Consider the following 57,671-nt stretch of genomic DNA (forward strand, 5'->3'; position numbering starts at 1 on the left):
GACAACATGCAAAAGACGTTAGACAATCTTTCTAATACTCTTCAAGCAACCGGTCAGTTCAGCGCATTGTCAGCAATAGGTAAAATGGGTGATACCGGAAACAGATATATTAACGTAACCGATGAAGATAAAAGCGTAAACTTTGATCTCTATTTCGGAAACGATATAACAAGCGGAAATGTAATAATTAAAGATAAATCCGGAAATATCGTAAAAACATTCCCTCTTGAAGCTCATACAAAAGGGGTTTTAAACTTTGACTGGGATTTAATAGGAGATAACGGACAAAGGGTTCCAAGCGATACTTATGAAGTAACCGCGGATTACACAACTCCTGACGGAAAACAAGAAACAACCGCGCTTGGGGCATATCCTATAGAATCTATCCGTTTTGAAAACGGTGAGCCTTATGCAAAATTAGGAAGCAATTATATTCCGTTCAGTCAGATACAAGAAATTTACCAATGGCAAGAATAAGCTAAAGGGATAAAATGACAACATCTTTTTATAACGGGATTACCGGACTGAAAAGTTTTCAATACGGAATTGACATATGGGGAAATAATATTGCAAATATTAATACCAACGGATATAAAGAAGAAGTTCCTGAATTTTCAACTCTTTTTGCAGACCAGCTGAGTGACCAGCCTATTTCTTCGGATATCGGAATGGGAAGCAGACTTTCATCAACAGCCATAAATTTAAGCCAGGGAAGCCTAATTCAGACAGACAATCCTTTTGATCTTTCCATTAACGGAGAAGGATGGTTTAGCGTATCAAAAGACAATCAGACTTATTATACAAGAACAGGCGCTTTTAAAAGAGACGGAGAAGGATATTTGGTTGACGACAACGGAGATTATCTGCTTGTTGCCAATGCCAATAATCTTATAAAAAATCCGGACGGAAGCTATAGCGTAAACAGAAGTATAAATACAGACAATCTGATTTCCCAAAACACTCAAATGAGCCCTATTTCCCTTCCAAATGACGTAATACTTCCGGCCGTAGCCACTACTGAAGCCACTTTAACCGCTAATTTAAATGATAACAGCGTAATTTCAACTACCACTCCGGCAACAGAAGAAAGTGATTTTAGCGCTTTGTATTCAAAAGACGGACAGGATCTGCAAATCAGAAACGGAGACTCTCTGGTATTCGGATTCGGAAATCCTGCAACATATGACAATAACCTGATATCAACCGATATATGCATTAATGACGATCCGAAAGACGGGAAAGACGCAGTATATGATTTTACATTAAACGGAAAAACTTTTAATATAGATATGCCTGACGGTTCTACAAAAGAAGAAATTCAAGACGCTTTACACAAAGCATTCGATGATGCCGGTATTCAAAACCAGATAACCGATAACGGCATAGAAATTTCTGATCCGAATCAGATAATATTAAAATCCAATAACGTACTAATGCCAAATATTGCGGCAGCTAAAATTTCATACAGTTCAGATCCCCAAAATCAGTATGAATTTTCAACAATCAGCGATTTCAATAATATAATACAGTCATTGGCAAACGACGCATATCCTGATGAAACCAAAGTATATTTAGACAGTGAAGGAAGGATATGCATAGACAATAATTCAGTAAATACAATTAACGCCTATTCTCTAAAAACAGAAGATTCAAATGATCTTTTTATGAATAATTTAGGAAGACTTGGAAATGAGATATACGGACAGACTAGTGCAAAAAGTTACGATTTTCTCCAAAATTCGCAAAGTTTCGGAGGAAACATAATCGAAGCAAACGGGCAAAAAGATACTATGTCTTTAACTTTTACAAAACAGAAAGTATTAAACGGTCAAATTCAATGGAATGGTGAAATATCAATAAAAGATCCGGATTCAAACGTTATATCTACACAAAATTTCGAACTTACATTTGATGAAAACGGCCAACTGCTCTCTCCAAAAAGCGTAAATATAACAGACCCTCAGAATATGACGTTAAATCTCGATTTGACTTCATATGCAAAATCCGACACAGGACCTTCATATTCATATACACAAAACGGTATAGAAGAAGGTTATTTGAATAATTATCAAATCAGCTCAAACGGAAATATCGAAGCTCTTTTTTCAAACGGACAAATGTCCGTACTAGGACAGATACCTGTATACCATTTTCAAAACGATCAGGGACTTGAGAGTATCGGAGGCAATCTTTTTAGAGAAACAGACAATTCAAATAAAGCAATACTTTATACGGACCAAAACGGAAATTATATCAGCGGAAGCTCATTATCATCAAACAGCCTAGAAGCGTCTAACGTTAATTTTTCACAGGCTATGACAGAACTTATTGTAATTCAAAAAGCGTATTCAAGCGCAGCCAAAGCTGTTACAACAAGCGATCAGATGATTCAAAGAGCAATTGATATGAAAAAAGGATAAAAACAGAAGCAAAAAGGAATGATTTTTGCTTGATAAATAAAAACTCAAAAGGATAGCATCATGATGAGAAGTTTATGGAGCGGAGTCAGCGGACTTAACGCTCACCAGGTGGCAATGGATGTCGAAGCAAATAATATTGCAAATGTTAATACCGTAGGTTTTAAATATTCCAGAACCAACTTTCAAAACCTTTTAAGCCAAACTGTAAAAAGCGCAACGGCGCCTCAGGGAAATTTAGGAGGTAAAAACTCCCTTCAGGTAGGTTTAGGTACAAGCGTAAGCGCAGTTGAAACAATGTTTAAACAGGGAAGTATTCAAAATACCGATAAAAATACTGATATGGCTATCAACGGAGACGGTTTTTTTGTAGTAAGCGGAGACGGAGGTAAAACATATAAATACACTAGAGCCGGAGATTTTACTTTTGACGCAGACGGAAATTTTGTCGATCCTAACGGATATATCGTTCAGGGATGGCTGGCAGACCCTGAAACTCATAATATAGACACATCTAGCGGCGTTAAACCTATTTCAATCCCTCCTGGATTAACAACTCCTGCAAATCCGACAAGTAAAATTTCAATTAAAGCCAATTTAAACAGCGGTGATCATATTTCTGAAATGTCAGGAACAAGAGCGACTGTAGATCAGACTGCGGATATTAGCGGCTTATATGACATAAACGGAAATCAAATCAGCTTAACTCCTGATGTTGATAAACTAAAATTCCAGGTCAAAAGACTTGACGGACAGACAGATACTGTTACACTTGTTTATGGCAAAAGTGCTGATGATCATGACGGTAAATTTACAACAATTAAAGACCTTATTGATGAATTAAACTACCATATAACCCATGACAGCAACGGCGCTTCATTAAGCGATACAACCAGTATTCCTCCATCTCAATATACAATTTATTTAAACGGAAACGGACAGATTACGGATCCTTCACCTGCCGGAGACGAAATTACTTTAGATACTACGGTTGTTACAAACCAGGACTTAGTAAACGTATTTAAAGCTATAAACGGTGTTTCAAAAACCACAGGTAATTTAAAAGCTATACAAAACAGCTTTATCGGAGCCGATGACGTTGGAGAACTATTTAATGCAAACGGCGATGCGTTTAACTTAAAAGACGATCAGGGAATTACAGTAAACATTAACGGATTAGGAGAAACAAGAAAATTTATCTATTCTTCAACACCTATTAACGAAACAGAAGGCTGCGGAAGCGCTACAGGATCATATCAGCCTAACAAAAACGTAATAAGCGATTCAAATGAAGGTCTTCACTGGACTTACTACAACGACAATACAAATTCAAGAGCATACTTAAATAACGGCCAGCAGGTAAGTTTCGTGTTGTCTAACGGTGATACCGTAACTTATACATACGGCAAAGACTTCCAGACATTTGACGATTTATGCTGTCTGTTAAATACAGATTTGACTAACAGAAACATCGATGACGTTGTAACTTTCCAGGACGGTAAACTTGTAGAGTCTGACGGAAGCGGAATTACTGACGCTCAAATCAAAGACAGCAACGGAAATGTTATAGCAGCAGACACGACAACACCTATCGGCAGAATGGCTAAAATGTTTGACGGGCTAGACGGAACAAATGCGGAAACTATGCAGTTTTATAAAAACGACGTTTACTATTTCCATGATATACAGGATTTAACATATTTATGGCAGACTGCTGTTGACGACAGCGGAGACCCTGCAAACTCTCCAACAGGAAACAAAGGTATAGTGTCTATTAACAGCGACGGTAAGCTTGATATTAAAAACACTTCTTCAAACTCATTCAATATTACTGTTGCAGGTTATCCTGATGATGACAAAGACAATCAGCTATTTACAGATGTATTTTCACCTATAAACGGAAGCGTTGCGGCAGGAGGCGATGCTATATCTCAGGCAATGAATGCGGCAGTTCATACTACAAGTATAGACGTATTTGACTCTCTAGGAAGCAAACATACGCTAACGCTTCATTTCAGAAAAACACATACTTCTACAAATCCAAACGATCCGACTGTTTGGAAATGGTATGCGGAAACACCTGAACCTAGTACCCTTGAACAGCCGGCAAGCGGATATGTGAAATTCAATTCAGACGGTAGTATAAACTCATACAATCCGCCAAGCCTGATATTCAATCCGAATAACGGCGCAAGCGCCGGACAGGCTATTCAGCTTGATTTCGGTTCTATGGGTAAATTTGACGGAATAACCTCTTTTGAAGCGCCAAGCGCTACAAGCGGACAGACTCAGGACGGTTATCCTGGAGGGGATTTGCAACAGCTTGTCGTAGACCAGACAGGTACCGTAATAGGCGTATTTACTAACGGAAGAAGCTATTCATTAGCACAGGTTGCATTGGCTAAATTTGTTAATAATGAAGGGCTTATGAGTGAAGGAGGAACTCTGTTCAGCGCTTCACCAAACTCAGGAGAACCTATTATCGGTACGGCGGGTACCGGAGGAAGAGGATCCATTCAGCCGAGCTCTCTTGAAATGAGTAACGTTGATTTAAGCAGAAGTTTAACACAGCTTATAGTCATACAAAGAGGTTTCCAGGCAAACTCTAAAACAATAACAACTTCAGACCAGATGCTTCAGACTTTATTACAACTAAAACAATAATGCTATAATTCGCTAAAAGTCTTTCTTTTAGCGGAGTTACCATGCAAAAACTGTTTGAAAAAAATATTAAATTTTTTTATGAAAATTTACCTCACTATTATGACCTTATAAAAAATCTAAAACATAGAAATTTTTATATAAAAGATGACAATCTTTATGATACTAACCACAACAAAGTATATCCTACATCTATAACTGGAGATTCTAAACAGTTTGCACACATTCCTACACATAATCCTCTGTGGGAAAAAGATTTTTTTTATATACATCCTTTTTACTGGAAAAAAGATTTTAATATAACGGGGGATATCATAAACTCCCTTTTCGAAAAGGCAAAAACACTCGATTCTTATACGCATGATGGTTTCTATTTTGACAAAAACTTCTTGCCCACCACGATCATTTACGGACTGCTCGCCGGAAAACATATTGACCTGCTTGTAAACAATTATGAATTCCAGTCACTGTTTATATATGAGCCTAATCCTGAATTTTTTGCAGTCAGCCTGTATTATATTGATTATGAAAAAGTGTATTCAAAATTAAAAGACAGATTTTTTTTGTGGGTAAAAGGACATATCGATTATTATGCGATTCAAAAATTTTTCCATGAAAGAAAAATAACATCGACATTTTTCAATCTCGAACTGACGACTTACAAACATCCTTTAATGGATGACGCAAAACTGAAATTCGAAGAAGTCAAACAGACCAAATTAAGAGGCTGGGGAACGTTTGAAGATGAATACAGAGGAATAAAAAACCATTTAAAAAACCTAAATAAATACCGTACGTTCAAACCCGGAAAACAGCCTAAAAAAATTCCGGTATGCATTGTAGCAAACGGTAAAAGTTTGGAAAAAAATATTGATTTTATTAAAAATAATCAAAATTCTATGATTATCATAAGTGTCGGAACGGCTATAAAACCGCTTCTAAAAGCCGGAATACACAGCGATTTTCATATAGAACAGGAAAGAATAGAAAACCTGGATGATATATTAAAAGACACGCTTCCGAAATATAACGGTCATTTTATAGGGGCAAGCGTAGTCAAACCTGAAGTATTTAAACTGGCAAAAAATCCCCTGATGTACATGAGAGAAGCCTTTACGCTTTCTCCTAAAGAATATGTAATAAAAGGCTCTTCCCCTATAGTCGGAAACGCCGGATTTGCATTTGCCTCTAATATAACTAATGAAATATATCTCTGCGGTATGGATTTAGGTTTCAGATTAAATGAAAAAAAACATGCTTCCGGAAGTTATTACGATACAACAGACGATAAAGAAGAACAGGGAATTAAAGTTAAAGGAAACTTTTCTGACGATATTTATTCTAATTCTCTGCTTCTTTCATCTAAACAGAATATCGAATTAATGATAAAAAAATTAAAAATAAAAGTTTATAATTTAAGCGACGGAGCATATATTGAAGGAAGCATTCCTCTAAAAAACAAAACCCTGCCGGGTATAAATAAACAAAAAGCCCTCAAAGAAATACTGAAAAATTTTAAAAACACATCGTTTAGTATTCCGCAACTAGACTTAAATAAAATTTTGCTGCCTATAAGCAATACACTGAATTTTGAAATAAAAAGCTATAAAGACTTAACCGGAGTCGTTGATTTTATCAATGATAAACTAGATGAAAGTTTTCTTTACCATCCAAATGAATACACCCTTATAAGAGGTTCCATTTATCATATTCTAAACAATTTCTATATCACCTCTCACAAAGTAAAAATAAAAGAAATACCGGAACTAATAAAAGTAATACAAAACCAGCTGCCTCTTTATCAGAAAAAAATCAACACTCTGCTCTCTGATTTCTAACATTTAAAAAAAATATTTATTTTTTTTATTTTTATAAGCTCTTTTTCCAAACTTTCAAGCACATCATCCGCATTTTCCCTTGAATATACCGTTTTAACTACAAACGTACTTTCTAAATTCTGAACTATACTAAACTCAAAAGATTTGACCGTATCGTATATTTCTCTCGCTCTTTCACATGCTTTTACCTCAATATCATTAGATACTATTACAAAACTTCCTCCTTTATATCGTGCAAAAAGTTCTTCTTTTTTTAAAACAGATTTAATTAAAGAAACAAGCTCTAATAAAGTAATATCCCCAAAATGATGCCCGTAAAATTTATTAATATTCTTAAATCCTCTTATATCAAACATTATAAGAGAAAAAGCTTTATTGTTTTTTAATTTTTCTTCAATAACCTCTTTTAATTTTTCTTTATTCAACGTACCGGTCAGTTTGTCATAATCTTTGTTCAAATCATGTAATTTATTTTTTTGCAGAAACTTCAGTTCGTTTTTTAAAGAGTATATCCATAAAAGCACCATAATCATTAAACTCGTAAATATTAAAAAATAAAGAAAAATCTCATTTGATGTAAAAAAATATTTCTTTACGGGAGTAATATACCTTTCATAAATAGCTTCTTTTTCATTATATGTTATTTCATCTATCGCTTTATTTATTTTAGGAAGAAGATAAGCATATTTTTTTGAAAGCATAAATCTTACTTTAAACTTAATCGGTATTTCCCCGGCGACTTTTAAATTATTATACTCGTATTTGTTTATTTTGTATGCAACAACAGGCAAAATATCTACAGCACCGAATACTTCGGAATTATTTACCATTTCCAGCGCCTTGTCAGTGGATTTTACAAAAATATAATTAAGATAAGGATAATTCTTCATCATCAGTTTAGCAGCTGTAAAATTATCACCCAATGCAATCTTTTTATTTTTTAGAAAATTAATTTCAAAAATAAAACCTATATTATTTTTAGTAGCTATAACCAGAGGATAAGTAACATATGGCTTTGAAAAAACAGCATATATTTTTCTGTCATCGGTAATACCGGTACTTACCGTTAAAGCGGCTTTGTTATTTTTAATATTTTCTAAAACATCGCTCCATTTTTTTACAACTTTAAATTTATATTTTATACCCGCTTTTTTGGCCACAAGTTTCCAAAAATCTATTCCGATACCCTGCAGTCTGCCCCCGTAAATCATATTAAAAGGTTCCCAATTGTCTGTAGTAACTACGGTTATAATATTGTTGTTTTTTGCGGCATAAGCAAACTGTAATAATATAAAAATCAAAAAAACTCTTACAATCCCCAAAGTTTCCCTACCCTTTCATAATTCCAAAAATTAACGGCATCTTTTTTTTCACACCACCCTCTTCTGGCCTGATAAATACCGTATTTAATATTTTTATAATTTCCGGTTATTATTATTTTTACCCCGCATTCAATGGCTTTTTTGATTAATATATCGCTTAAATCCAGATATTTCGGATTGGAATTAACTTCCATCACCACATTATTCGAATATGCTGCGTTAAAAACCTCATCCCAGTCCAAATCCACACCGGCATCTGTCAACACTTCTCTTAAAGAAGGTCTCAATAAAATATTGATTTTTTTTGAATTCAATACTTTAAGATACCTTTGCGTCTGATCTTTAGCAGAAAGCTCAGTTTTTTTCATTAATGCGGCGATAATATCGGCATTATTCAATACATCCTCTGGAATTTCAAAATCCCCGTTTTCATCCACACTTACTTCAGCCGCTGTGATTAATTTAATATTTTTACTGTTTTTAAGCGTTTTTACTTTATTTATAAGTTCATACCTGTTCGAAACGTTAAGTATCAGATATTCTTTGTTTACTTTTACAAAATCATCTATGTATTTTTTAACCTCATCCATGTCTTTAACCGTACACATATATCCTTTTATCTCTTCTTCTTTTATAAGTTTCGGCAACGCATTGATTCTCGATGCTTCTATTTCCCCTCTGTTCTCTCTCAGTTCCGGCTCTATATAATTAAGTCCCACGCTTTTATATATATCGCTTTCTTTTGACGAAGCGATTTTTTCATTACCTTTATAAACACCGTATTCATTAATTTTAAGGCCTTTTTCAATAGCAAGTTTTCTAATTTCTATATTATGTGCTTTTGAACCGGTAAAATAGTGTAAAGCCGCCCCGTAGCTGTCTTTGGCAACGGCTCTTAAATCAATCTGAAGGCTGTTGTCAAGAAAAACGGTAGAACGCGTCAGCCCTTTTGAATAAATCTCTTTAACCCTGTGGAATTTAACAAAATAATCGCTAACCCGCTGATAGTCATCTGCTATAACCAGAATGTCCAAATCCCCCACACTCTCTTTTTTTCGTCTAAAGCTTCCTGCTATGTCCACAATCTGAACGCCTTTATAATCCAAAAGATATTCCCGCATTTCATATGCTATATTTTCTACATCCGCCCATAAAAACCTTATTCCGGCTTTTTTCAGCTGTTTAAATCCCTTTAGTATTTTTTCTATAAGTTTAGGGCCGAAACCCGGAAGTTTTTCAAGCTCGCCGCTTAAAGCGTACTTTTTAAGTTCGTCCATATTTTTTATACCGAACGTTTCATAAAGAAGTTTTACTCTCTTTGGCCCCAGCCCTTCGATACTTAAAAGCTCGGCAACCCCCTGGGGTATTTCTTTTTTAAGCTCTTCTAATTTATGAAATTTTCCTGTTTTTACTATTTCTTTTATATACTCGCTTAAATCGTGGCCGATACCGGGAAGCTTTGTTAAATCAAAGCCTTCGTTAACAAGTTTGTTAAAGTCTTTTGCAGAATTTTCTATTATTCTTGCGGCATTTCTGTAGGCTCTTACCTTAAACGGGTTTTCACCTTTAATCTCAAGCAGATCAGCGGTTTTTGAAAGTATACCTGCAATTTCTTTATTGCTTATCATTTATTTCCTCTAGCTTTTTAATAATATCGCCTTTATAAGGCAAAACTAAAGTTTTTCTTTTACTTGTTTCGCCTTTTATTTCTATTTCGCTTTTGGCAACTTTAAACTGTTTGCTTATAAATTTAATCAGTTCTTTATTTGCTGCCCCTTCTACCGCTGGAGCTTTTATATTAATCTTAATCGTATCGTCTCCGTATAATCCGGCTATTTTGTTTTTTGAAGAATTAGGCTGGGCTTTAACATAAATATGTATTTTTCCATTTTTAATTTCATAAAACATTGTCCGCCTTTTATTTTTTATATGATATTATTCAATTATATTAAAAAAGGAGAAAAAATGAAAAAATTTATTTTCACAATCATTTTAGGGGTTTCTTTGAATGCAGGGGTTTATACAAATCAGCTGATTAAATGTATGGTTAAAAACACCACTCCTCAAAACATTACAACTCTTAAAAAATGGATGTTTTTTGCTTTTGCACAGGACAGCGACCTAAAAAAATATGCAAAAATCTCTCTTAAAGACAAAAAAGAAGTCAATAAAGAAATGGGGAAATACGTAACAAAACTTCTTACAGACAAATGTGCCGCAGAACTGAAAAACGCCGTAAAATACGAGGGTGCGAAATCTATCTCAATAGCTTTTGAATATTTAGGAAGAATAGCGGGTTCGGCAATCACTTCTTCACCTGATGTAAAACTCTTTTTCAGTGATCTGACTAAATACGTTGATATGAAAAAACTTGACAAGATTTTAAAATAATTTATTAATAAATAAAAGGAATAAGCTTATATGTCTTAGACATATATTCCTTATAACCTTTGTCTTTTATCCACAGATTTTCTTCATAATTCATTTTAAAAATCATATCTGAAAAAACAATCATCCACAAAATAAACTGTGTCCAGGAAATATCAAATAAAAAAAGTCCGAAAGTCATTAAAATTACCGAAAGATACATAGGGTGTCTGATATATTTGTAAATTCCGTGCATTATCAAAACGGAATTTTCTTTTATATCCGGTCTTATATTTATATTTGAAGGAGGATTGTAATATAACGCGGCTATACCTATACAAAAACCGGCCAAAAACACCGCAGCCCCGGTAAAAGAAAAATGAAAATGCAGTAAAACGTTTACAAACATTAAAAAAGACACAAAAAACTGAATAAACACAAGAATATAACTAATCAATTATACTGTCCAAAATACGCTTTATATTTACAATGTTTTTTATATATGTGGGTTTTGCCTTTTTTAATACGTCTTTTATTTTTTCAGGCTCCGTTATTACGATATTTTCAACTTCTTTATACAGGGCTTTTTGATTAAATATATATTTTCCGCTGATTACCGGTTTAATAAAATATGCCGGTTCAACAGGATTGTGTCCTCCGACGTTGTCCACAAAACTTCCGCCTAAAATCACAATATCCGCAGCCGCGTATAAATTTACAAGTTCTCCCATTTTATTCATTAAAATTAAATCGCCGTTTAATTCGCATTTGTCGTTTTGAGTTTTTAAATCCGTTGCCTTTATTGTTTGTCCATACTTTTTCATAAGTTCATAAACCTCTTCAAATCTTTCAGGATGTCTTGGCACTACAACAACCTGATATTCGTTTAAAGGCAGATTGTTTAAAATAAGCTCTTCTTCGTTTTTATGGGTTGAAGCCACCACTATTAAAGGTTTTTGTTTAATATATTCCGTAGTAATAGCAGGTTTGAAGTATGTTTTAATATTTCCGACAACTTCTACGTTTCTGGCACCTAACTCCTGAAGTCTTTTTTTATCTTCCTCGCTCTGTGCTAAAACCGTATCTATATTTTCAAATATTTTTTTGTAAAACCATTTGAATTTTAAATACTTTGGATAACTTTTTTCGCTTATTCTTGCATTTAAAAGAACCGTTTTAGAACATCTTCTTTTAGCAATAAAAAACAGCATATACCAAAGTTCCGCTTCCATTACAACCAGTGTTTCACAGGGTTTAATCCAAAAAGGCAGAAAAATCTCATATGGAAGAAATCTCACATCGGCGTTTTTATATTTTTTTGCTTCTTCATATCCCGTATTCGTAATAACGCTTATATTTACCTTGTCAAATTTTTCTATAACGGGTTTTAACGCTTTGGTCTCTCCTAAAGAGCATGAATGAAACCAGCAGTGTTTTTCATTAAAAGGAGGATTTTTATATAAAAAAAATCTTGCAGGAATCGATTTTTTGTATTTTGTTTTAAAAGAAAGAATAATTAAAAAAGGAAGAGAAATAAAATAGATAATTAAAGAAAAAAAGTAGTAAAAAAAAGTAAAAAACACTTTTTATTCTTCGTTTACTTTATCTTCTTCTTCTATATAAAGAACTCTTCCGCAGTGAGGACACGTCACTATTTCTTCCCCTTTTATAACTTCAGAGAATATTTTGTCGTTTATTTTCATATTACAACCTGTGCATGCCTGTTTTTTTACAGGTGTAACTGCGGTAATTCCAGCCCATCTTTTTATTTTTTCATAAAACGCGTAAATTTTCGGGCTCATCTGTTTTACAAGTTTTTCTTTTGCTTTATAAATTTCTTCTTTCTGTTTTTCAACGGTTTCAAGTTTTTTAGCCACATCCATGCTCAAAATCGTAATTTCGGCTTCAAGTTTCTCAATTTCTTCCTGAATCGATTTTTTTTCTTCTTCTTTTAATTCAAGCTGTTTTTCAAATTTTTCAATTTCTTCGTTAGCGACTTCAATCTGTTCTCTTGCCAGTTCTTCTTCGATCTGTAAGGCTTTAAATTCTTTTTCGCTTTTTACTTTTGCCTGTTTTTCTTCAATATTTTCAAGTTTTTCTTTAAGTTCAGCTATCAAAAGCTCGTTTTTGCCTCTTTTTAATTTTATATTTTTAATCTCTTCTTCAAGTTTTTCAAGTCTCTCTTCTAAAAGATTTTTCTGATTTTCAAGTTTAAGCAAAGGAGCTTTTATACCCGCTTCTACCGGCTCTAATTCAGTAAGTTTTCTTTCAAGTCTGTTTAATTCAATAAGCTGTTCAAGAAATTTGTTCATTCTCTGCCTTTTTTAAGTGGAATTATAACATAATTATATATTTGAAAATTTTGCAGTTGAAAATAGAAAATGCCTTATTTAATTATAAATAAACGGATTTTTTGAATTGCTTTTTATCACCTCAACGGCTAAATCTTTTAACTCTTTTCCCATGATATCGGCAAAAAATTTTTCACTTTCATAATGTCCTATATCTATCAGACTGACGCCTCTTACTTTTGCGTCCATGGCTTCATGGTATTTGATGTCCCCGGTTAAAAACAGGTCGGATTTAACATAAGGAAGCAGCGACATTCCGGCACCTGTAGTCAGAGAAACAGTTTTTATAAAATTATGGTATTTTACCGTTTTTAAACATGTTAAATTTAATCTATTTCTTATTTCTTCGGCAAATTCGCCAAAAGGTTTATTCACTTCTGCCCTGTAAATAAAATCAAAACTTTCTCCCTTTAACCCCAGTATCTCTTCAGCTACAAAACGGTTTAGATGAGTTTTGTCAAAATTTGTATGCATAGCTATAAAAGAAATATTTTTTTGAATAAGCTTAATCAGCAGTTTTGTGGAAAAAGAAGTCGGAATCACATTTTTAAGAGGTTTAAAAATAAGCGGATGATGTGCTATTATCAATGAATTTTCATCCGCATTTTCAATGACTTCTTCATCAAGATCCAGTGTTAAATACACCTTTTCGATCTCATTTTCGTAACTTCCGACCAGCAGTCCGCTGTTATCCCATTCCTCCTGCAACTCAAAAGGACTGATTTCATTTAAAAAATCATAAATCTTTTTCAGTTTCATAATTCTCAATTCTCCATTCTCATTTCTCAATTCCAACGTATGTTTCGGCAACGCCTTTTGCAAGCTCCCTGATTTTTAAAATATAGTTTTGTCTCTCAGTCTGGGAAATCGCTTTTCTTGCATCAAGCACGTTGAATATATGGGATGCCAGAATAGTATAGTCATAAGCCGGAAGAGGAAGATTTGCTTCAAGACATCTTTTGGCTTCATTTCTCGCATCTTCAAACCATCTGAAAAGCATCTCTACATTTGCAACCTCAAAGTTGTATTTAGAGAATTCATACTCGCTTCTTTTATGCATATCCCCGTATGTTGTATTTTCGTTCCATTTAATATCATATACATTGTCAACACCCTGAAGATACATTGCAAGTCTTTCAGTTCCGTATGTAATCTCTACAGGAACCGGAAACGTTTTAAGTCCTCCAACCTGCTGGAAGTAAGTAAACTGCGTAACTTCCATACCGTCAAGCCATACTTCCCATCCAAGTCCCCATGCTCCTAGAGTCGGAGACTCCCAGTTGTCTTCTACGAATCTTACGTCGTGTTCTTTAAGATTAAGCCCTAAATATTCAAGACTCTCAAGATACATCTCCTGAATATTATCCGGGCTCGGTTTCATTATAACCTGAAACTGATAATAGCTCCCTAAACGGTTAGGGTTTTCTCCGTATCTTCCGTCTGTAGGACGGCGGCTTGGAGCCACATACGCAACGTTCCAAGGCCCTTTGTCAAGGCTTCTTAAAAGAGTCGCGGGATGAAACGTTCCCGCACCGCTTGGAAAATCGTAAGGCATTACTATATTGCATCCTTTGTTTTTCCAAAATTCCTGAAGTTTTAACAGTAAATCGCTAAAATACATATCAATCCTTTATTTGTCATTTTTCAAAAATACATAATCGCCGACACCGGCCTTACATGCTCTCGCCACTACTTCACACTTAACCTTAAACAGATAAAACACTTCTCTTTGGCATTCACCAAACAGGCATTCAAAATTGCCCATTCCTTTGCTTATAACAATATCGGCTTCATAAAAAAGCTGTTTTGCGTTTTCACCGGCAAACTTAAGATGAAAACCCGGAGTCGGAACCCCGCTGTCAACAACTTCGGCCAGACGCATAATTTCAAGTCCGTCAAGGTCTCTTAACGTTATGTCGTTTATTATTGGTTTGCCTCTTGTAAAATAATATATTTTTTTTACCTTTTTTTTAAGCTCGCTTATTAATACTTCGTCAAAAACATTCTCTCCCGCATTGTCTCCAAGATAGACAATGCTTTGAGCTTTATCAAGTCTGTTTTTAAATTCATCATAATCGTTATGTTTAAAATCAATCTCAAATATACTTTCAATCTCTTTTTTAAGATCATATTCCTGATTAACTCCGAGATCTATAACATTTCCGGCTACTGCGATTTTACATGCGTCAAAAATTCTGTCTTCTGAGTTTTCAAGTCTTTTTTCAAGAATGTTTTTAAATCTAAGCGCTTCTTTTACAGCCGCTTCTTTTTCCTTGGAAAAAGGATCTTCAATCCCTGTTGTTTCGGATATAAACTCATAAACCTCCGCAGCTATTTCAGGAGGTGTCACATCCAAAGAATATTTACTTATAATTTTTGCAACGCCTCTTAATATTTCACTTGCTTTTTCCTCATCAAGGTTAAGACGCTTTGTAAGGTTAAGCGTCTGCGTATATATGCACAGATAACATTCGCGGCTTATTTTCATTTAATTCCAAGCTCCTTTTTAATAACAGGCTCGTTAAATCCGCACACCCATCTGCTGCCTACCAAAATAACAGGAACTCCCCTGCACCCGTGTCTTTCACAGTCTTTTGCAGCTTTACGATCTTTTGATATGTCTATTTTTCTGTATTTAACTTTGTTTTTTCTGAAAAACTGCTCGGCTTTTGTGCACCAAACACATCCCGGCGCCGTAAAAAGCACAACTCTTTTCGCACTCATAAAACCTCCTTTTCACCTTCTATAATTATTAAATTTGTAAATAATTTATTCTAAAGCTTATTCCTCTTCGCTTTTTTTAAGCACTTTGCCCCACATAAGTTTATATTTTTTCCTGCAGAATTCAAGCTCCTGCTGGCATATTTCAAGCTGTTTTTGCAGTCTTTTTATTGTTTCCTGCGAATCTTCATAAACTTCCTGAATCGAATAAATCGAATTTTTTAAAAAGTCGTTTTCTTCTTTAAGAGCGTCTATAGTTTCGTCTTTGCTCATCAAAACCTTCTCATGAAGGGTCAAAAGCATTCCTATGGTTCTTTCGGCCACGTCGCTGCTCTGTTCTATTACTTCAAGCTCTTCAACCGGCACAATCGCATTTGCAAGGGATTCTATTTCTATATAGATTACCCCGTCGCTTTTTTTACATCTAAGCGATTTATCCCTGCATGCTTTTATAACTTCAGATTTACTCTTTCCGCTTAATTTGCAAAATTCTTCTAAAGTAAGCCAGGTCTGCATCAGTCTAGTCTTACTTCCACTTCTTTTGAATCCATCTCAACTTTTTTAGCTCCGGCTACCCTGTCTTCTTCAAGTTTGGCTTTTAATTCGTCATCGTTGTTCGCAAGTATCTGAAGGGCAAGATAAGCCGCGTTTTTTGCTCCGGCTTTTCCTACGGCAAGAGTGGCGACCGGCATGCCTCCTGGCATCTGAACAGTACTCAAAAGCGCGTCAAGTCCGTCCATCATACCGGTAGGCATAGGAACGCCGATAACAGGTCTTGTTGTAAGAGATGCCACTACGCCGGCAAGGTGAGCCGCCATACCCGCACCGCATATAAACACTTTGACTCCTCTTTCTTCAGCTTCTTTTACATAGCTGTGTGTTCTTTCCGGCGTTCTGTGCGCCGATGTGATAATAAGCTCGTAAGGTATTTGGAATTTTTCCAGTATTTTTACAGCTTCCCTCATTATTTCATAATCGCTTTTGCTTCCCATAAGTATCGATATAAATCTCATATCAGCTCCTTTTTATTTTACAACGCCTAATCTATCTATTACACCCCGTTAGGACTGTACTCTACTTTTTTTCTTAAAAAGGTCAAATAAGGCAGCTTCGCCGGCAGTTTAACCGGATTTAAATTACCGCTGTGAACCGCTTCTAAAACCTTCCCGTTTTTTGTTTCGATTTTATTAAATTTCAGCATCCATTTACCGTTTTCCTGCCAGATTTCACCGATTTCATTTTTTACAGGTGAAATTTTAGCATTTTTAGGAGCCAGTATTTCAACAGTGTCTCCCGGAAATGTTTTATATTTGCACATAAATGTTTCTTCATCTTCGTTAACTATACCGCTGACCTGCCATTCTCCATGCGTCAGTGAGGTTTCAAGATTTTGAGTATCATGTCTTTCATAAGGCCTTTTAACAAGATAAGCATCTGTAAGCCCTCTGTTTTTAGTAGTAAGAATTTCATTCATAAAATGAGCCCTGTCAAACTCCCTGCCCTCATAAAACGCATCAATCGCCTCTCTGTAAGCTTTTGTAACCACTCCCACATAATAAGGTGCTTTCGTTCTTCCTTCTATTTTAATGGAATCGATTACTCCGCTTTTTAAAATTTCCGGAATATGCTCAATCAGACACAAATCTTTGGCATTCATAATATACGTACCGTCTTCCGGGTATTCTTCGAGTTTAAACATCATACCCGTTTCAGGATTTTCGGCATACAGCACATACGGATACCTGCAATCATTTGCACAGCTTCCTTTGTTAGGATTTCTTCCGAACTGAACCGCGCTTAAAAGACATCTTCCGCTGTAGGCAAAACACATTGCCCCGTGTACGAAAGTTTCTATTTCCACATCAGGAACTTTTTGTTTAATTCTCTGCAAATCCTTAAGTGTCGATTCTCTGGCAGCTATTATTCTTGTAACACCCAAATCCCTGTATGCTTTATAATCCCATGAATTAAGGGCGTTTGCCTGGGTTGAAAGATGTATGTCTATTTCCGGGGCAAGTTCTCTCGCTCTCATTAAAACCCCGAGAGATGAAATTATCATAGCGTCAACGCCTATTTCTTTAAGTTTCAAAATATGCTCTTCCACCAAAGGCAGCTGATTTTCAAACGGGAAAGAATTTACCGTAGCATATACTTTTACTCCTCTGTCATGAGCGTATTTTACGGCTTCGGCAAAATTTTCATAGTTAAACTCTTTTCCGCTGTGACATCTAAGTGAAAAATGGCTAACCCCGGCATACACCGCATCGGCACCGTAGGCTATAGCTATTTTTAGTTTTTCAAAATCACCCGCAGGTGCCAACAATTCAACTTTCTTCATCTATTTAGCTCCTCCAAACTGCGCAATAAGCGCTTCAATATCGTCTTCGTCAACAAGTTCGTCATTTTCATCGCCGGAAATATGAGTAGCGCTTTTTACTCTTTCGCTGTCGTCGATTTTACCTTCAAAAAGTCTGTTCATATATTTGATAAGCGCTCTCATTATGTTTATAACTCTTTCTATTTTCTGTCTGTGGATATCCTGATACTGCATAATATCCATAGCCATCATAATCTCATCCTGGGTCGCTTCCCCGGATTCTATGGCTTTTTGAACCTTTTCAATCATTTCATTGACTCTGTTAAGCTCTTCTTTAAACGTTTTTATATGCGGAAACGCGTTTGAAAGTTTTGTAAAAAGCTCTTTTTCATGTTCCAAAAATTTAAGCACTTCGCTTAATTCTTCCACAGCATCTGCCATTGAGGCGGAAATATTATCCATTATATCAAGAATCTGCGTAGCTTTTTCTTCACTCTCTTTTGTTACTTCGTCTAGCTGAGCTACGACTTTGTGCTTTTCATCTGCCGGAGGAGGCATTATTTCTTCTTTATGCTCTTCTGCTTCTTCTGTTTCATTTTTATCTGTATTATCTTCTGCAGTTTCGTTATCTGTATCTTCCACATCCAGATCATCAATACCGCCTGCCATTAAAGCATCCAGTTCTTCTTGCGTCATGGCTCACCTCTTTTTTAGATTTATTATATATAATTTCATTTAAAAAGGCAAAACATGCTCATAGACCTTCACAATCACACTCCTCTTTGCAAACACGCAACAGGAGAGCCTGAGGAATATATTCAAAAAGCAATTGAAAAAGGAATCGGCGTATACGGCTTTGCAGACCATGCCCCAATGAATTTTGATCCGAAATACAGAATGAATTTCGATGAAATGGATAAATACGAACAAAAAATAATTTCCCTTTCACAAAAGTATGATAATATTAAAATCCTGCTGGGATATGAAGTGGACTTTACGCCCGAAACAGACAAAAGGGTACTGGAACGAGACGTCGACTATTTTATCGGCAGCATACATTTCCTAGACAACTGGGGATTCGACAACCCGGAATTTATAAAAGAATGGGACGGAAGAGACGTCGATGACGTTTATAAAGAGTATTTTTACCTGATAGAAAAAATGGCCGAGTCAAAGCTTTTTAACATAGTCGGACATATTGATCTGGTAAAAGTATTCGGACATAAACCCGTTAAGCCTGTAAAGGACATAGCCAAAAATGCAATAAAAGCAATTAAAAAATCAGGCATGGCGGTCGAACTGAATACGGCCGGACTAAGAAAACCGGTAAAAGAGCTGTATCCGGGTGACGAAATACTTGAAATGCTTTTGGAAGAAAACATCGACATTACTTTTTCCAGTGACGCCCATTCTCCTGAACAGGTAGGGTTTATGCTCAGTGAAACTGTTGAAAAAGCAAAAAAAATCGGTTTTAATAAAGCGGTTTATTTTGAAAAAAGAAAAAAAATAGAAGTTAACATTTAAAGGAGCGAAATGATATATCTTAGCTTATTGATGGCAATCAGATTTTTGGGGCTTTTTATAGTAATGCCTCTTTTGGCTCTGTATGCCTTAAACCTTCAGCATGCGAACGCATTTAATGTAGGTATTGCGCTGGGAGCATATGCGCTCTCTCAGGTTTTTTTACAAATTCCGTTCGGAAAAGCGGCGGATAAATTCGATAAAAAGAAAATATTAATATTAGGCCTTACGCTTTTGGCTTTGGGAAGTCTGGTATGTGCTTTTTCTACAAACATATACATGCTTATTTTCGGAAGACTGCTTCAGGGAGCAGGCGCTATAGGCGGTGTAATTCTTGCGTATATTGCCGATCTTACGGATGAAAACACAAGAGCGAAAGCATTTGCGAGAATGGGACAGTTTATTGCTTTAAGTTTTGCTCTTTCTATGGTTTTAGGCCCTACTATAGGAGCGAAATGGGGAGTTGACAAACTGTTTATTTTAACAGCACTTTTGGCAGTTTTTTCCATATGGCTTGTAATAGCAAAAATTCCAAATCCTCCAAAAATAGTACATCATCAGCCTCACTCTTCTTTAAAAGAAATCCTAACGCATAAGGAACTTTTAAAACTGTTTTTAAGCGGATTTTTACAAAAAGGTCTTATGACAGTGTTTTTTATGCTGACACCGATTATTTTTACCACAAAACTCGGCTGGGATAAAACAGATTTATGGAAAGTATACATTCCCGCGCTTGTTTTAGGTATATTTGCCCTGCCGCTTGGAGCAATTCTTGCAGAAAAAAAACAAAAAGCCAAAACCGTATTCGTGCTCAGTTCAAGCGCGATAACATTATCTCTTATACTCTTTTTAATCGGAAACAAGTACACATATTTTGCAGCCGTAATCGTATTTTTCTTCGGTTTTAACCTTTTAGAACCCGTCTTGCAGAGTTTCGTAAGCAAAATTGCCAGGGCGCATGAAAAAGCAACGGCTCTTTCCACTTCAAACACCATTCAGTATATCGGTATTTTTTTAGGAGGTGCGGGAGCTGGTCTTTTCATTCATAACCATATGCTTAAAGAATTTCTGGTCGTTTCAGCTTTAGTAGGTCTCTTTTGGGTATTTATTTTAATTAAAATGAAACCCGTAACAAAACTAAAAGTGGTAACTTACGATAATTTTGACAAAAGTTTTATTGAAGAATTAAAAACAGAAAAAAACGTTTACGATTTTTATGAAAAAGACGGTGTTTTAATAGTAAGATATTTCAACAACTAATACCTTCTTTTTTCTTCTTTCTCTTATTTTATAAATTTTTGGAACACCTTTTGCTACCTTTTGAAAAATTCAAAAGGATTTGAATGTCATTTATAATAGACAGATTTGAAAAGCTTCTGGGATTTATGTTTTTAATAGTTTTTTATATGTTCATAAGCACAAACCTTTTTGCGGCAAAAATCAAAGATATTTCAAATATAGTGGGTGTAAGGGACAACCAGCTTATAGGTTACGGCCTTGTAGTAGGTCTTGACGGAAGCGGCGATTCATCTTCCAAATTTACCAATCAGACACTTTCAAACCTTCTTAAAAACGTAAACGTAAAACTTGATCCGAAAGATATTAAATCCAAAAACGTTGCGGCGGTTATGGTTACGGCCACTCTTCCTCCGTTTGCAAGGGAAGGAGACAAAATAGATATAACCGTTTCGTCAATAGGCGATGCCAAATCTCTTCAGGGCGGTGTTTTACTGATTACTCCTCTTAAAGGCGTAAACGGAAAAATTTACGCCCTTGCACAAGGGCCTATAAGTATGGGCGGATTTAATTTAAAAGGCGGAAAAAATCAAAAACATTTCACCACTACGGTAAAAGTAATAAAAGGCGCAACAGTTGAAAGAGCGGTTACCTGGGATTTGTATGATCAAAAATATGCAACGCTCTCTCTTAAAAGAAGCGATTTTGACCTGGCTATAAATATTCAAAATAAAATTAACCAGTATTTTAAAACAAAAGCGGCGGTTGCCGTTGACCCTAGAACGGTAAAACTTAAAAAACCGGCCAATTTAACCATGCCGGAATTTTTGGCAAAAGTACAAAACATAAATATTCCGACTAAAATGCCAAATATTATAGTTATAGATGAAAGAACCGGAACGATCGTTGCTGGAAGCAATATAATGGTGCAGCCTACCGTAATTACTTACGGAAGCTTTGTAATTAAAATAAAAAAAGAGACATCAATTTTGGATTTGACCCAGATGTTTCAAAAATTCAAAGCTACGCCTCAGGATATGATCGCGATTTTGGAAAATTTAAAAGCCAGCAACGCAATTGACGCAAAACTGGTGGTTAATTAAGGAGAAAAGATGAGCAGTTACGAAATAAACATTTCAACACATCATAAAATTGACATATCTAAAACCGAAAATTTAAAAAAGCTCAAACAGGACTGCGACGCGTTTGAAAGTGAAATATTAAATTTTTATCTTAAACAGGCTTTAAATTCTAAAAGCGAGCTGTTTCCTGAAAGCCCTGGAGAAAAAATATATAAATCTATGTATCAGGAACAGCTTTCTAAAGATTTAAGCGGCAATTTCGGTTACAGCAAACTTTTATTTGATTATTTGAAAAAAAGGATTTAATAAAATTTTTTATTTGCCGATATAGTTGGGTAGAATAACAAGAAAAAAAGGCAAATAAATGATTAACAGAGTAGGAGCACATACTCAGATGATATCTACCCAGCAAAAAAAAGCTCAAAACATTCAAAAACAAGAAAAAACAGGAAGGGTAGAAGAGATTAAAGCACGTATTCAAAACGGCGAATATAAAGTCGATTTGGATAAAACCGCAGAAGCTTTGGCTAAAACACTTCTATAATCTCTCCCCTTCCTGAAAAACTTAAAAGGAAGGGTTATGCTTATACAGACACTTAAAGAAACAATAAACACACTTGAAAATCTAATATCAATTACACTTGAAGACATAAACAATATCAAAAACGCAAAACATGATGAAGTATTCGCCAATACTGAAAAAAAAGAAAAACTTGCACATCACTTTTCAAATCTTAAATCTAAAATAGACCAGATACTTGTATCAAGAAACAAACCTCTAGAAGAAATATTCTCTCCGGAAGAAGAAAAGCTTTTTAATGAGTTCAGAGAAAAACTTTTCGAATTTCATAAAGAACACAAAAGATTTTCAAAACTCGCGTTAAGCGTGGCTAATTTTTACAACACGCTTGTAAATAAATTGAAAGACGGTGAAAGTATAAATTACAACAATGAATCATTCTGTAATTCAAACTTAAAAATAAAGGCTTAAAATGGCTATTTCAACTTCGTTTTCAACGGCTCTTACAGGACTTAAAGCGCATCAAAACGCAATAGACGTAACTTCAAATAACATATCAAATGCTTCAAATCCGGATTATGTGAGAGAAAGAGCCGTTTTTTCAACCCTTCCGGCAATCAATTCCGCACCGGGCGATATAGGAACCGGTACAAAAATAAGTTCGGTATACAGAATTACAGACACTTTTTTATTTAACAGATACACCTCAACATCTGCGACATATTCCAATCTTGACACACAGGAACAATATCTTAAAGAAATAGCCACATATTTTCCAGACGTAACGGATAACGGACTATATAAAGATATGGAAGATTTTTTCAATGCATGGCAGACATTTGCAAGCAACCCGAACGACGGATCCGTAAAAGTGGATCTTGCAGCTAAAACTCAGGCAATGACCGATGATATGAAATCATTAAAAAACAAACTCAAAGACATACAAAAAAGTATAAATGACGAACTTAATACAAAACTTGACGAAGCCAACAGTATAATCAAACAGATAGCAGACCTTAACAAAGAAATAACTGCACATGAAGCCAATCAGGAAAATCATGCAAACGAACTTAGAGACAAAAGAGACGCCCTGGAAAAACGTTTAAAAGAGCTGCTTGACGTAAATGTTTACAAAAGCGGAGTAAAATCAACTGACGCTCAAGGAGCAGAAACAACGGACTATGCGGAAGATTATCAGATTTCTCTCGGAGGATATCCTTTAGTTGACAACTCTACATATCATGAATTAACTATTGATTCGTTAGCCGGAAACCCGATGATAGGTATAGAAAAACAGGACCATTCTGTTGCAGATATAACAAAATCTGTAAAAGGCGGTGAAATCGGAGCGCTTCTTAGTTTAAGAGGAACCGAATTCAACAGCGAAGGCAATCCTACAGACGGAACTTTGGGAAAACTTATGAGTTCTTTGGATTCTCTTGCTAACGGATTAATAAGAAGCGTCAACTCTATATATTCATATTCCGCACAGCAGTCTGTGGAAACTGACGTTATAAGTTCTCCCGAAACGATTCCGCCTGATTTGACCGATACGTCTTTAGATTCTTTATACAGCATGTATCATGTATTAAAATCTCCTGTAAGAGACGGTAACATTACTTTCAGCGTATATGACGACCAGGGAAATTTAGACACTTCCAAACAGATAAAAGTCGCAGTCAAAAGCAGCGACAGCATCAATGACGTTATTAACAATATAAATACCGCTTTTACAAACAACGGTGTGACTGATGTGGAAGCAAAACTCGTAAACGGGCAGTTAAAACTGGTCAACACTTCCGACGGTCAGGAAACATCAAAAGTACTGGTGCAGGATGACGGAGCTCAGCTTTTTACAGCTCTGAATCAGATAGAATACGAACCTCTAAATCAGGTCAACAATACGCAGATGCCGCTTCCTCTTAAAAACGGAAGCTTTGATATAGTTGTGTATGACGACAGCGGAAACGCCATAGCTAAAAGAACGATTACGGTAAATATGGATTCTAAAGACCCTAGATATTCCACTATAGAAGGGATTATGGCACAGATAAATACTCCCGGTATTGACGACAACAATGACAACAACCTAAACAATGACGTTGATGACTATTATCAGGCACAGTTTTTAGGCGGAAAACTTATTCTTTCTAAAAAAACAGACCAAAACACTTATGTAGGACTTGATAATGATACGGCAGATTTCGGAGGAGCTTTCGGCGTTAATAAATTTTTAGACGGAAAAGACGCTTCAACAATTGAACTCAGAAAAGATTTTCAAAATGACCCTAGTCTTATAAGGGCAAGTAAAACACCTAATTCGGGTGATAATACAATTGCTAACGATATGCTGCAGCTTCAATATGAAAATGTAAACTTTTACGTTAACGGAACAACTCAGGAAAACACAATTTACGGTTTTTACAGAGGACTTACATCTGACCTGGCTAATCAGACACAGACTGTCTCTAGTAAAAAAGAAAGTACTCAAACTCTTTTGACAAGTGTTAAAAACGAATATTATTCACTAAGCGGAGTCAATATAGACGAAGAACTAGTTAATCTTGAAAAATTTCAAAGGGGCTATCAGGCAAACGCTAAAGTCATAACGACTATAAATCAGATGCTTGACGCCCTCTTTTCAATAAAACAGTAATTATTTTTTTAAAACTTTTCTTAAATTGTTCAATGTTTCATAACCGGCTGAAATAATTTTAGAATTAAAAATAAAAGCCGGAGCCCCGTTAGGGTCTACCTCAGCCTGATATATAATTTTTATTCCGTCTTTAGTTTTTTGGGCTTTAAAAACAACGTCGTCTTTCATTTCAACACAGTCCGGTTTTTTAAACTCTTTTTTTATTTTTTCAGGCAGCTTATTATACGGCACACTGTTCATAGTTAAAACAAAAACTCCGTTTTGATCATTTTTACTGATTTTATAAAAAGCAAATCTGTTACTCAATGGAAAAGGGAAATCCAGCACTTTTAACACATAACCGTCTTTTACTTCTATTTTGTCTATCTTTTTTTGCCATTTCGGATAATTTTTAAAATCTAAAAGTGTATTTTTGACTTTTTCAAAAGGTATACCTTTTACACTCATCACCGCCTTAAACGCGTCATATTTGGAATTTTTCACATCCTGGGTATATACCTGTATTCCGTTTTGGTCTTTTTTAAGCTCCCATGAAAATAAAAACACGGCGCACATTACCAAAAAAAGCACTTTTTTCATTATAATCCTTTTTGGAAAATTGTAACATAAAAGGAAAACTTTGAGTATAAAAAACAGACTCGATGAATTAATTCAAAACAATATATATGAAGTAAACGAAAAAATTCCCGACCCCGTGTTGATAGCACATAAATATAAAGACGAATACTCATCTTTAATTGCGGCGCTTTTCGCTTACGGCAATGTTAAAGCTATTCTTAAATTCTTAAACAGTATCGATTATTCTTTATGTAATGTTAAAGAAACGGACAGTTTATATTACAGGTTTCAGTCAAGCGAAGATGTTTACCAGTTTTTAAAAACGGTATTAGTTATGAAAAAAAACTTTAGTCTGAACGAACTTTTTTTAAAAGGCTATAAAAAAGAAAACAATGTAATAGACGGAATAAGGGAAATCATAAAAAAAATATACGAAATAAACCCGTACCGCTCTAAGGGATATGAATTTTTAATAGGAAAAATTCCTCCTCAAAAAACAAAAGGAACAAGCCCTTACAAAAGATGGAATATGTATATAAGATGGATGGTGAGAGACACATACCCTGATATCGGCTTATGGAAAAACGTAAAAAAAAGCGATCTTATTATTCCTCTTGATACCCATACACATAAAGTTTCTTTGAAACTGGGCCTGTTAAAAAGAAAAACTTACGACCTAGAAGCGGCAGTAGAACTTACTGATAAACTAAAAGAATTTGATCCCGAGGATCCGATAAAATATGATTTCGCCCTCTACAGAATAGGACAGATGAATATTAAATTCTGATGTGAAATAATATTTACAATTTCTCACTTTTTTTTCAATTTTCGCACGATTTCACTATTAATTAACAATTAATTTTGATACAATTACAACAAAAAAGGAAATTTATGGAAGGTAGAATTTGGTTATTTTTCGGATTTCTGGGTCATGATCCGATGGTTCAACTAGTAGTACATACACTTCTTGCCGCAACGCTTGCGCTTATAGTTGCAAGACTTGCTACAAAAAATCTTCAAATCGTTCCAAGCGGATGTCAAAACGTAATGGAAGCGGTTGTTTCAGGTATTTTATACATCGGTTCTGATGTGGCAAGCGAAAAAGTTGCAAGAAAATATCTTACACTTGCTGGAAGTTTGGCGATTTTTATCTTTTTCGGAAACCTTCTTGAAATCATTCCTGGATTCGAACCTCCTACAGGAAACGTAAATCTTACACTTACACTGGCGCTTATCGTATTTTTATACTATCACTATGAAGGTATAAAAGCGCAAGGTTTAGGTCATTATATCGCCCATTTTGCAGGTCCTGTAAAATGGCTTGCGCCTTTAATGTTCCCTGTTGAAGTTCTTTCACATTTTTCAAGAATCATTTCTTTGGCTTTCAGGCTTTTCGGTAACATTAAAGGTGACGACCTGTTCTTATTAGTACTGTTAATGCTTGCTCCTTATGTGTTCCCGTTAGCAGGTTTTGCTCTTATGACATTCTCTGCAATGCTTCAGGCATTTGTATTTATGGTACTTACATACGTATATATTTACGGTGCTGTAACCGGTCAGGAAGAAGCGTTATAATTTAGGAACGGCTTTTGCTTAGAGCTCCTAAAAAGGAGCTCTATGAAAATATCTTCCGGAATATCTTTTCAAAACACTTCAACTGCAAATTCTTTTCAAAACATTATGAACAATTTAAATTACGAAGACAAAAAAACGCTCAAACAGGCACTTATGCAAATTCCGGGCAAAGAACTCCCTAAAATATTAAAAGAATTAAATAAAATACCGGTAGATGAGCATTACATAAAAAACCTGATCAACTTCATAAATACTAATATGCAAAAAAACAATAATGAAGGTTTTTTAATTTATGCTTAAATATATGATAACAGACCCAAGATATACATTAAAAGAAATAAAAGAAGCAATTATTAAATACAGACCTGATTTTGTCTGCTACAGAAACAAACTTTATTTCGACGAAAAAGAGATTATAGAATTTACCGAATTAGCAAAAAAATACACTAAAATATTTATAAACTATGATTCTCTCAACAAACAAGAACTCATAAATCTCTTTGACGGAATACATCTGCCTTCTTCAAAAATCAACAAAATAAACGAGTTTGAAAAAAAAACAGTTATTGTATCTACCCACAATATTGAAGAAGTCAAAAAAGCAGAAAAAGCTGATTATATAACTTTTTCTCCGGTATTTGAGAGCAAAGGAAGAAAAGGCCTGGGAATAGAAAAATTAAATGAAATATGCCGCCATCACAAAAACGTAATAGCGTTAGGAGGCATAATAAGCAATAAAGAAGTCGAAAAAATAAAAAGCTCAAAAGCTGTGGGATTTGCAAGTATAAGGTATTTTTTTACATAATTTTATGCAGTTCGTTACCCTTTTCCATCCATATTTTAAGCTCGTCCCATTTTTCCTCTTCTATCATATTTTTTGCCTTTTTAAGTTCGCTTTTAAAAGCTTCTATGGAATCCAGAAGGTTTTGTTTATTTTCTTTAAAAATATCCCCCCACATATGCGCGTTACTTTTCGCAAGCCTGCTCATATCCCTGAATCCACCGGCTGCTAGTGTTACAATATGCTGTTTATCTTCCTGTTTTAATACGGCATTTGCTATGGAAAAAGAAACAATATGCGGCATATGGGAAATAAATGCGGCATGTCTGTCATGCTCTGAGGCATTCATATGTTTCACTCTCATTTTTAAATATTTATATATTCCGCAGGCTCGTTCTTTTTGAACGTCGCCGCTGTTTTCAATATCGCATACGACCATAATTTTATTTTCATACAAATCCGCTACGGCTGCCATCGGTCCTGAATATTCAGTCCCGGCCATAGGATGTGAAGCCACTAAATTTTTTCTTATATTTGAAGGACATTCTTTTATAATACTCTCTTTTGTTGATCCAAAATCGATAATAGTGCAGTTTTCTTTAAGTTTCATATCAGCCAGCTGTTTTAAACACGCAATAATACCTCTGATAGGTATGGCCAATATTATTACATCAACCCCGCTTAAATCTTCAAATTCCCCTACTCTGTCGATAAGCCCCAGTTTTAAAGCATCTCTTTTATGCTCTTCATTATGGTCTATACCGATAATTTCATTGAAATAACCTCTCATGGCAAGACCGAAACTTCCGCCCATTAATCCCAAACCTACAATACCGCAAGTCATATTACCTCTTTTTTAAATGAATTATACCATTAGTATGTAAAACTAAAAGAAGAGTTTTTACAAAATTTTTATTAAAATCATTACATTTTTTTTTGGTATAATTGCCGTTATTATTAAAACAAGGGGTATTATGAAAAAAACGTTACTTTTACTGCCGATGCTATTGTTTGCCAATATTGACAATATAGAATATAAAGGTTTAATACATATTTCTCCTGTCACTGCCAACAGTATTATCAAAATAAACAAAGGTGACAGTTTCAATGTTAAAAAAATTGACGAAAGCATTAAAGCATTATATAAAACAGGTTATTTTGAAACTATAAAAGCTGTAAAAAAAGACAATACACTGATTTTTGAATGTACGGAAAAACCGACAATTCTTGAAATCAATTTTGAAAATCTTTCTCCTGATTTGAAAAAACTGCTAAAAGAAAAAAGTTTTATGCCGAAAAAAGGCGAAATTTATTCTGAACAAAAAATAGACAATTTAAAAGAGTTTATAAAAGCATATTACCTTTCAAAAGGCTATTTCAATACTATTGTAAATGTGGATAAAAAATTTATTACCCCTACAACAGTTAAACTTACAATAGCAATTAAAAAAGGCGAAAAATTAGTTATTAAAAACGTTAATTTTTACGGTGCCAAAAAAATTCCGAAAAGCGAACTACTTGACCAGACTGAAAACAGACCAAGAACATTTTGGAGTATAATACCGTTTACCAACAGCGGAAAATTAAATATCTATAAATTAATCTCAGACAAGCAGGCTTTGCAGAATTATTATCTGAATTTAGGATTTATGGACGCATATGTAAGCGATCCCCTGGCCAAATCGAATTTTGACAATTACAGTGCTACTATAGATTATTCAATTCATGAAGGTATTAGATACATAGTAAAAAAAGTCAGCGTTAAATATCCTGAAAACATAAAAGTAAAACTTCCAAAATTAAATTTAGAAGCAGATAAATATTTCAATGTCTCTGCTTTAAGGGAAGATCTTAAAAACATAAAACACGCTTTCCAAAATGAAGGGTACGCATACGCAAAAGTTTATCCTGAAATCAAAAAAGACGGTTCAAACGCAATAATCACTTATGTGGTAATACCTGGAGAAATAGTATATATAAGAAACGTTATAATTAACGGAAACTCAAAAACTTTAGACAGGGTAGTCAGAAGAAGCGTATATCTTGCTCCGGGAGACAAATATTCTTATAAAGACCTGACCGATACCAAAAACGCCCTTCAAAGAAGCGGTTATCTTGAAGATGTTAAAATAAAAGAAAAAAAAGTTTCAAACAATCAGATAGACCTGTTTGTTAATGTAAAAGAAGGCCTTAGCGGATCTTTAAAAGCCGGAATCAGTTACGGAAGCTATTCAAAACTTGGATTTAACTTCTCTATTTCTGAAAAAAACGTTTTCGGAAGCGGACAGAGCTTAAGCGCTTCTATGGACTTTTCAAGCGTAAGCAGAACATACAAAATATCCCTGTTCAATCCTAGAATATTTGATACGAAATATTCATTTAACACATCTATATTCGACACTAAATTCGACGGTATATCTTATACCTCAAAACAAAAAGGTTTCACAGTAGGTGTAGGTAAACAGCTTTCAAGATTCGTAGGGGCCAATATTACTTACGGTTACACAAGAACAACCCTGACAGATTACAACACTACAGAATACACAATGCCTAAAAGTACAAAAAGCTACATTGTATCAACAGTGAGCTTTAACAACACAGATAATTACTTCTTTCCGACAACAGGTCAAAAAGCGTCATTATCTGTAGAATTTGCAGGTATCGGAGGAGATGAAAAATATGTCAAAACAATGGGACAGTACAAATTCTTCTATCCTTTAAAAGACAAAACTTACCAGACATACGCCGTATTAAAATACAGAGTTATTGCAGGAGCTATAGTTAACAACGGATACCTGCCTATAAACGAAAAATTTTATTTAGGAGGTATGAGCAGCGTAAGAGGTTTCAGCTCATACTCAATATCTCCTGTTGACAGCGAAGGAAATAAAATAGGAGGTAAGTACGAATTTATCACCGGTCCTGAAATATCAACACCTCTTAGTATTAAAAACAAATTATGGCTGAGCGGATTTATTGACTACGGTGCAATAGGAGAAAACAATCTTGATATTACAAGAAGTTCGTACGGTGTGGCATTAAACTGGATCACTCCAATGGGACCGCTTAGCTTTGTATGGTCATGGCCTATCAAATATGAAAACGGAGACGACCTTCAAAGATTCGACTTCAGCATAGGGGCAAGTTTCTAATTCTCTCCTATCTTACAATATAAGATTTAAACCCGTTAACACTATGATAAACTATTTTCCCGTATTTTATTGCAAAAACTTTTATAAGCATCTGCTGCAGCGAAGGCTGAATTGAAGGTGTAAACCATGCATCGTTACTCAAAGCAATCACATACTTAGGCTTCAGTTTATATAAACTCTCAACAGTCGCTTCATAGCATATGGCATTTATGAAATTATAAGCCGCAATTTTAAAAACACCGAATTTACTGCTTGTGGAATAGTCGCTCGCATCTCCGAAAAACAGCCGGTTAATCTCTTTTTGAAAAAAAGGCAGAGGAATATATTCGCCAAAAGGAACCAATACATGTTTATCCAGTATATCGACTTTTCCTTTTTCAAATACATAAGTTGAATTATAATACTTATGATTTTTATAATGTAAAGCTCCGGTAACTATAGTTATCTTGTTAGAAAGAGCTAAAAGCTTCTGCAAAAGCTCTGGATACAGGTTCAAAAAAAGAGGAAAAGCGGATTCAGGCAGAATCACAACGTCTTTATGCATATTTATTGCATTATTTATAATATGAAAATTATTTCTGATTTCTACAGGGATATAATTTTTCAGCCACTTTTTATCCTGAGGCACATCGGTGCTTGCAACATAGATATCTAATTTGGGCAATTTTACTTCAGCCGGTTTAAACAGCAGCGCTGCTGCCAAAAGAGCTAAACTTATCCATTTCAGCTCTTTATAAAACACAATAGCGGTAAAAAACAGCAACAGAACAATTTTTGACACGCCGAATATAGAATTGACAAACAATACTTCGGGTTTAAACCAGTCAAAAGTAAAAGGCGTAACATAATCAAATCCGAAAGCGAATACTGCAATTAAAAAAATCTTTGCTGCATAACTATTTTTTTTATAAACGAACCCGTAAATTTTATATATTAAAAAAAACAAAACGGCATAAAATAGAGCTATCAATACATCAATTACAGGTATCATCCACGAAAGATTATAATACCTGAAACTAAGCCCTATCCACCAAAACCAAAAAAGCCCTATAAAAAACCCTGTTCCGAACCATGCATGTTTTTTATGAAAAAACAGATAAAAACTCAGCAATAAAATAAATGTAAACAAAATTTTTAAGCCAAAATTAACCCCTAATTCATATTTCAGCAAAAAAAAGTTAATATATATAGGTAATGAGAAAAAAATTGCAAGTATTAAAGAATTTGTGTTAAAATTCTCTTTAAAAAAGGACAAACATGAATTTCTTATACGCACAAGCACCCGCAGGAGGTCAACCTTCACTTTTAGCATCACTACTTCCCTTAATTATTTTATTCGCTATTTTTTATTTTCTTGTAATTCTACCACAACAAAGACAGGCGAAAAAACATAAACAGATGGTTGAAGAGCTTAAAAAAGGCGATAAAATCATCACAACAGGCGGTATTATTGCAGAAGTCGTTAAAAACGAACCTGACTTTTTAAAAGTCAGAATTAACGACAGCGTTGAAGTAAAATTAGATAAAAGTGCAGTTGCAAGAAAGCTAAATGATGAAAAAGCTTAATTACAGATTAGTAATATTCATATTAGCGGCTATTTTCGGAATTGTTTTTACAATTCCGTCTTTTATCAATAAAGAGCCGAAAATCAATCTTGGTCTGGATCTGCAGGGCGGTATGTATTTAGTTTTAGGTGTAAAAGGAAATGAAGCGGTAAAAAGCAAAATTAAAACTATAGCATCTACAATTAAATACATAACTGACAAAAAAGAGCTGTTTATTGACAATTTAAAAACGACTGACAACAGTGTAAAATTCGAACTTATCGATAAAGACGACGCTCCTAAACTTGATAAAGAATTAAAAATTCTTAAAGGTGTCGTCATTCAAAAAACCCCTAAAAACGGTTCAATCGAATATGTAATTAAACTAACGCCTGAAGCTATTAAAAAAACAAAAGAAGACGCTTTAAATCAGGCTATTCAGACAATAAGAAGCAGACTTGACGCATTCGGTCTGGCAGAACCTACCGTTACAAAACAGGGTAAAGATAAAATATTAGTGGAATTGCCGGGTATTAAAACGCCAAAAGAACAAAAAAGCGTTCAGCAGCTTATTTCTACTTCAGCACATCTTGAACTTTATGCCGTTGATGACGAACACAGAGCCGTAACGCCAAAAGACGCGGCAAAATACGGAGATATTCTGCTTCCTAGCAAAAGCAATCCTAATATAAAATATCTGTTAAAAACGCCTCCTGTATTAGACGGCAGTATGATTACGGACGCAACGGTCGGATTTACCCAAAAAACAAACCAGCCTGCGATTTTCTTTACGTTAAATTCTCAGGGAGCTCAAATCTTCGGAGACTTTACCGGTAAAAACGTAGGAAAAAGACTTGCTATTGTAGTTGACAACAAAGTATATTCAGCACCTGTTATCCAGGAAAGAATAGGCGGAGGAAGCGGTCAGATTACAGTCGGAAGTCCGGAAGAAGCACACGTACTTGCAATTGCTCTTAGAAGCGGTTCACTTCCGGCTCCCGTAATGCTTCTGGAAAAAAGAAGTGTTGGTGCAAGCCTTGGAGCAGACTCTATCAGACAGTCCATGATCGCTTTGATCACAGGTTTTGTAGTGGTCGTGGTATTTATGGCCTGGTATTACAGCACTGCAGGTATTATTGCAGATATTGCGCTTGTTGTAAACCTGTTTTTAATTATTGCGATTATGGCGCTTTTCGGTGCCACCCTTACGCTTCCTGGTATGGCCGGTATTGTCCTTACTGTCGGTATGGCCGTGGATGCAAACGTTATTATTAACGAACGTATCAGAGAGCTCATACGGGAAGGAAAACCTATAAAAACAGCTATAGAAGGGGGTTATGCAAATGCTATGAGTGCAATTCTTGACGCCAATATCACAACACTGATCGCGGCACTCGCTCTTTTTGCTTACGGAACGGGAACAATTAAAGGTTTTGCCATCACCATGGCTATCGGTATTATGGCGAGTATGCTTACAGCAATCCTTGGAACACACGGAATCTGGGAATATCTGCTTGCCAGCGGTAAAAAAATAACAACAAAATCTTTTGGTATGAAGGTATAACATGGAATTGTTTAGAGACGAAAAAATATATGATTTTATGAGCAAAAGGATATTTTTCGTATCCGTATCTCTTATACTGATAGTTTTAAGCATTATTTCAATGATGACAAAAGGGTTCAACTGGGGAATTGATTTTAAAGGCGGTGTTGAAGTACAGGTAAGATTTGAAAAAAAGGCCGACCTTGCAAAAATAAGACAGCTTGTATCAAAAAAATATCCCGGAGCGAGTATTACGACATTCGGTAATCCGAACGAAGTTTTAATCAGACTCAGCGTTAAAAAAGCTTCAACCAACGTTCAAAACGACGTAGGAAATAAAATTGCCGAAATATTAAAACCTTTAGGCAAAGTGGATATAAGAAGAGTTGATATAGTAGGCGCAAAAGTCGGAAACGAATTAAAAGAAAAAGGCCTTGAAGCGTTTATTTTTTCAATAATAGGTATTTTGATTTATGTTGCTTTCAGGTTTGAATGGCGTTTTGCTGTTGCTTCAGTTTTAGCACTCTTCCATGATACTATTATTTCACTTGGAGCCGTAAGTTTTTTCCATATAGAAGTAAACCTTGACGTTCTTGCAGCTATTTTAACGTTAATGGGTTATTCCCTTAACGATACAATAGTCGTATTCGACAGGATCAGAGAGCAGGTAAGAGACAGTAAAATAAAAGATTTGGCGCTTTTAATTAACGACGCCGTTTCAAGAACACTCAGCAGAACGGTATTAACTTCACTGACAACATTCTTCGTTGTGTTGACACTGTATCTGTTCGGGGGAGAAATAATAAAACCGTTCAGTTTCACTCTTTTGGTAGGTATTATTGTAGGTACATACTCATCAATTTTCATTGCTTCTCCTCTTCTTATCTGGATGGGATTCAAAATTGACGATTACAGAAAAAAACTAGCCGAAAAAGAGAAAAAAAGAAAAGAAAAAGAAAAAATGAGACAAATGTATCAGGGCGGAGTCGTATAAACAATGAAAAATTTATCAATTAAAGGATAATTATGGATTGGGGAAAGGTAATATACGTTTTTTTTCAGTTAATGAGTTTAACAAGTGTGGCGGGGTTTTTATATGACCACAATAAAGTTGCGCTGTTTATTGCGCTCAGTCTGAACCTTATCTCCACAGTCCTAAAGATAGGCGTAAAAAACATTTTTGCAGCTGAACTGTTCGCAGCAAGTTTAGTTGCGGATTTACATCTTATACCCGCATTTATCTATCTTGAAATCAAAAACGATCTTCCTGCTGCCTACGCAATGGCAATAGGAGCCATGATCGCAAACATCGTAACAATTATATTAAGTTTCATAGAACTTGCTAAAACCAAAAACGACTGGGAATAACATAAATTTTAAAGGGAGCTAAATGAGAGAATACAATCCTAGCAGTATAGAAAAAAAATGGCAGAAAATCTGGGACGAAACAGACGCTTTCGAACCGAAAGAAGATTACACTCTTCCTAAAAAATATATCCTGAGCATGTTCCCGTACCCTAGCGGCAGAATTCATATGGGGCATGTAAGAAACTATTCTATAGGCGACGCAATTGCCAGATATTACAGAAAAAATGGATATAACGTATTACATCCTATAGGCTGGGACAGTTTCGGAATGCCGGCGGAAAATGCGGCTATCAAGCATAAAACGCATCCGAAAAAATGGACTTATGAAAATATAGACTATATGAGAAACGAACTTAAAAATTTAGGTCTTTCATTCAGCAAAAAAAGAGAATTTGCCACAAGTGACCCTGAATATACCAGATGGGAACAGGAATTCATAATCAAAATGTATGAAAACGGTCTTCTTGAAAGACGCACGCAAAAAGTCAACTGGTGCGAAACATGCCATACGGTTCTGGCAAATGAACAGGTTATCGACGGATGCTGCTGGAGATGCGACAATCCTATTGAAATCAAAGAACTTCCGGGATGGTATATTAAAATTACAAAATATGCGGACGAACTGCTTGAAGACATTGATACGAAACTCAGAGGCAACTGGCCGGACAGAGTTCTGACAATGCAGAAAAACTGGATAGGCAAATCTACGGGGCTTAAGTTTAAATTCAGCCTATCAGACGAAAGCAAAGAAAAACTAAACGGCAAATTTGACGGTTACGAAGTATTTACAACACGTCCTGACACTATTTACGGTGTAACATATTCAGCACTTGCGCCTGAACATCCTATTGTTGATTATATGCTTGAAAATAATCTTTTTGATAAAGAAACGGAAGAAAAAGTAAAACACATAAGAAGCATACTTCCAAAAGACAGACAGGCTATGGAAAAAGACGGTGTGTATCTGGGAATTGACGTAGTACATCCTCTAACAGGCGAAAAAGTACCTGTATGGCTTGCAAATTTTGTTTTGGTTGAATACGGAAGCGGTGCCGTTATGGCCGTTCCGGCTCATGACGAAAGAGATTTTGAATTCGCGACTAAATTCAACCTTCCTATAAAATGGGTAATTAAACCCCAAAACGGCGAACTTGACAAATCACAGGCTTACACAGGGGAAGGCGTTTTAATTAACAGCGGAGAATTTACCGGAATGAAAAACACCGAAGCAAAAGAAGCCATTATTAAAAAGATGGAAGAGCTTGGAATCGGTAAAAAAGAAGTAAACTACAGACTCCGTGACTGGGGAATCAGCCGTCAGAGATACTGGGGAGCGCCTCTTCCGTTTATCAAATGTCCAAACTGCGGTATAGTGCCTGAAAAACTTGAAAACCTGCCTGTAACACTTCCTGAAGACGTTGAAATTACAGGAAGCGGAAACCCTCTTGAAACACATCCTACATGGAAATATACAAAATGCCCTAAATGCGGAAGCGATGCTGAACGCGAAACGGATACAATGGATACGTTTGTACAGAGCAGCTGGTATCAGTTCAGATTTACTACGGATTTTCATAAATATCCTGACGTTCCTTTCAGAAAAGAAGACGTTAAGTATTTTGCGCCGGTAGATCAGTATATAGGCGGAATCGAACATGCGATTTTACATCTTCTTTATGCAAGATTCTTTACAAAAGCCCTCAGGGATTTAGGATATTTTGATATAGACGAACCGTTCAAAAAACTCTTAACTCAGGGGATGGTTCTAAAAGACGGCAGCAAAATGAGTAAATCAAAAGGAAACGTGGTAGACCCTGATGAAATCGTTGCAAAATACGGAGCAGACACTGCAAGACTGTTTATACTTTTCGCCGCACCGCCTGAGCAGGAGCTAGAATGGAGCGACAGCGCAGTAGAAGGAGCATTCAGATTTATCAACAGATTATATTTAAACACGGAAAAAGCATATAAAACGGATAAACTTCCTGAAATAGACGTGTCAAACCTTACAAAAGAAGAAAAAGAGGCAAGAAGAAAAGTCTATGAAACATTAAAAAGAAGCGAAGAGACATATACCAAAACGTTTGCTTTCAATACGCTTATAGCAAGCGCAATGGAGAGTTTAAACGCTCTAAATAAAATAGACAATAAAGACATATTTACAGAAGGTTACTGGATTATATTAAACGTACTTGAACCTATTATTCCTCACGTTGCACATGAAATAAGCGACGAATTGTTTAATTTAAACAATTTCAAACCTGTAAAAATAGACGAAAACGCCCTTAAAAAAGATGAAATAAACTATCCTGTAAGCGTAAACGGCAAAAAAAGAGCTGAAATCAGCGTAAGTGCAGAAGCTTCAAAAGAAGAAGTACTCTCACAGGCCAAAGAAGCAGTAAAAAAATATATCGACGGTAAAGAGATAGTAAAAGAAATATTTGTTCCTGGAAGAATAGTAAACATCGTCGTTAAAGGATAAATTTGAAAAAAATTTTTTTTAAAAAATTTCTTCTCTCTTTTTTTATTTTTAATTTTTCACTTTTTATTTTAACAGGATGCGGTTACAAACCAAGCTCAGTCTATCAAAAAAAAATAATAGGTAACGATATACAGGCCGTTGTTGACATTTCATCGAAAACGCCTAAAGAAAGCGCCTTTTTAAAAGATGCGCTTAATGATGCTGTATATTCTGTATTTGGAGCGAACCTGGTAAACAGCAACGCAAATACAAAAATAATACTTTCAATAAATTCTTCTTCTCTAAATCCTCTTGATTATGACCAAAACGGTTTTCCTATTCTTTACAGAAGCGCCGTAACTTTAAAAGCGGTAGTTATCGATAAATTCAACAAAAAACACGTATATACTGTAAACGGCAATTATGATTTTGCCGTTTCCGCAAACAGTATTATAAACGATCAGACGAAATTTGATTCATTCAAACAGGCTTCCATAAATGCGTTAAACAAGCTGCTTGCCGAAATCACAAAAGACGGAGTTAAAAATGACAATTAAAGAAATAGCAAAAAAAACACTGGCACATTTTAAAGAAAGCGGCTACGTATTTACTCCAGACGAATATAAAAATGTTTTTTGTAAAGAAGCCAAAAAAGCAAGGGTAATAATAAAAGACTGCAACAAAGTCGCCGAATACATCACCAAACTGGATAAAAAATATCAGATAATTGCAAAAAACTACAATATAAAAAATTTGGATGAGCTTATATTGTTTTTGATCAATTATTTAAACAGGGAAGATGCCAGCAAAGAAAAAGAAAACCTGGAAAATCTTTTTATTTATACTAAAAGAGCTTTAGATGTAATTGCCGTGCTGCCGATAATCAAGTCCAAAACAATAGCAGTTAAACATCTGGATTTCTTAAAACCTTATATGGAAAAAGAGGAATATGACAAATTAAGAAACGACTGGTTTGAATTCTTAAGCGAATTCGACTCCTCAATAGTACATAAAGGTGCGAGAATAGCCGGAATAAAAAGCGAAGACGCCCTAGAAGTAATAGACGCTCTTATCAAAAAATTCGAAGAATCCCCGGATCTTGAATTTCTTGTAGATTCAATTATTTATACTCTGACTCCAAGCTATGCCCCGTTTATGAGCAATGAAATTGCCATTCTTAAAAAACAGATTAAAGAAAACCATTCTTTTATATTAAGCAAAGCTTTTGCGGAAGATCTGAAAATACTTACCCAAAAAAGAATCAGACTGGACAAAGAAGAACTAAAAAGAAAACTTAAAGACTTAGATCAGATTGCCGAGAGACTCTCTATCAAAATCCTTAGAATTCTGGAAAAAACAGACGGATCGTCTCAGGAAATAAAAAACATAACCATCGAGCTGCAAAACTGGAGAAAAGACGAAGGAGATTTTGAAACAGTAAAAGAAAAACTCTTAACAATCGCCACGTCTATAGACAAAGAATTAAACCATTTCACTGAAGAGATGAAAAAAGAAGACGAAGAAATAGAAAAATTAAGACAAAAAGTACATTTCCTTGAAGGAAAACTTAAACAGCTGAGCAAAGAGGTAAAAACGGATTTCTTAACAGATATAGCAAATAAAAAAGCCGTAATGGACGAACTAAAAAAACAGGAATCAATATATAAAAGATACGGTACAAACTACTCAGTTGTGTTTTTTGACATAGACCACTTTAAAAATATAAACGACACTTACGGCCATGACGCGGGAGATGTTATTTTAAAATCTCTGGGACTGCTTTTTAAAAGATATGCGAGAGATATTGATATGATAGGAAGATTCGGAGGTGAAGAATTTGTGGCCATTCTTCCGAATACAGACAAAGAAGGTGCTTATAAGTTCGCCGAAAAATTAAGACAGATAATACAAAAAACAAAATTTATGTATAAAAACACCAGAATAGACGTTACGGTTTCCGGAGGGGTCGCAAGCAGAAATGAAACCAATTCAAGCGAAGAAACACTGAAACTAGCGGACAAACGCCTGTATCTTGCCAAAAGAAACGGAAGAAACAGAGTCTGTGCAGACGACAAATGCGTTTAACAATGGAGAATTGAAAATTGAGAATTGAGAATGAAAAATATGATATTTTTGAATTTTTAAACCTAAAGCCTCTTTTTTACAAAAAAATCGATCTTGAAAGAATGCCAAAAACATACAAACTGATAAAAAACAGCATAAACATACCTCCCGTTATACATATAATAGGCACGAACGGCAAAGGCAGCACAGGCAGATTTTTAGCCCATACTCTTCTAAAAAGAGGCTATAGCGTTGGACATTATACATCACCTCATATTTTAGAATTTAACGAAAGAATATGGATTAACGGTGAAAATATCAGAAATGAAAAACTTGAAGAAATTCATCAGCGTCTCCAGACACTGCTGCCGAAACATATTATAAACTCCCTGAGTTATTTTGAATACACCACCCTGCTTGCGGCGCTTGCTTTTGAAGGACTTGATTTTGTAATAATGGAAGCAGGATTAGGAGGAGAATTTGACGCGACAAATGTATTTAACAAAAAAATTTCACTGGTAACTACGATAGATTACGATCACCAGAGTTTTTTGGGAAACACAATTGAAGAAATTGCCACAACAAAATTAAACTCAATCGAAAAAGAAGCAATTATCGGAAAACAGATACATAATAAATTGAGAATTGAGAATGAAGAATGGAGAATTACTGATTTTGCAAAAAAAATCAAACCAAATTCTAAAATATATGATTACTTGGAGTTTTTTAAAAAAAATGAAATAAAAGATTTAAAAAAAGAGTTTAAATTCGCGCCTTTTCTGTTTGAGAATTATCTGCTGGCCATGAGCTTTTTAAAAAAAGAAAATATTCATTTCAGTATTGACGACATCAAAGACCTGACACTTCCCGGAAGAATGCAGGAAATCGAAAAAAGCCTTTGGATAGACGTAGGACACAATCCGTTAGCGGCCAGAGAGATAGTTAAAACACTTCAAACGAAAGTCAATCTCGTTTATAATACTTACAGTGATAAAGATTATGAAGAAATACTTAAAATATTAAAACCGAAAATCAACAAACTTTACCTCATCGATGTTGAAAACGAAAGAATTGAAAAACCTGAAAACATCAGAAAAACAGCACAAAACCTCGGCATTGAAATAAAAGAGTTCAAAGAAATAAAAAAACCTATGCTGGTTTTCGGCAGTTTCAGTGTAGTTGAAGAATTTTTAAGGAGAAACTTTGCAGGCAAAAATATATGAACATCTTCTAAATCAAAAGACGGATATAGTAACCTCTTCTCAAAAAGAGGCTCTGCTTGGTGGAGAAGTTTATAAATATTTAAATATCCCCTACGTTGTCTTTCCGGATTTCAGAGCGGTTTTAGGAGATGATTTAAGAAGTTTCAGAACGGAAATTTTTGAGCTTAACAACGCTTTATATAAATTTTATAATGAAAACTCATATTTTATTTCGCCATATACCACCGTATTAAAAAAGCTGCCGGTAAAAAAATATTATAAAGACATTGTCTTGGAATTCGGTGACGACATTAATCTAAATGAACTGAAAGAAAAACTGGTTCTTTGGGGATACGAACATGTGGATATAGTAAGTGAAAAAGGAGAAGTAAGCTTCAGGGGAGACATATTTGACATATGGCCGATAAACCTGGATAAACCCGTAAGGGTTTCCCTTTTTGATACTGAAATAGAGAGTATAAGAATTTTCGAAGAAACGGACCAGAAAAGCATTGAAGAAATTGAAAGTTTCAAAATAATACCGGCCATAGCGGCACTGGACAAAAATGAATACAATGAAATACTGGATAAAATCAACAAAAGCGAATTTTCCGCATTTTACAAGGATTTTTATTCATTAGGCTTTTGGTACCTGCAAAGGGATTTTCTTGACGGTTTTTCGATACTTTACGATATAAGCCAGGAAATTCAGGAATATAAAGAGTTTCATAAAGAATTTAATACATATATTGAAAAAGCTCCTTTAATCCCTAACGGGAAATGTAAAGATATTACTGTAAAAAACATTAAAGAATATCTCTCATTACACAAAAACCAAAAAATAGAAATACTGGCTAAAAACGAAGTGTTATTAAAAGAAGCTGATATTTATGAAGACATAAAACTGAAAGCCCCTTTGGTCAAATGGATAAAAAGTTCCGCTCACGTAAATATTTCATGCCCCGAAAAAACAGTAATTTCATTAAATCCGCCTGAATTTGAAAAAAGAAAAAAAACCTCCCTGGTTCTTGACGAACTGAAAAAAGGTGATTTCGTTGTTCATGAATCACACGGCATCGGAAAATTTAACGGACTGAAAAAAGTTGAAATATTAGGAAAAGTAAGCGAATATGCGGAAATATTATACGCAAACGACGACAAACTGCTTTTACCTGTAGAAAATCTAAATTTAATAGAAAAATATATTGCCCCCGGAGGTGTAATTCCGGCTCTCGATAAACTCGGAAAAGGCACATTCGCTAAAAAAAGAGAAAAAATTAAAGAAAAAATTTTCGCAATGGCTGCCGATATTATCAAACTCCAGGCACAAAGGGAACTTATAAAACCGGCTCCTTTAAATTTTGAAGGCGTAAAAGAATTTATCGATAAAGCGCCTTTTATTCATACACCGGACCAAAAAGAGACAATAAACGCTATTTTAGAAGATTTTAAAACAAAAGTAATGGACAGACTGTTAAGCGGAGACGTCGGATTCGGAAAAACGGAAGTGGCGATGGTTGCAAGTTTTGTAGTGGCAAAATCCGGCTATCAGGTGGCCGTTATAGCACCTACTACAATTTTGGTCAACCAGCATTTCGAAAGTTTTAAAGAAAGATTTAAAGATTATCCCGACATAAAAATAGCCAAACTGGACAGGTTTACATCTTCTAAAGAAAAAAAAGAAATAACCGAAGGCGTAAAAAACGGAGAAATAAAAATTTTAATCTCAACTCATGCGGGTTTAAATCTTAAATATAAAAATTTAGGTCTGGTTATAATAGACGAAGAACATAAATTCGGCGTAAAACAGAAAGAAAAATTAAAAGAACTGGCAAAAGACGTTCATACACTTTACATGTCTGCCACTCCGATACCGAGAACCCTGAACATGGCGCTTTCTCAGGTTAAATCTATTTCCACCCTGGAAACGGCTCCAAAAGGGAAAAAATCTACAAAAACATTTGTAAAAGAATGGAATGAAAATCTCATTAAAGAAGTTATTTTAAGAGAACTAAGGCGCGGAGGACAGATATTTTATATTTACAACAACATAGCTTACATAGAACAAAAGAAAAAAGAGCTTCAAAATATTCTTCCGGATCTTAGAATACTTGTTTTACATGCCAAACTCACTCCTTCACAAATCGAAAAAGGCCTTGTGGATTTTATAGCGGGCAAATACGACCTGGCGCTTACAACCACCATAGTCGAAAGCGGAATACATATACCTAATGTAAACACCGTAATAGTGGAAAACGCCGACAAATTCGGAATAGCTGATCTTCATCAGATAAGAGGCAGAGTGGGAAGAGGAAAACACGAAGGTTATGCATACTTTTTAGTTAAAAATAAAGACGAATTAAGTGAAGACGCAAAAAAAAGGCTTTTGGCGCTTGAAGAAAATTCATTCCTCGGAAGCGGACAGGTGCTTGCCATGAGAGATCTGGAAATCAGAGGCGGCGGCAACATATTGGGTGCACAGCAGTCAGGACAGATAAAAGGCGTAGGTTATTCCATGTATGTAAAAATGCTTGAAGACACTTTAAAAGAGCTAAGCGGCAATAAAATTCAGGAAAACGAAACAGAAGTAAAACTTAACATTAACGCATACATATCAGACGAAGTAGTTAAAGAAGACAGATTAAGACTTGATTTATACAAACGTTTTTCAAATGCAAAAACAATTAAAGAAATATACGAACTCGAAAAAGAAATGATAGACAGGTTTTCAAAACTGGACAAGCCGACACGCAATTTTATTGAAAAAATGAAAGTCAAAGTGCTGGCTCAGGACAAAGGAATAAAATCTATATCCAATTACGGTGAAAACATAACTATTATCTATTCTGACGACAAAAAAGAATTTATAAAAGCGCCTGCAAAAGACGACGATATAATTTTAGAAACTATTATTACGAAACTTAAAGATATTTGATATAATTTTATCCCCCCTTTTTTTGGAGAGATGGCCGAGTGGTTTAAGGCGCACGCCTGGAACGCGTGTGTGGGTTAACGCCCACCGAGGGTTCGAATCCCTCTCTCTCCGCCATTACTTCAAACTTACGTAAATTCAGTATTTTTAAAAAATAAACAAGGTAAGTGTCAGTTGTTTTTAGCGGATTTTTACTGATAATTTAACTGACAATTTTAAATGACTTATATTCTAATCTACTTTAATCAAAATAATATTGAAAACCCCTTGAAGAATCTCTTTTTTTTCATGAGTATTATAATTTTCTGTAAAATAATATACTAAATTAACCAGATTTATATTTTTTATTTTATATCCTTGATTTAATTTTATTTTTATTTTATTTATTCCTTTATCTGGTTTAGATTCTGATAATTGTGTGATAAAATTGTGCGAAAAAATTTTATTTCCTTTCAAAAACAAAGGGGAATTGGACAAATAAACTTTTTTTAATTCTTCTTGACAATCAAATGATTCCCCCAAATGTATATCACCTAAACCTAATTCTAAAATTATTTCTTCAGGTTTCAAATAGGAATTATTGTCAGTTTTATATATATGTTTATTATTTTCAATAAATTTATTATAAAAATAATTATGATTTGTATAAATAAACAAACTTTTTTTTGCCCTTGTTACTGCCACGTAATATTTTCTTATTAAATTTTCATCTAAATTTTCATTATATTTGTTGTTTTCATCCATAATTATTACATTTTCAAACTCTTTGCCTTTTGCTTTATGGATGGTGCTGATTGTGATTCTTGAAGTAGAGGATTTAAAAAATTCATCGTCCAAATCATCAATAAGAGCTTTCCAAGCCTCATAAGTAAAACTTTCTTTATTTTTTACATATGAAATCAGTTCATAAACATAATGGAAATTTCTTGAAAAGGAAAGGTGTGAAATTCTCGCTAATGCTTTGTTTAATATTTCTTCTGTAAGTATTTTCTCTTCTTGAAGATTTTCTATTATTGCATTGTCAAATTCCTTAATTTCAAACAAATCGCTCCACTTGAATTTTTGTTTATCAAGTATAAGTTTAGATTTAATGTTGTATTTGTTTAAAAGAGACTTTAGTGTCAAGGCAGTGTCGTTGCTGTGTGTTAATATTGCAATTTCCCGTTCAATTCCTATGTCCATTATTTTTGCAACTACCGGTTCATAGAGATTTGGTGAAAAAAATTTGATTATCTCTATAATTCCTTTTTCTTTTTTTACAGGCACTATATCCGTTCTTTTTTTTCTGGATTTTATCTTTTTTATAAATTCATTGGAATATTCGACTATATTCTCTGTACTTCTGAAATTTTTACTTAAACTGAAACTCACCTTTTCTTTTGTATCCAAAAGCTCCCAAAAATCATCAAAAAACTTAACTGATGAACCTGTAAAATCCATTATCATCTGGTCGTCGTCACCAACAGCAACTATTTCTCTTATTCCCGAATATTTAATTATCTCTTTAACAATTTCAAACGTTTTAGGGGTAATATCCTGGTATTCGTCTAAATACAACACCGATTTTACAGGAATTATTTCTTTTTTTATCTCAGGTTCCAAGCACAAAAATTTATCAAATATATAATTATTGTCTTTTTGAGTACTTATATTTTTACTGTTTTCTCCGAGAATATAATATAAATAAGAATGAAACGTATGAATATCCAGTTTATATACATCATTTCCTATCAAATCATATAGCCTGTCTTTAAACTCAATCATTGCGGTTCTGGTATAAGTCAGCATTAAAAACAGTTCCGGATTTACTTTTTCGTTATTTAAAATAAGATTAGCAATTTTATTTACAAGCGTTTTTGTCTTTCCGCTTCCAGGACCTGCCAATACAAGCATTTGCCTTTTTTTGCTGTTTACAATTTCTTTTTGTTCATCGGTTAAACTTTCAAAAATCTGTTTATGCTTTGTTTTGGTAATGAAATATCCAATATATTGTTTTACAAATTTAATGTGTTTTTTAATAAAATCATCTATAGGCATTAAAAAATAATTTTTTAGAAATTCGGAAGTGTTTGAATTTGTCTGTCTTATTAAAAATTCGTTCATGATATGTATTTTTTTTCTTTTGTTTTCATAATACGGTTTTTTTCTTTTTTCATACATTTCATTTGTGTATTGGTTTATGTGTTTTTTTACTTTTAAAATATATTGAGGATAATAAATAAAAACACCGTCTATTAGTGTTATAGCTTTTGCATAATGCAAAAAAACAAGATAATCATTAATTTCTTTTTCTTTCAAATTCGGAAATTCTTTTTTTATGTCAGAAAATTTGACGGTTGTTTTGTTTTCTAATATTTTTTTGTAAATTCTATACGAATAATTAAGTCTGTTATTGATTTTTTCTTTAAATTTATCAATATTTTGTGTTTTTAATTTCCATAAACTAAGTTTCTTATCAAGTCTTTTAATTTCGGTATATTCTTTCCAGTTGTTTAAAATTCTCTCTAATATTTCTATGATTTTCTTATTGTTTTGTTTATTGTATTTTTGAAATCTTTTGTCTTCGCTTTGTTTAAAATTTTCAGCAATTTCGCGCAGTTTTAAAATTTCTTCACCGTTTGTTATATTTTCTATTAAAAATCTCTCCAAAGCAAAATAGAGCCACTGAACCGGTTTGTTAATTTTAAAATGGATATCCACTTCTTCACTTATTATCTCTTTATCTTTTAACTCTTTTACGGCTTCAATAATTTCTTTTTCGTTTCTGCCTAATAAAAATGCGGCTTCGGCTATGTCAAGCGTTTTTCTTGATTTTTTCTTTATTAGGTTATAAATTTCAAAAGCAAGATTGATTTCTTTGCTACCAACATCCAGTAATTTTCTTACCTTTACAATATCGGTTATTTCTATCGCTGTTGCATAAATATTGTAGTTGTTGCTTTCTCTTTCAATTAAACCTTCTTCTGTCAGTTCTGTAATAATGTCGTTAAGTCTTTGTTTATATTCTTCGGAATCTATATCTATATTTAATTTTGATTTTAAGGCAAGTTCTACGGGAGTTATGTATATTTTGTCTTTTTTATAGTCTTTTATAGCCTGATAAACAGCTTGAATTTCTTCTCTTGTAATAATTGAGCTTTTTAATCTATGCAAATATTTGTCGAAGTCTCCCTCATAATACAAACTGATACATTCGGCTTGAGGTACAAGTTTTTTATCCCTTCCGGCTCTTCCGGATTCCTGCATATAATCTTCTATGTTTTGTGACGGGGTAAAATGAATTACACTTTCAATATCAGGCTTATCAACTCCCATACCAAAAGCCGTGGTTGAAACTATAATATCTATATGATTGTCAAGAAAATTTTGCAAAATTTCTTCTCTGTTTTCTTTTTTTGAATGGAAACTCTCAACTCTTAAACCGCTTTCAATATTTAATCTTTGTGCTACTTCATCGCAATCCTTAATACTGTTTGGAATATAAATAATTTGTTTAGGTTTCACCAACTTTAAAAGTTCTTTATATTTTTCCTCAAAAATATCTTTTTTATTTTCAGCATTGATTTTTATAACTTTATAAATTAAATTATTTCTTTTGTTATCGGCTATAAATTCTTCAAATCTGATATTTAATTTATCATAAAAATAATCTTTAATATCTTTAATAACTTCCTTTGAAGCGGTTGCACTAAATAATGAAATAGGTGGTATTTCTTCATTATATATTTCTTTTAAAAAATCGGCTATATATCTGTAATCAGGTCTGAAATCGTGTCCCCACATTGATATACAATGTGCTTCGTCTATTACAACCCTTGATAAATCTCTTTTTTTTAAAATACCTCTTATTGTCTTAAAACGCAAGGATTCGGGCGCAATATACAACAAATTCACAATACCATTTTCCACATCCTCGATAAGCTTTTTTCTTTCACTTGGAGATAAAAATCCGCTTAATGCTCCGGCTTTTACGGATGTATTGTATTTTTTATTAAATCCTTCTATCTGGTCTCTCATTAATGACCGTAGTGGAGAGATGACAAGTGTAAGTCTTTGAAAATTTTCGGCTTCAAATATAGCCGGTATCTGATAACAAAGGCTTTTTCCTCCTCCTGTGGGTAAAATTGCGAGAATATTTTTATTGTTTAATGCCGTGTTTATAATATCTTCCTGGGAAATTTCCCTGTTTTCAAAAATGTTTTTTTCAAGAGGTTTGAATTTTCTAAATTCAAATTCATTACACTCAAGTAGATTCTGGACATAGTTTTTTAAAGATTTTATTTTTTTTAATACCAATTTTTTTTCAACTTTATATAAATTTTCAATATTTTTGTATGCAAAAGGCGGCACAGGCTTTTTTAGGTATTTTGACATTAAAATAATTGCAATTTCAAATGAATTTCTTAATATATACTCTTTGTCTATATTTTCAAAATAATTATTGATTATCTCAAAAACCACTTTTTCATCAATTTTTACCAAATCCAATCCGGTATACTTGAAAAATCCTTTATAATATTCATTATCTTTGAGAAAATAAAAAAGAGTGTGCTTCAATTCTTTGGGTAATGTTTTAAAGGTTTCGCATAATTCTACAAACAATTGAAGTGATTCTTTTGCGTCTTTTAAAGGGTTGTTTTGTTTTTCTTCGCGTTTATATTCCTTATCCAGCGAAAGAGACGATTTTTTACTAAACAAAATTGATAAATACAATGTGTCAATGAAATTTTTCTTCCTTAATGCGTTCTGAAAATTTTTTGTAAAATTTACTTTTTTATAATAAAAAGAATAACTCAACAAAACAGGGACATCATAATTTATAATATTATGTCCGCATATAAAATTAATACTTTCATTATTTAAAATAAATTCCTGAAATCCGTTTATTGTAAATAAATTACCGCCTGGTTGAGTTGCCACTATTTTTTCATCGTTTATTGTGTCAATATCTATAAAAATCAATTTAAAATCCATTGCTATTTTAATATACTGAATTAATTCTTTTTCACTTATTCCAAAATTTTCAAAATTTTTGCATTTAATAACAAGATGTCTTTTTGAAGTGTTTTTGATATTATTTATGTCTTCTTCAAGCCAGTATTTTTGAGAGGGCAGGTTGTAATTATCCATATCATCGTAATCTATAAATTTCCAGTCTTTTTTATAAACAAAGTAATTGTTTTTGATTAAGTTTGTTATTTGTTTATAATCGGCCTCTCCAATATCCAATAATTTCAATTTATTTTCCCCTAAAAAATTTAAAGATTAATATGAAACACCTAAATAATTTTCCAATTCTTCTAATTGCCAACCTACTTGCTCATAAAAAACAGTAGAAGTATGTTCTAAAAAAGGAATAACTTTATCTAAACTCTTTTTTAAACCATATACATCAAGTGTTTTTTTGTAATAAAAAAATTTTTATGTCAGGTTTTATTGTTTTTAAATAATAAATATTTTGAAAGTATTGTTTAATTACAATAATTATTCTGTAATTATAATTTTGCAGTCTATCTACAAATGAAGAAATTTTTTCGCCCAATTCAAATTTTTTTAGTTTTTTGATTTGAGACTTAATTAATTTCTCACTTTCTATTTCAACAGTATTTTTTATTATTTCAAACATTTTTATAATCTCTTGCATTTTATCCCCCAAAAGACAGTTAAAGAATTATATCGAAATTTAAAAAGCAACTTATTTTAAATCAACTTTCCTTTATATTAAATTAATTTTTGAAAAAATATAATTTATTTTTTAATATTTTTTGAGGTTTATTGTATATTTTTTCTTCAACACTTTCAGATCCATTATTTTTCTTCGATTCATATTATATAGCAATTAAATTTTCTTACTCATTTTTTCTATATATATTGAAATTAAAAATAATAATGTTAAAATAAAAAGAATGAATTATTTACCTGAAGGAATATAATGATTTCAAAAATATTTATCGATACGCTGATATTAATTACGGTATTTAATCCTTTAGAAGCGGCTATTGTTCTACTGTCTATAAGAAATCCATATGATAATGATACAAAAATAGCTTTTATTTCTTCGCTAACTGTATTTGTTTTATCTTTTATAATACTTTTTGTTTCTTCTTTCTTATTTACTCATATTCATTCCGACATACTGCCCGGCAATGAAACCCTTTATATAAACGTTGTCAAAATAATAGGTGGGATACTGCTTTTTTTTGTGGGATGGATTATGATAAACGGAAAAAGAGCAAGCAATATGGTACTTAATAAAAAAGAAAAAAAATTCGCAAAAGAAAAAGAAGAAATTGCAATAATACCAATGGCTGTACCAGTTATATTAGGACCTGGAGTGTTTACCGTGCTGCTTGTACTTGGAGACAGGGCAAAAAACACGATTTCTAAAGAAGAACTTTTTATCTCACTGGTGCTGTCAATGCTTGTAATGTATCTGACGTTAAAATATGCCGAAAAAATTATTAAATTTCTAGGTCTTCACGGTATTAAAATAATATCTTTGCTTACGGGTCTGTTTATTATGTTTATTTCTATAATTTTCTTTATAAACGGGTTAAAAGGAATTTTAAGCTTTATGTAAAATTTTTTCTATTTTTACATCGCTTCCGAATATTTCCCTTACTTTATTTATAACTTTTTCCGAATTGTCTGTAAGTATTGATTCTGCAGGTTTTTTTCTTTTTGTTTCAATTTGTGTTAATTCATTTTTTTTTTCACATCTGAGAGGTTCTATTTTTGTGCCTATACCGAATATTTCATTAATCAGAGGCCTTATAACCGGTGAAAAAAATCTTTTAAACATTTCTTTACATTCACTGTCCGGGCAGCTTTCCCATTTTAAAACTTTGTTTTCAAAAGAGATAAATTTAACGCTTGTTTCAAAACATACTCCGAGGTCTATATCTTTTTCTTTTATTTTTGTTATAAGTTTTTTAAACAGATCTTCCGGAGAATCAAAAACTTCTTCTTTTTTAGGCTCGTAATTTTTAAGATCGATTTTGCGTTCAAAACTTTTAATCAAATCATCTATTTTATGAGGCTTCATTGCTTCAATCATTCTAAAAAACATTATCGAAAGCACAAATTCGTTATCTGTGTTATATTTAATCAGTTCTTTAGTATCGGCTACGATATTAAAAAATCTCTGAACCGTAATTAGAGGCAGACCGCCTTCGAAAAGAGCGTCTTTTAAGTATATGATAATTTCATCTATTATTGATTCTATATCGTAATCTTTTATTTCGCTTATAATTTCCTTCACTCTTTTTTTATCAGCGTTTTTAATATTTTCGAACAGTTCCGTAATTGTTTCAGGATTAACGACACCCAGCATATCCACAACGCTGTCTAAATCAATTCTTCCTTTTGAAAATGCTATAGCCTGATCAAGCAGCGTCAGCGAATCCCTTACAGAACCTTTTGCGGCTTTGATTATAAGCCTTAATGCGTCTTCATCAAATTCTACATTTTCTTTTACTAAAATTTTTATAAGATAATTATGTATTATAGAATCTTTTATTTTATTAAACCTGAAATGCTGAACACGGCTTAGTATAGTTGCGGGAAGTTTCAAAGGATCCGTTGTAGCCATTATGAACTTAACGTATTCAGGAGGCTCTTCAAGCGTTTTAAGCAAAGCGTTAAACGCTTCGTTTGTCAGCATATGAACCTCGTCAATTATAAATATCTTATATTTACCTACGCTAGGTTTATATTTGGTATGTTCGATAAGTTCTCTTATATCCTCTATTTTACGATTGCTGGCCGCATCCATTTCGATAATGTCAATATGTCTGTTTTCATTAGCCATAACGCAGTTTTCGCACTCTTCACAAGGATCCGAAGTAGGCCCTCTGTCACATTGAAGAGCTTTTGCAAGTATTCTTGCCGTAGTCGTTTTACCCGCTCCTCTGAGTCCCGAAAACAGATAAGCGTGTGCGAGTCTGTTATTGTCAAGAGAATTTACTATCGTTTTGACGATTGCATCCTGACCGATAATTTCTTCAAAACGTTTAGGTCTGTATTTTAATGCTAAAACCAACAACTGTTCCTTTATTATTTTCTAGATAAGATAGCTTCGACTATTGCATACGCAACACTGTCTTTATTTTCGATAAAATCGTTTGTGAGCATTTCGTCAGTAAAGTCAAAATCAAAAAATGTCTGATTGTTTACAAATTCCTGAAGATCAAAATTATTATTTATCGCAAAAAATTTATTTACCAAATTTCTTACTTCGTCGCTGACTTCTTCTCTTTCAAGAAGATTTTTTAGATACTGTACTTCTTTATTTGCATTAGTTTTCAAAAGTTTACTGATAAAATTGTACTTATCTTTATTGCACCAAATCATATTTTAAAACATTCCTTTTTTTAACTTAAAAGCCTTTAATAATTATAACCCGATATAATTGTAATGTCAATTAAAATTTAATATTGGATAAATATTTCTTATATGTCTAGATATAAACAGTGACAGACACTTATATTTGAAGAATTAAATGGTAGTGAGGGGGAGACTTGAACTCCCGACCTCCGGCTTATGAGACCGGCGCTCTAGCCAGCTGAGCTACCCCACCAAGTTATGTGGAGTGAAATTATAACCACTTTTTATTTAAAATTCAAGAATTTTTTTAGCAAATTTAAAAAACATATTTGAAAAGCTTTTTTGAATATTCGCATGAACGCAAAAAGTTACTAAACGTAACACAAAACATTAAATGAAATGTAAAGTAATATTAAAATAACTTAAAATGCTATAATTAACAAAAAAAGGAGAAAAAATGAGATTATTTAAAGGACTGTTAAGTATAGCAGTGGCAATGAGTTTTTCGTTTGCGGCTGATTATGTAATCAAGTTTTCGCACGTTGTATCGCCAAATACGCCAAAAGGTAAAGCGGCTGATTATTTTGCAAAGAGAGTTGAAGAATTAAGCCACGGAAAAATAAAGGTTGAAGTATATCCTAACGCCCAGCTTTGCGGAGACAAAGTCGTTCTTAGAAAAATGAAATTCAATGCGGTTCAGATGGCTGCGCCTAGTTTTTCAAAATTTACAGGACTGGTACCTCAGCTGGCACTGTTTGACCTGCCGTTTTTATTTAAAGACGCAAACCATTTACATAAAGTATTGGACGGTGAAGTAGGACAAAAACTTTTAAAAATGGTAGACGCAAAAGGCTACGTTGCGCTTGCTTACTGGGATAACGGTTTTAAACAGCTGACTGACAGCAAAAGACCGCTTATTAAACCAAGCGACGCGGCCGGATTAAAATTCAGGGTTATGAGTTCTAAAGTTTTAATTGCACAGTTTAAAGCGCTTAATGCAATTCCTGTAGTTTTACCGTTCAGTGAAGTATATTCTGCATTACAGCAGGGTGTTGTTGACGGACAGGAAAATACAATTTCAAATATCTATACAAAAAAATTCTATGAAGTTCAGAAATATATGACTATTTCAAATCACGGATATCTCGGTTACATGGTAGTTATCAGCAAAAAATTCTGGAACAAGCTTCCAAACAATCTAAAAGCGGTAGTCAAAGAAGCAATGAAAGAAGCTACTGCAAAAGAAAGAATCTGGGCAAAACAGCTTAACGACTCTCAATTTGCAAAAATTAAAGCTTATGCGGATAAAACAGGCAAACTTCAAATCATAAAACTTACAAAAGAACAAAGAGAAGCGTGGGTAAAAAAATTAAGAACTATTTATCCTAAATTCTACGGAATGATCGGAAAAGATTTAATTGAAAAAGCAATTAAAGCCGGTGAATGAAATTTTTAGACGTAATAGACAGAATTATCGGTTTAATTAACGAGTTTATAGCAAGCTTCGGCATAGCTGCCGGAGTTTTGCTGGCTTTCATAAACGTTGTGGCAAGATTTGCTTTTCACGAAGGAATAGACTGGGCTTTTGAACTTACAAACTATCTTTTTATATGGTCTGCATTTTTCGGAGCTAGTTACTGTTTCAGAAAAGAATGCCATATCAGAGTAACTATTCTGCTTGATATACTTCCGCCTAAACTGGCTAAACTTTCGTCACTTCTGGCACATTTGATTACTCTTGGTTATCTGCTTGCTGTTGCGTATTACGGATATCTGTTTATATTTGACCCGGATTTCGGTCTTAAAGCAAGCGGGGAAATAAGCGTGGATTTAAATATTCCTATGTGGATACCGTATCTTGTGATACCTATTGCTTTTCTTACGGCTGCATACAGGGTATTTGACAAAACAATAGAGCTTATAAAAACTCCGGCCGATCAGGTTGTAACCAAAACGGAACATGAAATGATTATTGAAGAAATGGAATTACAGATGAAAGAGGTTAAAAAATGATAGTAGGTGTATTATTCGGAATATTCTTTCTGCTCCTGTTTTTAAGCGTGCCTGTCGGAGTCGCTTTAGGAGCGTCTACATTCCTGACTTCATATTTTTTTGAAGGGCCGGAAAGTTTAATCGATCTTGCCAGCGCCGTATTCAGCAAACTAGACAAATACGCCCTTATGGCGATTCCTATGTTTATCTTAGCGGGAAATCTGCTTAGCAAAGGAAGCAGCGCAAGGAGAATAGTAGATTTTGCCAGAACGTTTGTAGGGCATCTTCCGGGAGGTCTTCCTATTGCAGCCATATTTGCCAGTATAATTTTTGCAGCCGTTTCAGGCAGCTCTCCTGCGACTGTTGCGGCAATCGGTTCTATTATGTTCGGAGCCATTACCGCTGCCGGATATCCTAAAAGCTACGCAGTCGGAACAATTACTGCATCAGGAAGTCTGGGAATACTAATTCCTCCTAGTATCGTAATGATTATATACGGCGTTACAGCTGAAATAAGTATAGGTAAACTGTTTATTGCAGGTATCATTCCCGGGCTTTTAATCGGTTTTATGCTTATGGCCGTAACATACATAGGAGCTAAAAGACTTGGATTCAAAAAAACAAAACCGGCAAGCTGGAAAGAAAGATGGCAAAAATTTAAAGAATCGTTTTGGGCGTTAATGACAATAGTCATTATTATAGGCGGTATTTACGGCGGTATATTTACGCCTACTGAAGCTGCTGCTGTCAGTGCCGTATGGGCTTTGTTTATTGCTATATTTATTTATAAAGACATTAAAATCACAGAACTTAAAACAGTGTTTTTAGAAAGCGCCAAAACAAGTGCGATGATTATGTTTATCATTGCAAACGCTTCAATATTCGCATATTTCCTTACATTAGAAAACATACCTCAGATGTTAAGCGATTTTGTTGTTCAGATGCATCTGAATAAGGTTATGTTTTTAGTAGCCGTAAATATTTTATTACTGATTGCAGGTAATTTTATGGAACCAAGCTCAATCATAATGATAATGGTCCCTCTTCTGCTACCTGTGGCTAAAATGCTGGGAATCGACCCTATACATTTCGGAGTTATTATTACAATCAATATGGAACTCGGAATGTTAACGCCACCGGTAGGGCTCAACCTGTTTGTAGCAAGCGGTATAACGGGACTTTCTATAAAAGAAGTTGTAAAAGCTGTACTGCCTTGGTTTTTTGTAATATTTATAGGGCTTCTTCTTATCACTTACATTCCTCAGATATCTTTATGGCTTCCTAATGTAATGATGGGTAATTAACCCTCTTTTTTACCCTGCTTTTTATTTTAATTAGATTTTAAATATCATAATATAAAAATATTTATAAATTAAATCAATTAACTTTATTTAGTAATAAAGACTAAAGTTTTCTAAAAAAATTGTTAAAAAATATTGACTTTTTCATATTTTTCTATTATAATTCCGTCAGTTAAAATAAATAACTGCTAAAGGAGGCGGAAATGTTTAAACCACTTGGACTTAGAGTATTAGTAGAAAGAGTTGAAGAAGAAGCAAAAACAGCAAGTGGAATTATTATTCCTGATAACGCAAAAGAAAAACCTCTTGAAGGTAAAGTAGTAGCAATTTCAAAAGAAGTTGAAGAAGATGAAAACCTTCCTTTAAAAGAAGGTGACAAAGTAGTATTTGCTAAATACAGCGGAACTGACATTACAATTGACGGAAAAGAATACTTAGTATTAAATACTGACGATATTCTTGGAATTATAGAATAAGGAGGGTGAAATGGCAGCAAAAGATGTAGTATACAGCGATGTAGCAAGAAACGAATTATTAGCGGGTGTTGAAAAACTCGCAGACGCAGTTAGAGTAACAATGGGTCCAAAAGGTAGAAACGTTCTACTTCAAAGAAGTTTCGGAGCACCTCACATTACAAAAGACGGTGTTTCTGTGGCAAAAGAAATCGAACTTAAACACCCTGTGGAAAATATGGGTGCGCAGCTTGTTAAAGAAGTTGCAAGCAAAACTGCTGACGAAGCGGGTGACGGTACAACAACCGCAACTGTTTTAGCGCATGCAGTATTTAAAGAAGGTCTAAAATACATTACAGCCGGTGCAAACCCTGTAGCAGTTAAAAGAGGAATGGATAAAGCTGTTGAAGCTATTATCGCGGAACTTAAAAACATGAGCAAAACTGTTGAAAACAAAGAGCAAATCGCTCAGGTTGCAACTATTTCAGCAAACAACGACAAAAAAATCGGTGAACTTATTGCCGAAGCTATGGATAAAGTAGGAAAAGACGGTGTTATTACTGTAGAAGAAGGTAAATCACTTCAAGACGAACTTGAAGTAGTAGAAGGTATGCAGTTCGACAGAGGATATTTATCACCATATTTCGTAACCGATACTGAAAAAATGGTTGCTGAACTAAATGACGCATACATTTTACTATACGACAAAAAAATCAGCAACATGAAAGATTTATTACCGTTACTTGAGCAAATGGTTCAAGGCGGAAACAAACCGTTATTAATCATTGCTGAAGATATCGAAGGTGAAGCACTAGCTACACTTGTAGTTAACAAACTTAGAGGTGTTCTAAACGTATGTGCAGTAAAAGCGCCTGGATTTGGTGACAGAAGAAAAGCAATGCTTCAGGATATCGCAATCCTAACTGGCGGTCAGGTAATCAGCGAAGAGCTTGGTAGAACACTTGAAAGTGCAACTTTAGCAGACCTTGGACAGGCTGGAAGAGTTGTAGTAGACAAAGAAAATACAACAATCGTTGACGGTAGAGGCGACAAAGCTGCTATTGAAGCTAGAATCGCTCAAATCAAAAAAGAAATCGAAGAGACAACAAGCGATTACGACAGAGAAAAATTACAAGAAAGACTTGCTAAACTCAGCGGAGGTGTAGCTGTAATCAAAGTTGGTGCGGCAACTGAAACTGAAATGAAAGAGAAAAAAGACAGAGTTGACGACGCACTTAGCGCAACTAAAGCGGCTGTTGAAGAAGGTATCGTTATCGGTGGTGGTGCTGCAATCCTTAAAGCTGCAGCAAAAATCAATGTAGACGCAGAAGACGCTGATGAAAAAATCGGTGTAGATATCGTTAAACAGGCTGTAAAAGCGCCAATTAAACAAATCGCTAAAAACGCAGGA

The 57,671-nt window shown here is 34.1% G+C and carries 53 protein-coding genes and 2 tRNA genes (2 of these 55 cut by a window edge); 33 read left to right on the forward strand and 22 right to left on the reverse strand.

The window, feature by feature from the left end:
- The 4 genes in view from C3L23_RS07545 to C3L23_RS07560 are tightly spaced (at most 60 nt apart) and all read left to right on the forward strand, a layout consistent with a single transcriptional unit that may run on beyond the window.
- Positions 1-477, forward strand: the 3' portion of a protein-coding gene (locus C3L23_RS07545; RefSeq protein ID WP_127681405.1) for a flagellar hook capping FlgD N-terminal domain-containing protein. Its footprint begins 195 nt before the window's first position; 477 of the gene's 672 nt are visible here — the last part of the coding sequence; the start codon falls outside the window, past its left edge; its stop codon occupies positions 475-477.
- A gap of 14 nt (positions 478-491) precedes the next feature.
- Positions 492-2,420 (forward strand): flagellar hook-basal body complex protein, encoded by a 1,929-nt coding sequence (locus tag C3L23_RS07550; protein ID WP_127681407.1) that lies wholly within the window; start codon positions 492-494, stop codon positions 2,418-2,420.
- A 60-nt stretch (positions 2,421-2,480) separates the two neighbouring features.
- Entirely contained in the window at positions 2,481-5,081 is a 2,601-nt protein-coding gene (locus tag C3L23_RS09675) for a flagellar hook-basal body complex protein (protein WP_127681409.1), read from the forward strand.
- A gap of 41 nt (positions 5,082-5,122) precedes the next feature.
- Positions 5,123-6,916: a 6-hydroxymethylpterin diphosphokinase MptE-like protein gene (locus C3L23_RS07560; RefSeq protein WP_127681411.1), complete on the forward strand. Its 1,794-nt coding sequence runs from the start codon at positions 5,123-5,125 to the stop codon at positions 6,914-6,916.
- On the opposite strand, the gene C3L23_RS07565 is transcribed toward C3L23_RS07560, so the two are convergent.
- From C3L23_RS07565 to C3L23_RS07575, 3 genes are read right to left on the reverse strand one after another with little or no spacing between them, the layout of a single operon-like run.
- The gene (locus C3L23_RS07565) at positions 6,913-8,217 is read right to left on the reverse strand and encodes a diguanylate cyclase domain-containing protein (protein ID WP_127681413.1); all 1,305 of its coding nucleotides are present in this window, start codon (positions 8,215-8,217) and stop codon (positions 6,913-6,915) included. The two genes, C3L23_RS07560 and C3L23_RS07565, sit on opposite strands and share 4 nt — an antisense overlap.
- A gap of 8 nt (positions 8,218-8,225) precedes the next feature.
- Entirely contained in the window at positions 8,226-9,866 is a 1,641-nt protein-coding gene (locus C3L23_RS07570) for a helix-hairpin-helix domain-containing protein (protein WP_127681415.1), read from the reverse strand.
- A complete protein-coding gene (locus tag C3L23_RS07575; RefSeq protein ID WP_127681417.1) occupies positions 9,853-10,146 on the reverse strand; it encodes a DUF167 domain-containing protein in 294 nt (97 codons plus the stop codon). The genes C3L23_RS07570 and C3L23_RS07575 overlap by 14 nt, the downstream gene beginning before the upstream one ends.
- A 57-nt stretch (positions 10,147-10,203) precedes the next feature.
- Here C3L23_RS07575 and C3L23_RS07580 point away from each other — a divergent pair, with 57 nt between their 5' ends.
- On the forward strand, positions 10,204-10,629 hold the full coding sequence (locus C3L23_RS07580) for a hypothetical protein (protein ID WP_127681419.1): 426 nt from the start codon (positions 10,204-10,206) through the stop codon (positions 10,627-10,629).
- A 4-nt stretch (positions 10,630-10,633) separates the two neighbouring features.
- Here the strand turns inward: C3L23_RS07580 and C3L23_RS07585 are convergent, their stop codons facing one another.
- The 11 genes from C3L23_RS07585 to C3L23_RS07635 all read right to left on the reverse strand — a co-directional run bounded on the left by C3L23_RS07585 (position 10,634) and on the right by C3L23_RS07635 (position 18,690).
- Positions 10,634-11,062, reverse strand: a complete 429-nt coding sequence (locus C3L23_RS07585) for an isoprenylcysteine carboxylmethyltransferase family protein (protein ID WP_127681421.1) — start codon at positions 11,060-11,062, stop codon at positions 10,634-10,636.
- Positions 11,055-12,188, reverse strand: coding sequence for a lipid IV(A) 3-deoxy-D-manno-octulosonic acid transferase (gene waaA, locus C3L23_RS07590; protein WP_127681423.1), 1,134 nt, complete (start codon positions 12,186-12,188; stop codon positions 11,055-11,057). The genes C3L23_RS07585 and waaA overlap by 8 nt, the downstream gene beginning before the upstream one ends.
- Positions 12,189-12,191: 3 nt before the next feature.
- The gene (locus C3L23_RS07595; protein ID WP_127681425.1) at positions 12,192-12,917 is read right to left on the reverse strand and encodes a zinc ribbon domain-containing protein; all 726 of its coding nucleotides are present in this window, start codon (positions 12,915-12,917) and stop codon (positions 12,192-12,194) included.
- A gap of 78 nt (positions 12,918-12,995) precedes the next feature.
- Positions 12,996-13,715, reverse strand: coding sequence for a Nif3-like dinuclear metal center hexameric protein (locus C3L23_RS07600; RefSeq protein WP_127681427.1), 720 nt, complete (start codon positions 13,713-13,715; stop codon positions 12,996-12,998).
- Between the two features lie 19 nt (positions 13,716-13,734).
- Positions 13,735-14,577 carry a glycine--tRNA ligase subunit alpha gene (gene glyQ, locus C3L23_RS07605; protein WP_127681429.1) on the reverse strand — a complete coding sequence of 281 codons (843 nt, stop codon included), beginning with the start codon at positions 14,575-14,577 and terminating at the stop codon, positions 13,735-13,737.
- Between the two features lie 9 nt (positions 14,578-14,586).
- A complete protein-coding gene (locus C3L23_RS07610) occupies positions 14,587-15,444 on the reverse strand; it encodes a DUF89 domain-containing protein (protein ID WP_127681431.1) in 858 nt (285 codons plus the stop codon).
- Positions 15,441-15,680 carry a glutaredoxin family protein gene (locus tag C3L23_RS07615; RefSeq protein ID WP_127681433.1) on the reverse strand — a complete coding sequence of 80 codons (240 nt, stop codon included), beginning with the start codon at positions 15,678-15,680 and terminating at the stop codon, positions 15,441-15,443. Before C3L23_RS07615 ends, C3L23_RS07610 begins: the two co-directional genes overlap by 4 nt.
- 57 nt (positions 15,681-15,737) lie before the next feature.
- On the reverse strand, positions 15,738-16,193 hold the full coding sequence (locus tag C3L23_RS07620; protein ID WP_127681435.1) for a DUF3972 domain-containing protein: 456 nt from the start codon (positions 16,191-16,193) through the stop codon (positions 15,738-15,740).
- A complete protein-coding gene (purE, locus tag C3L23_RS07625; protein ID WP_127681437.1) occupies positions 16,193-16,690 on the reverse strand; it encodes a 5-(carboxyamino)imidazole ribonucleotide mutase in 498 nt (165 codons plus the stop codon). Before purE ends, C3L23_RS07620 begins: the two co-directional genes overlap by 1 nt.
- A 38-nt stretch (positions 16,691-16,728) precedes the next feature.
- Positions 16,729-18,015 (reverse strand): U32 family peptidase, encoded by a 1,287-nt coding sequence (locus C3L23_RS07630; protein WP_127681439.1) that lies wholly within the window; start codon positions 18,013-18,015, stop codon positions 16,729-16,731.
- Positions 18,016-18,690: a hypothetical protein gene (locus C3L23_RS07635; RefSeq protein WP_127681441.1), complete on the reverse strand. Its 675-nt coding sequence runs from the start codon at positions 18,688-18,690 to the stop codon at positions 18,016-18,018.
- Positions 18,691-18,744: 54 nt separating this feature from the next.
- On the opposite strand from C3L23_RS07635, the gene C3L23_RS07640 reads away from it, so the two are divergent.
- The 7 genes from C3L23_RS07640 (at position 18,745) to flgK (ending at position 25,009) form a co-directional block, all read left to right on the forward strand.
- Positions 18,745-19,518 carry a histidinol-phosphatase HisJ family protein gene (locus tag C3L23_RS07640; protein WP_127681443.1) on the forward strand — a complete coding sequence of 258 codons (774 nt, stop codon included), beginning with the start codon at positions 18,745-18,747 and terminating at the stop codon, positions 19,516-19,518.
- Between the two features lie 9 nt (positions 19,519-19,527).
- Complete coding sequence (locus tag C3L23_RS07645) at positions 19,528-20,775, forward strand: MFS transporter (protein WP_127681445.1); 1,248 nt, start codon at positions 19,528-19,530, stop codon at positions 20,773-20,775.
- A gap of 83 nt (positions 20,776-20,858) precedes the next feature.
- The gene (locus tag C3L23_RS07650; RefSeq protein WP_210402417.1) at positions 20,859-21,854 is read left to right on the forward strand and encodes a flagellar basal body P-ring protein FlgI; all 996 of its coding nucleotides are present in this window, start codon (positions 20,859-20,861) and stop codon (positions 21,852-21,854) included.
- Positions 21,855-21,863: 9 nt separating this feature from the next.
- Positions 21,864-22,139, forward strand: a complete 276-nt coding sequence (locus C3L23_RS07655; protein WP_127681447.1) for a rod-binding protein — start codon at positions 21,864-21,866, stop codon at positions 22,137-22,139.
- A 58-nt stretch (positions 22,140-22,197) separates the two neighbouring features.
- On the forward strand, positions 22,198-22,377 hold the full coding sequence (locus C3L23_RS07660; protein WP_127681449.1) for a flagellar biosynthesis anti-sigma factor FlgM: 180 nt from the start codon (positions 22,198-22,200) through the stop codon (positions 22,375-22,377).
- Positions 22,378-22,413: 36 nt separating this feature from the next.
- Positions 22,414-22,824, forward strand: coding sequence for a hypothetical protein (locus C3L23_RS07665; RefSeq protein ID WP_127681451.1), 411 nt, complete (start codon positions 22,414-22,416; stop codon positions 22,822-22,824).
- 1 nt (position 22,825) lies between these two features.
- Positions 22,826-25,009, forward strand: coding sequence for a flagellar hook-associated protein FlgK (gene flgK, locus C3L23_RS07670; protein ID WP_127681453.1), 2,184 nt, complete (start codon positions 22,826-22,828; stop codon positions 25,007-25,009).
- On the opposite strand, the gene C3L23_RS07675 is transcribed toward flgK, so the two are convergent.
- On the reverse strand, positions 25,010-25,588 hold the full coding sequence (locus C3L23_RS07675) for a hypothetical protein (RefSeq protein WP_127681455.1): 579 nt from the start codon (positions 25,586-25,588) through the stop codon (positions 25,010-25,012).
- A gap of 40 nt (positions 25,589-25,628) precedes the next feature.
- Between C3L23_RS07675 and C3L23_RS07680 the strand changes: the two genes are divergently transcribed.
- From C3L23_RS07680 to C3L23_RS07695, 4 genes are all read left to right on the forward strand, one after another.
- Positions 25,629-26,354 (forward strand): TIGR02757 family protein, encoded by a 726-nt coding sequence (locus C3L23_RS07680; protein WP_127681457.1) that lies wholly within the window; start codon positions 25,629-25,631, stop codon positions 26,352-26,354.
- Between the two features lie 104 nt (positions 26,355-26,458).
- Positions 26,459-27,142, forward strand: coding sequence for a F0F1 ATP synthase subunit A (locus C3L23_RS07685; protein ID WP_127681459.1), 684 nt, complete (start codon positions 26,459-26,461; stop codon positions 27,140-27,142).
- Between the two features lie 42 nt (positions 27,143-27,184).
- A complete protein-coding gene (locus C3L23_RS07690) occupies positions 27,185-27,442 on the forward strand; it encodes a hypothetical protein (RefSeq protein ID WP_127681461.1) in 258 nt (85 codons plus the stop codon).
- Entirely contained in the window at positions 27,435-27,947 is a 513-nt protein-coding gene (locus tag C3L23_RS07695) for a thiamine phosphate synthase (protein ID WP_127681463.1), read from the forward strand. Before C3L23_RS07690 ends, C3L23_RS07695 begins: the two co-directional genes overlap by 8 nt.
- Here C3L23_RS07695 and C3L23_RS07700 read toward each other — a convergent pair.
- Positions 27,940-28,767, reverse strand: coding sequence for a prephenate dehydrogenase (locus C3L23_RS07700; RefSeq protein ID WP_127681465.1), 828 nt, complete (start codon positions 28,765-28,767; stop codon positions 27,940-27,942). The genes C3L23_RS07695 and C3L23_RS07700 overlap by 8 nt on opposite strands.
- Before the next feature lie 130 nt (positions 28,768-28,897).
- On the opposite strand from C3L23_RS07700, the gene bamA reads away from it, so the two are divergent.
- On the forward strand, positions 28,898-31,075 hold the full coding sequence (gene bamA, locus C3L23_RS07705) for an outer membrane protein assembly factor BamA (RefSeq protein WP_127681467.1): 2,178 nt from the start codon (positions 28,898-28,900) through the stop codon (positions 31,073-31,075).
- 7 nt (positions 31,076-31,082) lie between these two features.
- Here the strand turns inward: bamA and C3L23_RS07710 are convergent, their stop codons facing one another.
- Positions 31,083-32,387 (reverse strand): apolipoprotein N-acyltransferase, encoded by a 1,305-nt coding sequence (locus tag C3L23_RS07710; RefSeq protein ID WP_246831119.1) that lies wholly within the window; start codon positions 32,385-32,387, stop codon positions 31,083-31,085.
- Between C3L23_RS07710 and yajC the strand changes: the two genes are divergently transcribed.
- The 10 genes from yajC to C3L23_RS07760 all read left to right on the forward strand — a co-directional run bounded on the left by yajC (position 32,333) and on the right by C3L23_RS07760 (position 44,307).
- Positions 32,333-32,641 carry a preprotein translocase subunit YajC gene (gene yajC, locus C3L23_RS07715; protein WP_127681471.1) on the forward strand — a complete coding sequence of 103 codons (309 nt, stop codon included), beginning with the start codon at positions 32,333-32,335 and terminating at the stop codon, positions 32,639-32,641. The two genes, C3L23_RS07710 and yajC, sit on opposite strands and share 55 nt — an antisense overlap.
- Positions 32,628-34,184, forward strand: coding sequence for a protein translocase subunit SecD (gene secD, locus C3L23_RS07720; RefSeq protein WP_127681473.1), 1,557 nt, complete (start codon positions 32,628-32,630; stop codon positions 34,182-34,184). The genes yajC and secD overlap by 14 nt, the downstream gene beginning before the upstream one ends.
- Position 34,185: 1 nt before the next feature.
- Positions 34,186-35,157: a protein translocase subunit SecF gene (secF, locus tag C3L23_RS07725; protein WP_127681475.1), complete on the forward strand. Its 972-nt coding sequence runs from the start codon at positions 34,186-34,188 to the stop codon at positions 35,155-35,157.
- Between the two features lie 32 nt (positions 35,158-35,189).
- Positions 35,190-35,531, forward strand: coding sequence for a DUF6394 family protein (locus tag C3L23_RS07730; protein WP_127681477.1), 342 nt, complete (start codon positions 35,190-35,192; stop codon positions 35,529-35,531).
- 22 nt (positions 35,532-35,553) lie between these two features.
- Positions 35,554-38,013, forward strand: a complete 2,460-nt coding sequence (leuS, locus tag C3L23_RS07735) for a leucine--tRNA ligase (RefSeq protein ID WP_127681479.1) — start codon at positions 35,554-35,556, stop codon at positions 38,011-38,013.
- Positions 38,014-38,015: 2 nt separating this feature from the next.
- Complete coding sequence (locus C3L23_RS07740; protein WP_127681481.1) at positions 38,016-38,549, forward strand: hypothetical protein; 534 nt, start codon at positions 38,016-38,018, stop codon at positions 38,547-38,549.
- Entirely contained in the window at positions 38,539-40,077 is a 1,539-nt protein-coding gene (locus C3L23_RS07745; protein ID WP_127681483.1) for a GGDEF domain-containing protein, read from the forward strand. The genes C3L23_RS07740 and C3L23_RS07745 overlap by 11 nt, the downstream gene beginning before the upstream one ends.
- 17 nt (positions 40,078-40,094) lie before the next feature.
- Entirely contained in the window at positions 40,095-41,279 is a 1,185-nt protein-coding gene (locus C3L23_RS07750) for a folylpolyglutamate synthase/dihydrofolate synthase family protein (RefSeq protein ID WP_127681485.1), read from the forward strand.
- A complete protein-coding gene (locus C3L23_RS07755) occupies positions 41,260-44,193 on the forward strand; it encodes a DEAD/DEAH box helicase (RefSeq protein ID WP_127681487.1) in 2,934 nt (977 codons plus the stop codon). Before C3L23_RS07750 ends, C3L23_RS07755 begins: the two co-directional genes overlap by 20 nt.
- 24 nt (positions 44,194-44,217) lie before the next feature.
- A tRNA-Ser gene (locus tag C3L23_RS07760) sits at positions 44,218-44,307 on the forward strand.
- A gap of 114 nt (positions 44,308-44,421) precedes the next feature.
- On the opposite strand, the gene C3L23_RS07765 is transcribed toward C3L23_RS07760, so the two are convergent.
- The gene (locus C3L23_RS07765; protein ID WP_168175728.1) at positions 44,422-49,419 is read right to left on the reverse strand and encodes a RecQ family ATP-dependent DNA helicase; all 4,998 of its coding nucleotides are present in this window, start codon (positions 49,417-49,419) and stop codon (positions 44,422-44,424) included.
- 163 nt (positions 49,420-49,582) lie between these two features.
- Positions 49,583-49,816: a hypothetical protein gene (locus tag C3L23_RS07770; RefSeq protein ID WP_168175729.1), complete on the reverse strand. Its 234-nt coding sequence runs from the start codon at positions 49,814-49,816 to the stop codon at positions 49,583-49,585.
- A gap of 306 nt (positions 49,817-50,122) precedes the next feature.
- Between C3L23_RS07770 and C3L23_RS07775 the strand changes: the two genes are divergently transcribed.
- Positions 50,123-50,770 (forward strand): MarC family protein, encoded by a 648-nt coding sequence (locus C3L23_RS07775; protein ID WP_127681493.1) that lies wholly within the window; start codon positions 50,123-50,125, stop codon positions 50,768-50,770.
- Here the strand turns inward: C3L23_RS07775 and C3L23_RS07780 are convergent.
- From C3L23_RS07780 to C3L23_RS07790, 3 genes are all read right to left on the reverse strand, one after another.
- A complete protein-coding gene (locus C3L23_RS07780; RefSeq protein WP_127681495.1) occupies positions 50,756-52,231 on the reverse strand; it encodes a DNA polymerase III subunit gamma/tau in 1,476 nt (491 codons plus the stop codon). The two genes, C3L23_RS07775 and C3L23_RS07780, sit on opposite strands and share 15 nt — an antisense overlap.
- Before the next feature lie 14 nt (positions 52,232-52,245).
- Positions 52,246-52,542, reverse strand: a complete 297-nt coding sequence (locus tag C3L23_RS07785) for a hypothetical protein (RefSeq protein ID WP_127681497.1) — start codon at positions 52,540-52,542, stop codon at positions 52,246-52,248.
- Positions 52,543-52,691: 149 nt separating this feature from the next.
- Positions 52,692-52,768, reverse strand: a tRNA-Met gene (locus C3L23_RS07790).
- 204 nt (positions 52,769-52,972) lie between these two features.
- On the opposite strand from C3L23_RS07790, the gene C3L23_RS07795 reads away from it, so the two are divergent.
- The 5 genes from C3L23_RS07795 to groL all read left to right on the forward strand — a co-directional run.
- Positions 52,973-53,962 carry a TRAP transporter substrate-binding protein gene (locus C3L23_RS07795; protein ID WP_127681500.1) on the forward strand — a complete coding sequence of 330 codons (990 nt, stop codon included), beginning with the start codon at positions 52,973-52,975 and terminating at the stop codon, positions 53,960-53,962.
- Entirely contained in the window at positions 53,959-54,528 is a 570-nt protein-coding gene (locus C3L23_RS07800; RefSeq protein ID WP_127681502.1) for a TRAP transporter small permease, read from the forward strand. Before C3L23_RS07795 ends, C3L23_RS07800 begins: the two co-directional genes overlap by 4 nt.
- Positions 54,525-55,811, forward strand: coding sequence for a TRAP transporter large permease (locus C3L23_RS07805; protein ID WP_127681504.1), 1,287 nt, complete (start codon positions 54,525-54,527; stop codon positions 55,809-55,811). Before C3L23_RS07800 ends, C3L23_RS07805 begins: the two co-directional genes overlap by 4 nt.
- Positions 55,812-56,011: 200 nt before the next feature.
- Positions 56,012-56,284, forward strand: coding sequence for a co-chaperone GroES (groES, locus tag C3L23_RS07810; RefSeq protein WP_127681506.1), 273 nt, complete (start codon positions 56,012-56,014; stop codon positions 56,282-56,284).
- Positions 56,285-56,294: 10 nt separating this feature from the next.
- Positions 56,295-57,671 carry the 5' portion of a chaperonin GroEL gene (groL, locus tag C3L23_RS07815; RefSeq protein WP_127681508.1) on the forward strand. Its footprint extends 261 nt past the window's final position, so the window shows 1,377 of its 1,638 coding nt (coding positions 1-1,377); its start codon is at positions 56,295-56,297; its stop codon lies beyond the right edge, outside the window.

The sequence above is a fragment of the Nautilia sp. PV-1 genome (assembly GCF_004006315.1).
Classification (GTDB): Bacteria; Campylobacterota; Campylobacteria; order Campylobacterales; family Nautiliaceae; genus Nautilia; species Nautilia profundicola_A.

Coding starts and splice junctions, on each gene's coding strand:
- C3L23_RS07550 (WP_127681407.1), top strand. CDS start 492: ATGACAACATCTTTTTATAACGGGATTACCGGACTGAAAAGTTTTCAA.
- C3L23_RS09675 (WP_127681409.1), top strand. CDS start 2,481: ATGATGAGAAGTTTATGGAGCGGAGTCAGCGGACTTAACGCTCACCAG.
- C3L23_RS07560 (WP_127681411.1), top strand. CDS start 5,123: ATGCAAAAACTGTTTGAAAAAAATATTAAATTTTTTTATGAAAATTTA.
- C3L23_RS07570 (WP_127681415.1), bottom strand. CDS start 9,866: ATGATAAGCAATAAAGAAATTGCAGGTATACTTTCAAAAACCGCTGAT.
- C3L23_RS07575 (WP_127681417.1), bottom strand. CDS start 10,146: ATGTTTTATGAAATTAAAAATGGAAAAATACATATTTATGTTAAAGCC.
- C3L23_RS07580 (WP_127681419.1), top strand. CDS start 10,204: ATGAAAAAATTTATTTTCACAATCATTTTAGGGGTTTCTTTGAATGCA.
- C3L23_RS07595 (WP_127681425.1), bottom strand. CDS start 12,917: ATGAACAAATTTCTTGAACAGCTTATTGAATTAAACAGACTTGAAAGA.
- C3L23_RS07600 (WP_127681427.1), bottom strand. CDS start 13,715: ATGAAACTGAAAAAGATTTATGATTTTTTAAATGAAATCAGTCCTTTT.
- glyQ (WP_127681429.1), bottom strand. CDS start 14,577: ATGTATTTTAGCGATTTACTGTTAAAACTTCAGGAATTTTGGAAAAAC.
- C3L23_RS07610 (WP_127681431.1), bottom strand. CDS start 15,444: ATGAAAATAAGCCGCGAATGTTATCTGTGCATATATACGCAGACGCTT.
- C3L23_RS07615 (WP_127681433.1), bottom strand. CDS start 15,680: ATGAGTGCGAAAAGAGTTGTGCTTTTTACGGCGCCGGGATGTGTTTGG.
- C3L23_RS07620 (WP_127681435.1), bottom strand. CDS start 16,193: ATGCAGACCTGGCTTACTTTAGAAGAATTTTGCAAATTAAGCGGAAAG.
- purE (WP_127681437.1), bottom strand. CDS start 16,690: ATGAGATTTATATCGATACTTATGGGAAGCAAAAGCGATTATGAAATA.
- C3L23_RS07630 (WP_127681439.1), bottom strand. CDS start 18,015: ATGAAGAAAGTTGAATTGTTGGCACCTGCGGGTGATTTTGAAAAACTA.
- C3L23_RS07635 (WP_127681441.1), bottom strand. CDS start 18,690: ATGACGCAAGAAGAACTGGATGCTTTAATGGCAGGCGGTATTGATGAT.
- C3L23_RS07640 (WP_127681443.1), top strand. CDS start 18,745: ATGCTCATAGACCTTCACAATCACACTCCTCTTTGCAAACACGCAACA.
- C3L23_RS07645 (WP_127681445.1), top strand. CDS start 19,528: ATGATATATCTTAGCTTATTGATGGCAATCAGATTTTTGGGGCTTTTT.
- C3L23_RS07650 (WP_210402417.1), top strand. CDS start 20,859: ATGTCATTTATAATAGACAGATTTGAAAAGCTTCTGGGATTTATGTTT.
- C3L23_RS07655 (WP_127681447.1), top strand. CDS start 21,864: ATGAGCAGTTACGAAATAAACATTTCAACACATCATAAAATTGACATA.
- C3L23_RS07660 (WP_127681449.1), top strand. CDS start 22,198: ATGATTAACAGAGTAGGAGCACATACTCAGATGATATCTACCCAGCAA.
- C3L23_RS07665 (WP_127681451.1), top strand. CDS start 22,414: ATGCTTATACAGACACTTAAAGAAACAATAAACACACTTGAAAATCTA.
- flgK (WP_127681453.1), top strand. CDS start 22,826: ATGGCTATTTCAACTTCGTTTTCAACGGCTCTTACAGGACTTAAAGCG.
- C3L23_RS07675 (WP_127681455.1), bottom strand. CDS start 25,588: ATGAAAAAAGTGCTTTTTTTGGTAATGTGCGCCGTGTTTTTATTTTCA.
- C3L23_RS07685 (WP_127681459.1), top strand. CDS start 26,459: ATGGAAGGTAGAATTTGGTTATTTTTCGGATTTCTGGGTCATGATCCG.
- C3L23_RS07690 (WP_127681461.1), top strand. CDS start 27,185: ATGAAAATATCTTCCGGAATATCTTTTCAAAACACTTCAACTGCAAAT.
- C3L23_RS07695 (WP_127681463.1), top strand. CDS start 27,435: ATGCTTAAATATATGATAACAGACCCAAGATATACATTAAAAGAAATA.
- C3L23_RS07700 (WP_127681465.1), bottom strand. CDS start 28,767: ATGACTTGCGGTATTGTAGGTTTGGGATTAATGGGCGGAAGTTTCGGT.
- bamA (WP_127681467.1), top strand. CDS start 28,898: ATGAAAAAAACGTTACTTTTACTGCCGATGCTATTGTTTGCCAATATT.
- yajC (WP_127681471.1), top strand. CDS start 32,333: ATGAATTTCTTATACGCACAAGCACCCGCAGGAGGTCAACCTTCACTT.
- C3L23_RS07710 (WP_246831119.1), bottom strand. CDS start 32,387: ATGCTAAAAGTGAAGGTTGACCTCCTGCGGGTGCTTGTGCGTATAAGA.
- secD (WP_127681473.1), top strand. CDS start 32,628: ATGAAAAAGCTTAATTACAGATTAGTAATATTCATATTAGCGGCTATT.
- secF (WP_127681475.1), top strand. CDS start 34,186: ATGGAATTGTTTAGAGACGAAAAAATATATGATTTTATGAGCAAAAGG.
- C3L23_RS07730 (WP_127681477.1), top strand. CDS start 35,190: ATGGATTGGGGAAAGGTAATATACGTTTTTTTTCAGTTAATGAGTTTA.
- leuS (WP_127681479.1), top strand. CDS start 35,554: ATGAGAGAATACAATCCTAGCAGTATAGAAAAAAAATGGCAGAAAATC.
- C3L23_RS07745 (WP_127681483.1), top strand. CDS start 38,539: ATGACAATTAAAGAAATAGCAAAAAAAACACTGGCACATTTTAAAGAA.
- C3L23_RS07770 (WP_168175729.1), bottom strand. CDS start 49,816: ATGTTTGAAATAATAAAAAATACTGTTGAAATAGAAAGTGAGAAATTA.
- C3L23_RS07775 (WP_127681493.1), top strand. CDS start 50,123: ATGATTTCAAAAATATTTATCGATACGCTGATATTAATTACGGTATTT.
- C3L23_RS07785 (WP_127681497.1), bottom strand. CDS start 52,542: ATGATTTGGTGCAATAAAGATAAGTACAATTTTATCAGTAAACTTTTG.
- C3L23_RS07795 (WP_127681500.1), top strand. CDS start 52,973: ATGAGATTATTTAAAGGACTGTTAAGTATAGCAGTGGCAATGAGTTTT.
- C3L23_RS07800 (WP_127681502.1), top strand. CDS start 53,959: ATGAAATTTTTAGACGTAATAGACAGAATTATCGGTTTAATTAACGAG.
- C3L23_RS07805 (WP_127681504.1), top strand. CDS start 54,525: ATGATAGTAGGTGTATTATTCGGAATATTCTTTCTGCTCCTGTTTTTA.
- groES (WP_127681506.1), top strand. CDS start 56,012: ATGTTTAAACCACTTGGACTTAGAGTATTAGTAGAAAGAGTTGAAGAA.